We start from the raw sequence: 57671 nt of genomic DNA, 5'->3' as shown, positions 1-57671 counted from the left end.
GGAGGCAGATCCATAGTCGGTGACCATGGTTTTGCACAATAGCGAGAATTTGAGGCAAAAAGAGCTTTAGTGCTGTTTTGCTTCAGGTTAATGCAGCGGTAAAAAAGATGTGTCTAATATGATTTTCCTTAAGTAACTTGAGTATGAAAATGCAAAGATTATTACGGAAAATCTTCATCAAAGGTGTAAGAGAACGTTCGGCATTGAAGGTAGGATTTTCTCAGCACTTTTACAAAATCATCATAATGATTTTGAGTTTGCTCGCGTTTCAGCTTGAAATAATTCCTCAGTTTTCGTTGACCTTGCTCTTACCCATGTGGGCCGACATTTTCTTTTTATTTGGCATCGCAGTGATAGGAATTATCCTGTATATCGACTTTCAGATGATTAAGTCCAGAATGGAAATGCACATGACATTAAGGCAAGTCCTGCGTTATAGAAGAAGATGTGCATCAGTTTAACTGCAATTCGTTTATACACTCATGCGAGGGAACGCAGAATGGATAACCTGAAATAATTCCTAAATACACAACAGCTAAAATCATACTTACCAAACTCCAGATACAAAAAAACGGACCGAAGTCCGTTAGTTTGTTTGGCGGAGGGACAGGGATTCGAACCCTGGGTAGGCTATAAACCCACGCCGGTTTTCAAGACCGGTGCATTCAACCGCTCTGCCATCCCTCCAAGACGCGGCATATTACTAGGAATGACTTGTTCTGACAACAGTGAAAGCAAAATTTATATTGCTATTGCCATTTAGAACTTATCCGGTAGGATGATGTCCATTGGATGAACTACCTAACATCAATACTTTACTGAGTAATGGAGAAATAAACTGATGAACTACGATACACAATCAACAGTTGTACGCTCGCGCGAATCTGCGCTGCAAACCAACAAGTTATTGCGTAATACCTATGTACTACTGGCTATGACGCTGGGCTTCAGTGCGCTGACTGCCGGGGTGTCAATGGTTTTTAACCTGCCGCATCCAGGTATCATCATCACTTTGATCGGTTATTTTGGTCTGTTATTCCTGACAGCGAAATTACGCAACAGTGTTTGGGGTATTGCCTCGGTATTTGCGCTAACCGGTTTTATGGGGCTGACATTAGGTCCTATCGTTAATGCATATTTAGGTTTGCCCAATGGGCCGCAAATTGTAATGCAAGCTTTGGGCGCGACCGGCATTGTCTTTTTGGGTCTGTCTGCTTATGCGATTAAATCTGAAAAAGACTTCAGCTTTATGGGCGGTTTCCTGTTCGTCGGTATCCTGGTCGCTTTCCTCGCGGGTCTGGCAGCATTCTTCTTTAACATGCCTGGATTGTCGTTGGCGGTTTCTGCAATGTTTGTCTTGTTGATGTCTGGTCTGATTTTGTATGAAACCAGCAACATCATTCATGGCGGCGAAACTAACTACATCATGGCAACCGTCACTTTGTACGTCAGTATCTATAACTTGTTTACCAGCTTGCTGCATTTAATTGGTGCCTTCTCTGGCGACGATTAATTTAACAGTCAGCGATATTATTTTCATTCAAGCCCCTGCAAAGGGGCTTGTTTGTATCTGGAGTCAGGTTATGAAAAAGAATCTTGGGCAGACTGACAGAACGTTACGCATCATAATCGGTCTATTTATAATAGTGGTCGCATTGTATTACCAAAGTTGGTGGACGTTGCTGGGACTTGGACTTCTTATCAACGGTTTGAGCGGTCGTTGCGGTGGATATGCTTTATTTGGCTTTTCTACTGCAAAAGATTCCTGTGACATTTCCCATAAAGAGCGAAGCTAGCGCATAATAAACATTATGACGGATAAGCAAACACAATTAATCGATAATTTTGGCCGCCGCGTGTCGTATGTGCGGATATCGATCACGGATCGTTGTGATTTTCGCTGTGTGTACTGCATGGATGAAGAAATGACGTTCATGCCTCGCGAGCGACTGCTGACCTTGGAAGAAATCGCCTTTTTGGTCACGGCTTTTTGTGAGTTGGGCGTGGAAAAAGTCCGGATTACGGGCGGTGAACCCCTTGTGCGTCGCAATGTTGACTGGCTGATGGAGCAAATTGGCGCGTTAAAGCACACCACATCCCTTAAAGAGCTGAACTTAACCACCAATGGCTCCCAGTTACCGAAGTACGCTAAAAAGCTTGCTGCAGCCGGTTTGGATCGTATTAATATCAGTCTGGATTCATTAAAAGCCGATCGCTTTCGTGAATTAACTCGTACTGGTGAATTAACACAGGTATTGAAAGGAATTGAAGCTGCTAAACAGGCAGGCTTTAAACGCATCAAACTTAACGCGGTGATCATGAAAGGCCGCAATGATGATGAAATTGTCGATTTGGCTCAATTTGCGATTGAGAATGATCTGGATATTTCCTATATCGAAGAAATGCCGCTAGGCCATGTTTCACATAGTCGCAGTGAGAGTTTTTGCAGCAGCGATGAAGTGTTGGCGACGTTACAAAAGCACTTTGATTTGCAAAGCAGCATTACCACGACTGGCGGTCCTTCGCGCTATTACAAAGTTGCTGGAACGGATAGCAAAATCGGTTTTATCTCTCCACATAGCCATAATTTCTGTGAAAGCTGTAATCGGGTGCGTGTGACGACAGAAGGGCGCTTATTGCTTTGTCTGGGTCAGGAACATTCAATAGATTTACGCGATATCATTCGCCGCCATCCAGGTGATATCGACCAGCTCAAACAGGCCATTATCAAATCGATGGATATCAAACCGAAAGGCCATGACTTTAATATCAAAGAACAACCGATTATCTTCCGTCATATGAGTGTGACGGGGGGCTGATTATCGTGGCCTAAAAAGACAAAGTTACTGCAGAAAGTGACTAAATCCATGATGTAAATTGGGCTTTGATATTTATATGTCGAATATTCAGGTTACTCAGCATCAATAAAGTCAAATCATCACTTAATTACGTCTGTCGGATAAATTATGGAAATACATACTGCGGTAAGTTCTGATATTCCACAACTATGTATGTTGTTAGATACATTGTTCAGTCAGGAAGCCGAATTTAAACCGGATAGTGAATTACAGGCGCTTGGTTTAGGGGCAATCATAGAGGGCGATGGTATTGGCGATATTCTGATCGCTAAACAATCAGACCAGATTATCGGCATGGTGAATTTGCTCTACACGGTCTCTACGGCATTGGGCAGCAGGGTGGCGATACTGGAAGATATGGTTATTGCTCCACAGCAACGTGGACTGGGTGTTGGCTCTCTATTGCTGAATTACGCAATTGATTTTGCCAAACAAAAAGGCTGTAAACGCATCACATTGCTGACCGATAATGACAACGAAGCAGCACATCGTTTTTATGAACAGCATGGATTTACAGAGTCTTCGATGGTAACTTATCGTTTATTTTTAGACTTTTAAAAGAATCGCTTACAGTATTTACTTAACGCTTTTTCTCATTTAATTTTGCTTCATCCCATAATGCATCCATCTCTTCTAACGATGCAGATTGTAGTGATTTGCCCAGCAAACTAATTTGCGTTTCAATATACTGAAAGCGGCGGAAAAATTTCTCATTGCATTGTTCGAGGGCTTGCTGTGGATCGACAGCTAAGTGTCTGGCAAGATTGGTAATCGCAAACAGCAAATCGCCAATTTCTTCCTGTAATTTTTTTGGATCTGCATCATCAAGTTCTGCAGCAACTTCATCCAGTTCTTCATGAATTTTCGCAATCACACCGTCAATGTGTGGCCAATCAAATCCGACACAGGCAGCGGTTTTTTGCAACTCCACAGCGTAACGTAATGCCGGTAGCTGTTTATCTGCAGTATTGAGCAATTCAGGTTTATCCATTAGTCACCCCGGGTAAATTTAATGATATGCCGACGATCGCGTTTGCTGGGGCGGCCCTTTTGGTCACGGAAACCTAACGGCTCATTTTTGATTTGTTCACGTAACAATTCACGTTTTTCACGGCTTGCCTCCGTTTCTTGATACAGCAGCTGAGCTTCGCTGGCCGGGCGGCGCTGCTTTTGCAGACCTAAAACATCTACAATATATTCGTAAGGTGGTTGTGAAATCGTTAATTGATCGCCGGGCCGGATAGTACGACTGGGTTTTGCCCGTTGACCATTTGCATGCACTTTGCCGCCATTAATGGCTTCAACGGCCAGGCTGCGGGTTTTATAAAACCGCGCAGCCCAGAGCCATTTATCCAGCCGTTGATTTTCCTGACTTTCGATTTCGGCTTTCGCCATTAAGCTTTACCTTGTAATTGCAACAAAATGCTTTCGTTTTCTAAAGTCGAGGTGTCTTGAGTGATTTCTTCACCTTGAGCGATAGTACGCAATAAACGACGCATAATTTTACCGCTACGGGTTTTAGGCAAGTTGTCCGAATAACGGATTTCATCTGGCTTGGCGATGGGTCCGATCTGCTCAGCTACCCAGGCACGTAACTCATTGGTCATATCTTCATCTACGCCACCTTCCGGCCGTTTGCCTTTCAGTACAACATAGGCAAAGACCGATTCTCCTTTGACTTCATGTGGTTTACCAACCACCGCAGCTTCGGCGACAGCTTTATGAGCGACCAGAGCGGATTCAATTTCCATCGTACCCAAACGATGTCCAGAGACATTTAGCACATCGTCAATACGACCCATGATCCAGAAGTAACCTTCATCATCCTGACGAGCACTGTCACCTGCAAGATAATACTTACCATCAAAGTAGGGCCAATAGGTATCTTTATAACGTTTATCATCACCCCAGATCGTTTGAATCATCGACGGCCATGGTTTGCGAATCACCAGAAAACCGCCTTGATTAGGTCCCAGTTCTTCACCTTGTTCATTGACTACCGCGGCGTCTATACCTGGCAGTGCGCGAGTGCAGGAACCTGGCTTGGTCACGGTAACTGCAGGCACCGGTGCAATCATATGTGCGCCGGTTTCGGTTTGCCACCAGGTGTCGACAATCGGGCAGCGTTCCTGACCGATCACCCGGTGATACCACATCCACGCCTCAGGGTTGATTGGTTCGCCAACTGTGCCTAATAGCCGAAGACTCGATAAATCATAGCGTTGAGGAATATCATCACCCGCTTTCATTAATGCACGAATCGCGGTAGGAGCGGTATAGAAGGTGGTGACATGATGACGGGCACAGACATCCCAAAAACGACCTGCATCAGGAACAGTGGGCACACCTTCATAAATAATCATGGTGGCGCCGACCGCCAGAGGGCCATAGGCCACATAGGTATGTCCGGTAATCCAACCCACATCGGCAGTACACCAGAACACGTCTTTATCCTGAATATCAAACACCCAACGCATGGTAGTAATGGCATTGAGTAAATAACCTGCGGACGAATGTTGGATCCCTTTCGGTTTGCCAGTAGAGCCAGAAGTGTAGAGTAAAAACAGTGGATCGCAGGCATTCATAGGTTCTGGTTCGCACTCTGCTGATTGGTCTTGCTCAGCCTCATGCCACCAGATATCGCGGTCATCTTGCATAGGGATATCATTTCCGCAACGTTTGAAAACAATTACTTTTTCAACACTTTCACAACCTTGGCTTAATGCGTGATCAGCGGTGTTTTTCAATGGAACTATCTTGCCACCACGATGCCCGCCATCAGCAGTGATGACCAGCTTGGCTTGCGTATCTTCAACCCGATCTTTCAATGCTCCTGCTGAGAAACCACCAAAAACCACTGAGTGAATGGCACCAATCCTTGCACAGGCCTGCATCGCTACCACTGCTTCGGTGATCATTGGCATATAGATGATGACCCGATCACCTTTTTTAATACCTTGGTTTTTCAAAGCATTGGCAAAGACACAGACTTTTTGATGCAGCATACGATAAGTTATGTGCTGAGTATCGCCTGGCTCGCCTTCAAAGATAATGGCGGTTTTTTCTGCGTTATTCTTTAATTGTCGATCAAGGCAATTATAGGAAACATTCAACTGACCATCTGCAAACCATTTATAAAAAGGCGCATTACTGTCATCCAATATTTTGCTGAATGGGGTGATCCAGTCAAGTTCCTGTCTGGCTAAATCGCCCCAGAAAGCTTCATGATCCTCTGCCGCTTTGGCATAAAGTGCATCAAGTTTTTCAGGGGTCAGTGCAGAGGTTTTGTAAAAATCTTCACAAGGCGGAAAGTGACGATTTTCATGAAGGGTAGATTCAATATTATTCTGAGCCATGATTACCTTACCTTATTATTCTCTCTATTTTGAGTATAGCCCGCTGCTAACGTTAAATGTAGTCAACAGCCAATAAAAAAACTCTCCCGTAAGCCTGGCTTAGGGGAGAGTAGATTTTTTATCTGGAGTATTTTTTAGAAGAAACCGAGCGGGCTGGTGCTGTAGCTAACCAACAGGTTTTTCGTTTGTTGGTAGTGTTCCAGCGCAATTTTGTGAGTTTCGCGTCCAACACCGGATTTCTTGTAACCACCAAACGCTGCATGAGCAGGGTAGCTATGGTAGCAGTTGGTCCATACGCGTCCGGCTTGAGTTGCACGGCCCATACGATAGGCAAGGTTCATATCACGGGTCCATAAACCGGCGCCCAGGCCAAATTCTGAGTCATTGGCAATTTCCAGTGCTTCAGCTTCGTCTTTGAAGGTTGTCACTGAGACAACCGGGCCAAAGATTTCTTCCTGGAAGATACGCATTTTATTGTTGCCTTTCATCAATGTCGGTTCGATATAGAAACCTTTGTTGAATTCATCACCGAGCTGGGCAATACCGCCGCCCATTAATAGTTGAGCGCCTTCCTGTTTACCAATTTCGACATAGCTGAGAATTTTATCGAACTGTTCCTGTGATGCCTGAGCGCCAACCTGGGTATCTGTATCCAGCGGATTACCCCGTTTAATCAGTTTGGCGCGCTCCATAACCACCGCAATGAACTCGTCATAGATGCTTTCCTGAATGACAGCGCGAGAAGGACAGGTACATACTTCACCTTGGTTAAAGAATGCCAACACCATGCCTTCAGCACATTTGTTAATGTAATCCTGTTCTTGTTGCATGATGTCTTCAAAGAAGATATTGGGTGATTTGCCACCTAACTCAACCGTTGAAGGAATAATGTTTTCGGCTGCGTATTTCATAATCAACGAACCAACAGGGGTTGAGCCCGTGAATGCAATTTTGGCGATACGTTTACTGGTGCCAAGTGCCTGGCCAGCTTCACGACCAAAGCCATTAACGATATTTAATGTACCTGCTGGCAGTAAATCGCCAATTAATTCAGCAAGGATCAAGATGGATACTGGTGTTTGTTCTGCAGGTTTCATGACTACGCAGTTACCGGCGGCCAATGCTGGAGCAAGTTTCCATGCCGCCATTAACAGCGGGAAGTTCCACGGAATGATTTGACCGACAACACCGAGTGGCTCATGAAAGTGATAAGCAACTGTGTTTTCGTCAATTTCGCCCATCGTGCCTTCCTGAGCGCGCAGACAACCGGCGAAATAGCGGAAATGGTCGGCGGCTAATGGGATGTCAGCATTCAGTGTTTCCCGGACAGCTTTACCGTTATCCCACGTTTCGGCGACAGCCAGTTTTTCAAGATTAGCTTCAATGCGATCCGCAATTTTCAACAGAATGTTGCTGCGTTCCTGCACCGATGTTTTACCCCAAGCCTCACGTGCTTTGTGTGCTGCATCAAGAGCCAATTCAATATCTGCTTCACCTGAACGCGGAATTTCACAAATAACTTCGCCGGTGACGGGAGTGATGTTATTGAAGTATTCACCTTTGACCGGGGCTACCCATTCGCCACCGATAAAGTTTTCATAACGTGATTTAAATGAGATAACCGACTCGGGGGTACCTGGTTTTGCGTAAATCATAAATCTCTCTCTATATATGTAGTTATGTGTTTAAAAAAATCAGCATAAATCCTAAAGTGGATAACTTACTTGACCAAAAATCCCAAATAGTTGACTGATAGTCCAGAAGTGACAAAAAACTTACCATATGGTTCAAGAGATTTGCCATTTGAATCCATGAAAAATTCATCTTTAATCAGTGGTTTTTTCAGGGTGACGAATTTGATTTGCTTGACTTCACTCTAAGAACAACCACAAAATCAGCTATTGTTCATTTAGGTCATATTATGAGCTTGGATTTACTTCCCACCAGTGAGCGGCGAGAAAGTCGTCAGTTACTGATAGAAAATAAAGTGACGTTTAATGGGCCGGAAACCGAACTGAGCATCTATGATACGTATCGAAGCTCAACTGGTGTGAGGCTTAATGCTGATCATTTACTATATTGCGGAATGGTAAGTGGCCGTAAAGTAATGCATGATCATTACAGCGCTTCAGGTGAGTTATTTGTGCCACATGAATCTTATGTGATGCCACCCGGGGAACATGTTGAAATTGATTTTCCGGATGCCAATGAAGAACAGCCAACCACGTGTTTGACCATTGAAATTTCCAGGGAACGGATCCAAACCATATCAAACCGGATGCAGAGCGTGGTAAAAATGGAGGTACCGGATCACAGCTGGGAATATCAACCGCGCATTATTCATAAACATCACACACGTGACACCCAGTTACTACTGGAAAAAATGGTTGGTTTATATATCCGTAATGACCCGGATAAAGAATTACTAATCGACCTGGGTGTTTCGGAGCTGGTTATCAGATTGCTTCGTGAACAGGGGCGCGAAGTTTTATTGAGCTACTGTCAAAATGCGCCGGATGCCAGTGGCATAACAGCAGTTATTCATTCCCTGAAACAAAATCTCAGCAAACCTTTGGATGTGGAGCAACTTTGCCGTCAGGCCTGTATGAGCCGAAGCCGGCTTTATGTTGAATTTAAAAAACAACTGGGTTGCACACCAGGGGAGTTTCATCAGCAACTTCGACTTAAATCAGCAGCGGATGCCATTAGCAGGGGGTTGAGTATCTCTGAGGCATGTTACAACTTTGGTTTCAACGATTTAAGTCATTTCAGTCGACGATTCAGTCACTTTTTTGGTTGTTCACCAAGTGCTTTTCGTAAAGATACTCTCATCGATCAATCAAACTAATTTATCCCCATCAAGAACACCAGAGAGTCGAAGCTGTCATAATTTGTCTATATGACTGTCAAATATTGATTTGACTGATTCCAGTTAAGCGAAATGTATTGCTGCACTTTTCATAAATCATGATAGAAACTCTATGCCGTTATGCCCCAACTACTGCTGTAGCAGAATCATCCTGGTATTTTTTGTCTGTTTATTTCAATCCTTTATGGTTTGGGCTGATACGGAAAAGAATATTGAGATTGAGCTTGAAGGTATAAACAAAGACTGGAGCGAAACGTTACTCAACGGATTAAGCATTAGTCGGCAAAAAAACAGTCCTCGTTTGAATTCCCGCAGTATAAAGCGCTTGCATGACCAAGCCGTCGATGAGTTGAAACATATGCTCACCGTGTATGGATATTACTCTCCCAAAATTACTGCCGAATTAACCGAACCAGAAGAAAATAACTGGCAAGCGCGATATCTGGTTGAGTTGGGCGAACCTGTGACCATCCAAAATATGGAGATCGCCTTGGAGGGGGAAGCGCTTAACGATCCGGTATTTAGCAAATTGGTTGAGACGATTCCATTAAAATCAGGGGATCGCTTTGAACATCAGCGATATGAAAACGTCAAAAAGTCTTTTTTACGTATTGCCGCTGAACGGGGTTATTTTGATGGTGAATTTACCTGCAGTAAAGTCAGTGTAAACATTGAAAAAAATACAGCTGATATCTGCCTGAAATACGATGCGAAACAGCGTTACCGATTCGGTGATATCAGCTTTCCTGATACCGTCGTGAATAAAGAACTTCTGGATGCCATGTCGCCAATTGAGGCTGGACAACCTTTTAATGCAAACGAACTTCTCACACTAAGAAATACTCTACAAAATAGTGGCTATTTTGCTTCCGTTTCCACTCAGGCAATGACAGCTGCCCGTGACAATGTATCCGTCCCTATTGAAGTCTCTCTGACGGAAAATTTAAAGCATCGTTACAGCGCAGGCATTGGTTATGGCACCGATACCGGTGCCAGAATGAGTTTGGGCTGGCAAAATCGTTATGTTAATGACCGCGGCCACAATTTATCGGTTGATAGCCGATTATCACAGAGTGCCAGTCGTGTCGGCGCCGATTACAAGATGCCTTTCTGGAGTGAGAATATTGATACGGTAGGTTTTAATACCGAGTATAAACAAGAAGATACCGACACTAGTGAAAGCAGTTCAATCGCTGTGGGCAGTTATTATAATCGTATGCGCTGGGGCTGGGAGGAGACCGGTAGTATCAAGTTTTTGAATGAGAGTTTTGATGTCTCCGATGATTCTGCTTCTACCTCTTTATTGATTCCGGGAATTGCCTATGCAAGAACCTGGGCTGATGACACGCTCTATACCCGACATGGAGGGCGAGTAAGTTTGGAGTTAAGTGGGGCCGCTGAAGGGATTCTCTCTGATATCAGTTTTAGTCAGGTAGTGGTCCGTGGTAAATATATTCAAGGTTTTGGTGAGTCCAATCGAATTATTACTCGTGCAGTGGTAGGCGCTACCGAAGTCAGTGATTTTTCAAAATTGCCAAGCTCATTACGCTTTTTTGCCGGTGGTGATAATAGTATTCGAGGGTTCGATTATGAATCTCTGGGTCCCGAAAATGATCTTAATGAGGTGATTGGTGGACGCTATCTGGCGGTTGGCAGCGTCGAATATGAACATATGTTTGTGCAAAACTGGGGAGCAGCGGTGTTTACCGATTTTGGTAATGCATTTAACAGCTGGTCAGATCCAATAGAGTATAGTGTGGGTATTGGTATTCGCTGGCGTTCACCGGTTGGCTTGATTCGAGTAGATGTCGCCAGTGGGATTTCAGATGAAGACAAACCCTTTGGTTTGCATATCGTGATAGGACCTGATTTGTGATAAAGCGCGTATTATGGATAATCGCAATTGTAATGCTGCTGGTGATACCGGCAACATTGTATTGGTTGTTGATGACGAAGTCGGGCTTCAACACTGCACTGAATTTCACTCAAAAAACCCTTCCTGAACTCACCATTAATGATGCAAGTGGTCGACTATATGACGGCATCTATCTGCAGGGCATCGCTTATGAACCTGATGGAGCAGATGCGATATATATAGAGAGCATTGATGCTCGCTGGCAATTATGGTCGTTACTTTCCAGCCGTTTTATTATCAATCAAATCCATATTGATAAACTGCAAATCAGCCAGGTAGAAAAAGTTGAAACGCCGAGGGAGAGCGCCGAATTGGTCATTCCTCAATTTAGTCTGCCGTTAGCGATACACCTGAGATCTCTACGCATCACTCAAGCTGAATTAATTAATAATCAAGGTGTTGTGAACACTTTGTTTGATCGTTTCGATACTTCATTGAGATTGAATTATGATCGCTTAATTGTTTCGTCATTAAGATTAAATCGAGATATATTTGCTTTCACCCTGGTTGGTAATGTGGCGTTAACGGAACCTTATGCTACCAATTTAAATTATGGTGCCAGACTGAATGATCCTGAATGGGGCTTAATTTCTGCTACCGGAACGATCACGGGCGATTTACAACAAATGACTGTACGGCAGCAGTTGGGTGAACCCTTTGCGTCCGAACAAACTCTGATGGTCCGTAATCTTCTCGACGATCTGGATTGGCGTCTGAGTGTGGAAAGCGAAACACTTCCATTAGATCGAATCCTGAAAGTGGATATTGGCGATATTTCAGCCATTAACCTAGATGCCAAAGGCTCTCTTGAAAGCGCTAAAGTTGAATTGGACTTTGAGTTACGGGAGCTGGAAAACGTCAATCCTCCTTTATCTGCCAGCATGAGTCTGAATTCAACTGATTTGACGAACTGGCGTGTCGATTTGATGACGGCTATCAGCCAGAACAGCTTTGCGGAATTGCACGGTAATATCGAAGTACCTGATGATCCTTTAGCAAGTGACTTTTCGATAGAGGCAAGCTGGTCAGAGCTTCAATGGCCATGGCAACCCGATACCGACTTATTGGTGGGTGCAGCTTCTGGTGAACTTTCGCTCAAGGGAAATCTGCAGGATTATCGTTTGATTTTGAGCAGTTCCCTGGAAGCGTTAGAACAAACCTGGACCATTAACAGCTATTTACGGGGGGATTTAAAGCAGGCCAATATTCATTCACTTGAAGTAAATTCTGCATTGGCTGATCTGAATGTAAGTGGTGAGGTGGAGTGGAAACCACAATTGCGTTATCAGATTGATGGTCAATGGAAAAACCTGCAAATTCCAGCTGCGCTGAGTGAGGTGGATATTGAAAGTTACACCGGTGGATTCAACCTTAACGGCGAGAAGGATCTGTTTGATTTAACAGTAGATTCAGATTTTATTATCGACCAGATTCCGCTAATGGTTAATTTGCTGGCGACCAGTCCGGAATCCGGTGTTACTGATATCCGCGCTGATACTAAAATTGCTGATGGTGGCGCTGGATTCAGTGGTCGCATAAATTGGAAAGAGAATCTGCTTGTTGATGGCAAGGTAACATTAAGACAGTTGGACCCCGCAGCCTTTGCTGCGGAATGGCCAGGAAGAGTCAGTGGACAGGCGCAAGTCAAATTTGCGGATAAAGGTGAAGGCGATTTTGAAGCGAGCGTACAGGACTTACATTTAAATGGCTTGTTACGCGAGCGGCACTTTTCTCTGAACAGTAATTTGCAAGCGTTTAATACCGATATAAACATTCAGGATATGCAGCTTCAACTAGGTGACTCGCAATTATCGGTCAAGGGCAGGGTGGAAAAACAACTTGATCTGAGTTGGACATTAGCATCGCCAAATCTGCAGGATTTTCACCCACATTTAGCGGGAAGTCTGGACGGACAGGGCCAGCTTTATGGTGAATTGTCCCGGTTGAAGCTCAATGCAAATCTGGATGGCTCTGCTATTCAATGGGCTGAGGATATCAGTATTGGCGAGGTAAACGTTAATGCACAAGTTGATCTGACAGACAACCAGCAAAGTAAAGTGAATCTGGTATCAACCGAGATCATGGTGGCAGAGCAATCGATTGATTCGGTAGATTTGAGCTTGACAGGTAAGCGAGATCAGCATCAATTGGCATTGGAAATTGCATCTGATGTGGCAAGCTTATCCAGTCTGTTGCAAGGTCGCCTGGATGAACAAAATCAATGGACTGGTCAACTACAGTCCATGACCATTGATAATGATATGGCTGGCCGATGGCAACTCAGCGAAGCTGGCAATATACAGATATCTGCTGATAAACAGATTATGTCACAGCACTGCTGGCAATCTTCGGCGCAGGCACAACTCTGTTTACAAGGCGAAAATGCTCCTCAAGGTGCGCAGGCACATGTTGATATCAACCAGTTGTCTGTAGAAATGTTCAAACCATGGATCGAAGAGTTTGCTCAATTATCCGGTTTTATTTCGGGAAAATTACAGTTAGCTAGTGATACCCAAAATGGCGATATCACGGGTGTGGGTAATTTATCACTCAATGAGGCCGTATTAAAACTTCAGTCTGAAAGTGTAAGCCAGCAGCAACCTATTAAATTTAGTGCAGTAGATTTGCGTTATCAGCTGACCTCAGCAGACAGTATGATGGCGATTACACTGGCACCGGATGTGGATGGTGTGCAGCCAATCGAAGCAAGATTACAAACTGCAGATGTTAAAACGCTGATGCTTGCCCCACAAGATACCCCGCTCAGCATGCAGATGCAGACTTCAGTAAAAGATCTTGCAGCATTAAATCTGGAAACACTCACATTTGACGATCTGGCGGGTCAGTTGGAATTGCATGTGGATATGCAGGGAACGGTCAACAAGCCAGAGTTAACCACTGCCATCAGTTTGCGAGAAGGTCAGATATTTTTAGTGGATATGGGCATAACGTTATCTGCCATAAATGCCGATATTACAGGTGATCCTTTATCCGGTTTGAAGATGCTAGTACAGGCACAATCAGCTGAAGGACAACTGGAAGTCGCCGGTGATTTTACGATGGATGACAAAGACTGGTTACTTGATGCCACGATTAAAGGTAACCAGCTTGAAGTAATGAACCTTCCGGAAGCCTATGTTATTGCTTCCCCAGATTTAAAACTGAGGATATCACCTCAAACAGCCAAACTTACGGGTAACCTGAAAATTCCTAATGCCGAATTGGCACCAATGGATTTCAATACCACTGTGTCACCCAGTCAAGATGTGGTGATAATTGGAAAAGAAACCAATGACGAAACGATGCGACTGGCAACAGATGTGGATATCACTGTTGAATTAGGCGAAACCGTAATGATCCGGGCATTAGGTTTTAGTGGCCGGCTGGGTGGCAATTTACGTATATATGGTGATGCCGGACAGCTTTTATTGGGTGATGGTGAAATCACGGTTCATGATGGCATTTATGCAGCCTATGGTCGCGAATTAAAAATCGATAATGGCAAAGTACGTTTTGCAGGCACCGCCATTGATAATCCTGATTTGGATATTAAAGCGATTCGTAAAGGATCTGACTATCAGGCCGGTATTCACATCACAGGACCGGCCAACAATCCGCAGGCCACACTGTTTTCGGACCCTTCAATGAGTCAGGAGGATGTGCTGTCTTATATTGTTTTGGGAAGACCTTTAGGCCAGGCCAGTGCCACGGATGCTGCCATGCTGGCATCCGCAGCGACAAATCTGGGGATTTCCAATGGAAATGCGGTCAGTGAAAAGATTGCCAGTACTTTTGGTCTGGATTCTGTCGAGTTTACAGGGGAAAGCCCTGATAATGCCGCCGTACAAATTGGCAAATATCTATCACCAAAACTTTATATTGGCTATGGCATTGGAATCTTTGAGCCCGTCAGCACCGTACAGCTGCGTTATACCCTAACCAAGATTTGGACCTTACAAGCGGAATCTGGAACCAATAGTGGTGTCGATCTGTTGTATATTTATGAGAGATAAAAAAAAGCCCTGTGTTTTCACAGGGCTTTCAGGACTACCTTGCATGCAAGTATGAGGTGAGTCGTAGATGAAATCAGGCGCGGTTTTTCTCGCGGATTTCATCCAATGTTTTGCAATCAATACATAGTGTTGCTGTTGGACGAGCTTCCAAGCGGCGAATGCCAATGTCTACGCCACATGATTCGCAGAAACCGTAATCACCTTTGTCCATATCGATCAGTGATTCTTCGATTTTCTTGATGAGTTTACGTTCACGATCACGTGTACGTAATTCCAAAGTAAATTCTTCTTCCTGAGTCGCACGATCATTAGGATCGGGGAAGTTTGCTGCTTCGTCCTGCATATGGTGAACAGTGCGGTCAACTTCTTCCATAAGTTGAGAACGCCACTTTTCGAGAATACCTCGAAAATGTTTTACCATATCTTTGCTCATGTATTCTTCATCACTACCCGGTTGATACGGGGTGAAACTGACATCATCTTGGTTCGGGTCCATATTGGCAAACCTCATACTTTCTAAAAACAAGGGCGCATCTATACCAGAAGCTTCAGGCATGTGCAAAATAATTGAGCTATTTTAACCCATTTTTAAAAATTAAAAGACTAATGAATCAATTAAAAGCCGTTATATTCGACGTGGATGGGACTCTCGCAGCAACCGAACGTGATGGGCACCGTATTGCTTTCAATCGCGCATTCGCTGAGGCGGGTTTGGATTGGCATTGGGATGATCAACTTTATGGCAAATTATTAGCCATAACCGGCGGGCGAGAACGGATCCAGTACTATCTTGAAAACTTTCATTTACAGTGTGGTTTTGCTGGTGATCACAGTGACATGGTTTCCAAGTTACATACAGCTAAAAACCGGCATTACATTGAGATATTAGAGACACAAAGCATACCGCTCCGTCTTGGCGTAAAACGCTTGCTCAGTGAAATCAGGGAGTCAGGCGTCCGCTTGGCTATCGCTACCACTTCCGTGCCAGACAATGTGATGACATTGATTAAAACAACGTTAGGTGAGGCGGCGCTCGACTGGTTTGAATGTATTGCTGCTGGGGATGTTGTGCCCAGCAAAAAACCATCACCGGATATTTATCACTATTGCCTGCAGCAATTACAACTTAACCCATCCCAGTGTCTTGCTGTCGAAGATTCTGCCAATGGTTTATCCGCAGCTTATCGTGCCGGAATAGCGACCTTAGTCACCATCAATGCCTATACTGCTGAAGAAGATTTCGATCAGGCGATATGTGTGGTGGATCATTTAGGTGAACCGGGGATACCCACAAAAGTTCTCGCCGGTTCATCGATCAACAATCATTATATTACGTTGCAATCATTACAGGATTTACATGCCCAAATTAATTGATGTCACCCAGCGCGCTCAGGGTATTAAACCCTTTCAGGTGATGGATATTTTATCTCAGGGTAAGATACTGCAAGCGCAGGGCAGAGACATTATTCATCTGGAAATAGGTGAACCGGATTTCCTGACGCCCCAACCGATTATTGATGCCGCAGTTGCTTCTTTAAATAATGGCGATACCTTTTATACCCCATCATTGGGCCTGATGGCGTTACGAGAAAAAATTGCCGGGTGGTATTACCAGCAATACGGCCTGTCTATCTCACCATGCCGGATTGTTATTACGCCGGGTGCTTCCGGTGCATTACTTCTGGTTATGGGGGCATTGTTAGAAGCGGGTAAACATTTATTGATGACCGATCCGGGCTATCCCTGTAATCGGCATTTTGCCCGGTTTGTTGAAGCCTCGGCTGTTTCTGTTCCAGTGGGGGCTGAAACGGCCTATCAATTGTCTCCTGAGCATATTGAGAAATACTGGAATCAGGACACCCAAATGGCCTTAGTTGCCTCGCCATCTAACCCAACTGGTACCATTATCGATAAAAATGGCTTAAAAGCTCTCTCAGCCGCGATTAAGAGCAAACAAGGAATATTAGTGGTTGATGAGATTTACCATGGATTAAATTACGACGGCATACATTTGCCGACCATCCTCGAAGTAGATGATGATGCCATTGTGATCAACAGCTTTTCCAAATTTTTTGGGATGACAGGTTGGCGGCTTGGCTGGTCAGTGGTTCCTGAAAGTCTTGAACCTGTCATGGATCGTCTGGCGCAAAATTTATTTCTCGCGGCACCGACAACCGCACAATATGCCGCCTTGACGGCATTTGATCGCGACAGCATGGAAATCCTGGAACAGCGCCGCCAAGTGTTTGAACAACGGCGTGACATTTTACTACCGGCCCTGCAATCTATTGGATTCTCAATTCCGGTGAAACCTCAGGGGGCATTTTATTTATATGCTGACTGCAGCAGATTTTTAAATGAACGTATTACTGATGGCTTGGCACTATCACAATATTTGCTCAAAGAAGCAGGCGTTGCTATCACGCCTGGCAATGATTTTGGTGTACATTTAGCCGATCAGCATGTGCGGTTTGCTTACACCACTGATCAGGAACGGCTGCTTCAGGCTGTTGAACGCATTCAGTCAGTACTAAACAAATTTTAGTGTGATAATTAATTCATGAAACCGCAACAAGTCGCTGATAGTTATAATCAAATAGCATCTAAATGGATTGATGAAAGTTTTAATCGTAACAATGGCATTCAACAACATGAAAAGGCAATTGCTTTTGTAGCAAATAAATCCCATGCCCTGGACATTGGCTGTGGTGCCAGTGGTCGCATAATTGAATTATTAATAAACCGTGGTTTTGATGTTGCGGGGTTGGATCTCTCAGAAAAGATGCTCGAGTTTGCCCGTAAACGACATCCAAACATTACCTTTTATCATGCCGATATTTGTCAATGGCAGTTTCCTCAGCAATACGATTTTATTTCAGCCTGGGATAGCATTTGGCATTTGCCACTGAATCAACAAAAAACTGTTTTGACCAAGTTGATTCAGGCTTTAACCCCTGAAGGTGTGCTGATTTTTTCCACTGGTGCTATGGATGAACCTTCGGAAAAAACAGATAATGCAATGGGCCCGCCTATGTATTACAGTGTTTTGGGGATCCCTGAAACATTAAAAGTGATAGATCAGTCAGGCGCAGTATGTCGACATCTTGAATACGATCAATTTCCTCAATTACATCTTTACCTAATAGTGCAAAAGCTCAATAAATTATCGGATTAAATTCAAATACTCAGCCAGCAACCAATGTACTGGCTGAGTTGTAGCAGTGTTTTTTTATCGAAAATGTTTTTCCAGACTTTTTAATTGTTGCAAACAATCCCGCTGATTTAAAAATGCTAATGATTCTGCAGGTTCAAGCCAGGATTCAAGTTGTTGCATACTATTGGCATGTTTTACCTTCCATTCTGCCAGTATCCGTGGAGGATGAAATTCCGGCGGATTGCCTGAGTTATCAGGTAATTGTGCAATATGCCAGTCGCACAGCTCTGGATCACGCAACAAACGAATGAAAGCATGTTGGTAAGGCTGGTGAGTCAGTTGAGAAAGTTGTTGCTCCAATCCTACCAAAATGGGAGCAGGACGCCTTTCCTCTGGGGCCCGAAGCAAACCCAGCCATTTAATCAGTTTGGTGCGCCGGGTACCGCCGCTTAGCCAGGATAAGGGGATCGATAACATTAATCCCCCGGTAATGGGCAATAACCAATAAAACAATTCTTTACTGAGCAGTAATGAAATGGTGGCGAGAATAATACCAAATAAAGTATGCCCAGCATGCGCTCTTGCCACAGCTGCCCAGCTTAAGGCGCCATCATCACGAGATTGAGGCATCCAGCCACTATCTTTACCCCGGAAAATACTCACCACGACGCCAAACTGATGCACCATTAAAATTGGTGCATACAAAGCTGACATGATCATCTCGGTCAGGGTGCTTAATGTTAGTAGTATGGGTCCACCAAATTTCATGCATCTGGGGATATTAATTAACGCGGCAAACCAGCCAAATATTTTCGGTGCAATGACAATGGCCATCGAGACAAAAAACAAGGTCAGCGCACGTTCCGAGTCAAATACCGGCCAGGTCGGAAATAGTGAAGGATTGGCAAAATATTCAGGCCGCACATAGCGAGCTTGAACAGCTATGGCTAAACCGACCACGATTAACGACAGCCAGAAAACGGCGCTCAGATAAGACATTAATCCTGAAAAAATATGCAAGCGGGTAGGCAAAACAAAACCTTGAGCAAACATAAACGGGGTATGTTGCAGATTGCCCTGACACCAGCGCCGATCACGAATCATGACATCAATTAATGATGGAGGCGATTCTTCAAATGTGGCCTGTATGTCGGTATCAAATCTGACGCCCCAACCTGCACGTCGCAGCAATGCCGCTTCAATAAAGTCATGGCTTAATACATGTCCACCAAAAGGTGGTTTACCTGGCAAAATGGGCAGATGCGAGGATTCGGCAAAAGCACGGGTTCGGATAATGGCGTTATGGCCCCAAAAATTCGACGACAAGCCATGCCAGGCAGATAAACCTTCGGCATAAATAGGACCAAAGCAATGATTGGCGAATTGCTGTAATCGACCATACAGCGTATTGGCTCTGACAATGGTTGGTAAGGTCTGAATAAGCCCGACTCCGGGTGAAGCTGCCATTCTACGGGATAACGTCAGCATACAATCAGCACTCATAACGCTGTCGGCATCTAATACAATCATAGCCTCATAGGCTGCGCCCCAACGCTTCACCCAATCACCAATATTACCGGCTTTGCGTTCGTGATTATTTTGTCGTCGGCGATAATAGACCGGACAACCACTAACATCCTTATTCACTAAATCAAAAAATGCTTGCTCTTCAGCAATCCAGGCATCTGCCTTGTTAGTGTCACTGAGAATAAAAAAAGCGTACTTACCGGGAGCCTTCTCCAGCAAATCATCTCGCATTACCTTCAGTGCAGCCCTGATACGATGGGGATCTTCGTTATAGATAGGCAGTAGAATCGCCGTGATGAAGTCGGCTTCTTTTTCAGGCTGTTTAATCAGTCGTGGTTTGAGGTGGAGTAAAAAACCCAACAACGCCTGAGCAAAGGCAAAAGAAACCCATAAAAAGTTGATGCTAAACAGAATCAAAAACAACCATTGCAGGTAGGTAACATTGTTGGTGGTGCTTAATACACCATAGATTTCTGTAATACCGTAGTAGGATAATCCCAGCATCACTGTCAGAACAAACAAGCGGGATATCAACGTTCTTAATATATAAAAAAATGTCCGTTGATTATGCCGCATGGACAAACCCTGCTCATACACGCCATGTCGAGGCATGGAGAGCGGGGCCTCCTCGGGGAGTGCACGTTCGTATGTGACGTTGTTGTCAGTATTATCAACCACTAAATCTAGACTCATAGATAATTATTCCAATCCCTGTTTAGCCATCTGTAAAGCCAGGTGGGTGCTGCGTATTTATTATCTTTATTTAACTGTACGCGTATTTCAGCGACATCGGCATCTTCGGGATCAAAAGTGATAATGACTCTCGCTCCATTGATATAGGGATGCGGTTCGATTCGTCGTTCAATGATTTTTCCTTGGTTGATATGCGCGACTACGTCAATTTGTTCAATATCATTACTATCAATGTTGCTGTAATCAATAATAATTTCTTTATTGCCATCAAATAATTTAAGCCCGCTGGTACTACGCACAATCCGCGGTTTGGATTCACTTGCCGGAACATCGTCCGGTGATGTCAGCTTGTAGGCATATTCAAATGCTTCGCCTTTTTTTAACCCGTCAGCAGGTTTCCAGTAAGCTACGATATTGTCATTTTCTTCTGAATCTGAGGGAATCTCCACCAGCTCAACCTGACCTTTACCCCAATCACCAACCGGTTGTATCCAGGCGGATGGTCGTTGGTGATAGTTGGCCTCAAGATCCTGATAATAGGCAAAGTCACGCTGCCGTTGAATCAAACCAAAGCCTTTTGGATTTTCATCCATAAACGCACTAATCTGTAACGTTTGTGGATTGTTTAATGGACGCCATAAGCGTTCACCTTTGCCGTTACGCATCTGCAGGCCTTCTGAGTCATGTACAGCAGGGCGATAATCAAGCCGATCTGGCCTATCCATACCGCCGTACATAAACATCGATGTCAATGGCGCCAGTCCAACATGTTTAATATCGGTACGAGGAAACAAAACGGCATTTACGTCAATGGTGCTGGGTGAGCCGGGATGAATCCCAAAACGGTATGCACCCGCGACACTTTTACTATCCAGCAAAGCATGTACCACGATAGCATCCTGGCTGGAGGAGGGACGTTCAATCCAGAATCGTTTAAAAACAGGGAATTCTTCGCCTTTGGGTTGTGCAACATCAATTGCTAAGCCCCGAGCAGAAATTCCGTAAAGCTGGCCTTTAGACACCACACGAAAATAACTCGCACCCTGAAAAACAATAAACTCATCCTGATAGTTTTCATTGTTTAATGGATAGTGCAGTCGAAGCCCCGCATATTTACCCACTTCTACTAATTTTTGACCAATGGCCTCATTTGGCACCTTAAACGAAGTTTCAGATAATTCCAGCGGGAATGATTTGCCGCTCTCCACGACATCGATATCAATTAAATCCTTATATAAAAAACCTGGCGCAAATAATTGCACAGAAAATTTTGTCGGCGTGCCACCCCAGATGGCTGCATTTTCCTGAAAGTTGATTTGACGATAGGTGGAATAGTCGAGCTTTTTTAATTCTTCTGGTGCATTGGCAGGTTCTTTGAAAGGCTGCTCTGCAAGCTGTCGAGCTAGTTCAATAACCGTATCCCGAGAAAACTCAGTACCTTCAGAAGGCTTATCCCCATTGGTTTCTGCGAATGTGGTTTGTATAAATAATGTAAAAAAAACAGTGCTTAAAAAAACTAAAAAAGTTTTTAAAGAGATTGATAACTCGATTTTTTGATGTAGAGAATGATTACTCAACATGCGGTTAAATCCTTATTGCGGTATTAAAACAGGATAATATTCGGGAAGGTTCTGTCGAACTGGGCAAGAGATATTATTCACAAAAGTTACAGAATGAAGCTACAACCTCAATAACTTGAGTTAATCCTATCTGACGCTGTTTAATATGCTAAACCAAAGCTGAAATTTCTTCTCAAAATTTATTATCGCCAGGTAAAGATCATGGACAAAAACAATAACATCGACGAAAGAGCCAATGAAGTGATCTGTGATTGCAGTGGTACCACCCGCGGTAAAATCATCAGCCTGGTTGAGCAGGGTATCGTTGATAGCGACACAATTTCTCGTAAAACAGGCGCAATTTCAGGTTGTGGGTCTTGTGATTACCAAATTGAATCTTTGCTTGATGAGATCGTTTTTAAATAATTTCTGCAAGCAGATTCTTCTATAACCCGCATTTTCTGTTAATTTCTCTTCTGCGTTTCTTCTGAATCATTACTTTGATGTGGAAAAATCACAGCCTAGTAATGAAAAGTTCTTGACACCTTAATGAGAACTATTATTATTCGCCTTTACATTTCTTTACAATAGCGACTTTCAGAAGGATAACACCATGGCAACAGGCATTCGCAGAACGCGAAATTTTAAACTCAAACCAATTGTATCTGCGATTACTCTCGCATTCGGCTCCGCTGCCTATGCTGAAGAATCTGTGAATTTGCCCAGAGTTGAAGTTCAAGCTCAAGAAGAAGGTGCTTATAAAATCGACAAATCGGCAAATCGTAAATTTACTGCTGATTTAATCGATATGCCTAAATCGGTTACCGTGATCTCGGAACAAGTTATACAGGACAGTGGTTCACAAACCTTCTCAGAAGCATTGCGTATGACGCCGGGTATTACCTTGGGTGGCGGCGAAGGTGGCATCGCCATTGGTGATCGTCCGTTTATTCGTGGTTTTGATGCCTTTGCCTCTATTTATGTCGATGGGGTTCGTGATATTGGTTCACAAACCCGTGAAATTTTTGCAATTGAGCAAATGGAAATTCTTAAAGGTCCAAGTGGGGCGTTTGATGGTCGTGGTTCTGCCGGCGGCAGTATCAATTTAGTGACTAAACAGGCGAGAGAAGGCGATTTTCTGTCGGGCTCTGTCGGTTTTGGCACAGATAGTTATCGGCGTGCAACCATTGATGGCAATACGATGTTAGGTGATAACGCCGCCTTCCGTATGGTGGGTATGGTGCATGATGCTGATGTTGCCGGTCGTGATGAAGTCGAAGTTAAAAGATGGGGCATGATGCCATCGCTGACATTGGGTTTGAATTCTCCAACCAGTGCAACGGTAAGTTGGTATCACCTGGAAACTGACGACACACCTGATTGGGGTTTGCCATATATCCAGGATGCTGATGGTTTACCGCAAGGTTCACCTGTAGGCAATGAAGACAAGTGGTATGGGGTAAATGGTCGTGATTTTATGGAAACAGAGTCTGATATTGCGACTCTTACCATTAGTCATGACTTCAATGAACGCGTCAGACTGACCAATACCACGCGTTATGGACTCACAACCAATGAATATTTTGTTCAACGGCCTAATGTGAGCAGTGCACAGTTTGCCTCCGGTCTTATTAATAGAGCGAACACACGCGACAGGGGTAACCGGACAGAAACTATTACTAACTTAACCGATCTGTCACTGGCCTTTGATACAGGTTTCATCAAACACACGCTCAATACAGGGTTTGAGATAAGCCGTGAAGAAAACCGTAATCGTGGTTTTAATGGTGGTGGAATAATTGGTGGTAATCTGACTTCCATTGATGACCCAGATAACGATGTTGCATACAACCCTGTTTTACGTGATAACTTTGCTGGAACCGAAGCGGAAACCGTTAACCGTTCTGTATATGTCTTTGACACCATGGAGCTAAGTGAGAAGTGGTTGTTAAATGCGGGTATTCGTTATGATGATTATCAAACGGAATATGATCGCAGTAATTCTACTACTGGCGCACCAATTGAAACTCTGGAAAATGATAAGGATTTCTTCAACTATCAGCTTGGATTAGTATACAAAATCCAGCCTGATTTAAATGTGTATGCTGCTTATGCGACATCTTCATCTCCAGTTGGCCTATCGTTGGGTGATTTTGAGTACGCCGGTGGTCAATTGGTGTCTGAAACAGAAGATTTGGATCCTGAAAGAAGTAAAACTTTTGAAATTGGGACCAAGTGGAATGTAATGGAAAATCTGGAGTTAACGGCTGCAGTATTTCATACACGTAAAACGAATGCGCGGGTAACCACGGGCAATACTATTTCTAATGCCGGTGAGGCCGAAGTAAATGGTTTTGAGTTAAGTTTTGCCGGCCAGATTACTGACCGCTGGAATGTATTTGGTGGCTATACTTATCTGGATGCCAAGCAAACTAAAGAGGGTACTGATCCTGATCTTAATCAGTTTGGGGCTGCCGGAACGGAAGGCAAACAATTACCGGGCGTTGCCAGACAGAGTGCAAGTATCTGGTCAACTTATCGGGTTCTGGATGACCTGACTTTGGGTGGCGGTGCATTCTTTATGGATAAAGTCTATGCAAACCCAGGCAATACCGGCCACATTCCGTCTTATGTGCGTTGGGATGCAATGGCAAAATATGACATTAACCAAAATCTCGACTTACAGCTGAATATACAAAACCTTACTGATGAACGTTATTTCAGTGCGACTTATTTCCGTCACTATGCTGTCATGGCGCCAGGTCGTTCAGCATTTTTGACATTGAACTTTAATTATTAAAAACTTCGATGGCATCTAGCTGCCAGTATAATTTCGTTATAGTCTCTGTGAGTTTCGATTCACAGAGACTATTTCGTTTTAAAGAATAAAAAGGTTATCCAGATGTTATTGAGCATTGCTGATGTATTAACCAAAGCCCAGGTCAAAGAATGTCGAAAACTTCTGGATAAAGCAGAATGGGTAGATGGTAACGTGACCTCTGGCCATCAGTCGGCACTGGCAAAAAATAATATGCAATTACCTGAGGATAGCGCCGTTGCCAGGCAAATCGGTGATTTCATTCAAGATGCATTAGGTGCCAGTTCATTATTCATGTCCGCGGCCTTACCGTTAAAAGTTTTCCCCCCATTATTTAATCACTATGCCGGAGGACAGGAGTTCCAAACGCATGTAGATAACGCTATTCGTGTATTACGGGGTACCAACTTTCGGATACGCAGTGATTTGTCTGCAACTTTATTCTTTTCAGAGCCTGAAGAATACGATGGTGGGGTACTCACGATAGAGGATACATATGGTAACCAACAGGTAAAACTTTCAGCCGGATCAATGGTGTTATATCCTTCGAGCAGTCTGCATCACGTCACACCGGTGACACGAGGCGCACGGATAAGCTCATTTTTTTGGATACAAAGTATGGTACGGGATGATGCACAGCGTGCGTTGCTTTTCCAATTGGACCAGTCTATTCAAACCTTAACCCAGCAATTGGGTGGCAAAGATCCGCAAGTCATCAGTCTCGCCGGGACTTATCACAATTTATTACGCATGTGGGCGGATAGTTAATTGGTAATTGGCGGTACTGTCAGGTTTTGTAAGCGTCCGACATACAGAGCTGTCGCACCAGCTACAGCAACTGGAATAATCAGAAAATTCAAGATGGGAATCATCGTCGCGCCCAGAGTGGTCATGCCAAAGCCTAACGCCAATGGCCGTCTGGTTCTCAGCAGTTCGCGCTGTTGTTTGAATCCCATTAAATGATTTCCCAGCGGATAGTCATGATAGTCCAGCGCCAAAGTCCAACTGGAAAAAAACAGCCAAAGTAGCGGGGCGATGAGGTTCAGGCCCGGGATCCAGGACAGAATAAATAACGGAATCATCCATTTCAGCAAATAAGCCAGTTTGCGTAATTCATTAAAGATCATTCTTGGCGTATCGGCGATCAATTGCCAAAACGTCTGTTCAGGTGGAGCTTGGTTTGAAAGGCGTTTCTCCACGGCTTCAGCCAATAATCCATTGAATGGTGCGGCCACAATGTTGGCAAGAATGGAAAAGGTAAAAAACACAATTAACACAATTAAAATGGCAAACAAAGGCCAGAGGATCCACATCAATGCATTGGATAACCACTCTGGTAACCAGGTAGGGGTTAACTGCACCATCCAATAATCAAATTGACTGATACCAAACCAGATTGCACCAGCAAACAGCAGGGTATTTATTAAAATAGGTATAAAGGCAAACCGACGTACGCCAGGTTGATTGATGAGTTTGAAGCCACTGAGTAAATAACGCGCGCCTTGGATAAAATCACCCATTTTTCAATCCTTTATTGGAATAATGTAAGTCCATCTTTAGCCAGTAATGCACTACCGTAAGCGGCATCGGTATGATTAGTTGCTTCAAAAGGAACCTGCAAAAGAGATTGGCGAATCTGGCTCCATACCGTATTTCGGGAACCGCCACCAACTGTTCGGATAGATTGTAATTTTGTCTTACTTCGTATTTCTAAACAATCGTATCCGGCTTTCTCGATACGCGCGATTCCCATGAGTATGCCATGTAAAAACAACTGATCTTCAGCTGGCCGAGGTGTCAGTCGAGGTGGATGGTTTACATCTGCAATTGGAAAACGCTCACCAGGTTTTAGCAACGGATAAAAATCAGGTGGTACCGCATTTAAATCAATTTTCTGGCTTAATGTGATTAACTGCTCATCAGTAAAAAAATGTCTTAACACTGTGCCACCGGTATTAGACGCTCCACCGCAAAGCCAATGTTTTCCCAGTTTATGGCTGTAAATACCCCTTTGTGCATCATAAACAGGGTGTTGGCATAGCAACTTCAACACCAGGGTCGAGCCCAGAGATGTCACCCCATCACCTATTTTATTTGCACCTGTGGCTATAAATGCTGCAAGACTATCTGTTGTACCGGCTTTGATCTTTGGTGGCGTGTCTTGTGTCAGTCGCAGTTTTTGCATTGCGGTCTTTGAGAGTTTGCCAATAATGGCGCCTGGCGCAACCACTTCGGGCAATACAGCCAATGCTGTTAAACAAGACAGCCAATCCGGCCAGCGATGGTTGATGACATCAAAGCCCGATTTCAAGGCATTGTTGTAATCAGTTACACCGGGTCTGGCGCCTAATTGGATCGCTAACCAATCGGCTTGATGCAATAAATGATATTTGGCCGGTAGTACCCGCGTTGACTGGAAATAGAGCAGTTTTGCCAAACCACTGCTGGCACTCAACGTTGCTGAATCGCTGGGGGCAATGCTGGTGATTGTTTCACTTTCTTGGGTAGCGCGAGCATCGTTATACATCAGCATTTCACTTAACGGCTTTGCTTGTGAATCACACAGCATTACTGAGCCTGAGGTGGCATCAATACAAATAGCGTCAATCAAAAATTCGGGAAGCTGATTTAACAGATCGCTTAACGCATCAAACAGGATTTGAGCCTGTTCTGATGGAGAAGGGTAGGATTGTGAAGAGCGTGGAATAACCTGTTCAGTTTGGGCGATAACATGACCGGAATCATTAATCGCGCAAACCCGGCACCCAGAGGTGCCGAAATCGATGCCAATCCATGCGCTGTTGCGCATAGTTTAAGGAAGATGAACGGGAGTGGGGGCAACCCAACCTTCTTTACGGTATTCAGCCACCACATTTGTGTAAACACCACCTCGAACGTTGAAAATGCCCGTTACGCGCATAAATCGTGGTTCAGTTGCAGCTACCAGATCGGTGAGAATTTGATTGGTCAGTTTTTCATGAAAACCGCCTTCTTCCCGGTAAGACCAGAAATACAGTTTCAGAGATTTCAGTTCTACGCATTTCAAATCCGGTACATAATCAATCTTAATCGTGGCAAAATCCGGCTGACCGGTTTTCGGACACAGGCAAGTAAATTCAGGTGTTTCGATGTGGATGGTATAATCCCGCTCCGGTACTGCGTTATCGAAGGTTTCCAGTTGTTTGCTTGGTAGCGTAGACATAGGTAATCTCTAAGTGTGAACAAAACCGTTATTATCCCTGAGTTGGCAGATTTAATTAAGTGTTTGAAATCATTCTCCTGTCTGTAGTTGTTTTAGTGGCGCTGGTTATCGGTGGCTGGTATACCCATTCGCGGCAGCAACAGCGTGCCCAGGAATTTGAGCGTGAGCTGGATCGGTTTGATGAAACTGATAATAGTGATTTTCATGCGCGATTTGACTCAGTATTTGCGCAAGACACGGTGGATTTATCAGATAATGTGAAAGTTCGTTTAGATTCCGATGAAAAAGTCATTGATGATGATTTTGATGAAATCGAAATTGACGAAGAATTTGATGATGCCGAAGTAGATGAAGCCCCCGATTGGGAAATGGTCGTAGCATTAACCATCATGGCCCCTGAATCACAAATGTTTACCGGTCGTGCTATTAAATCAGCGTTGGATCAGCAGGAAATGCATTTTGGCGATATGCAGATCTATCATCGTTATACGGTGAATAACCGCCGCCAGACACTATTCAGTATTGCCAATATTCTTGATCCAGGTACGTTATTACCGGACCAGCTGATTTCAATGAAAACTCCCGGTCTGCTTATGTTCGCTCGTCTTCCAGGGCCTGTAAATGGCTTAACAGTGTTTGATTCTATGCTTGATACCGCGCAACAACTCACAGCCTATCTGGGGGGCATCCTCTGTGATGAAAAACGTGAACCGATTACTGAGAAACATTTGGAAGCAATTCGCAACCGGATTTTCGAATTAAACTTATCTCTGCAGGCAGGCAATAAAACTGATGACGGTTTCAACTGAAATCATTGATCGAGCAGCGCAGCTTCGGGACTTAATTAACCGTTACAATTTTCTCTACTACAGCGAGGATGATCCGGAAGTTACCGACGCCGAATATGATCGTTTGTTTGCTGAATTAAAACAGTTGGAAACCGATTATCCTGAACTGGTTACGCCGGATTCTCCGACACAACGGGTAGGGTCTGCACCATTAGATAAGTTCAAGCAGATTACGCATGCAATGCCAATGTTATCGCTGGATAATGTGTTTGATGAAGCTGAGTTGATGGCGTTTAATCAGCGGGTTTTGGATCGCCTGAATAGCAATGCTGTGATTACCTATGCTGCCGAACCGAAACTGGATGGTCTGGCCATCAGTATTCGTTATGAAAATGGATTGTTGGTTCAGGCCGCTACCCGTGGTGATGGAGCTGTGGGTGAGGATGTCACTGAAAATGTGCGAACGATTCGAAATATTCCACTGAAACTTCACGGCAACAATATCCCCCAGGTAGTTGAAATCCGTGGTGAAATTTATATGCCAAAAGCGGGTTTCGAAAAGCTGAATCAACAGCGCCTGGCCAACAATGAAAAGTTATTTGTCAATCCACGAAATGCCGCTGCCGGTTCGTTAAGACAGCTGGACTCTTCTGTTACAGCCAGTCGTCCTTTGGCATTATTTTGCTACGGGCTGGGTGAAATTCAGGGCATGGAACGTCCATCCAGTCATACTGAAGCCATGCAAATCATTAGCGAATGGGGTGGTGCTGTCTGTCCCGATACCAAACAACTTCATGGCGTTGATGCCTGTTTGGCTTATTTACATGAGCTTGGTGAACGGCGGGCCAGTCTTTCATATGATATTGATGGGGTGGTATTTAAAGTCGATGACAGTCGTTTGCAGGAACGTTTAGGATTTGTTTCACGAGCACCGCGTTGGGCCATCGCTTATAAGTTTCCCGCGCAGGAAGAAACTACTCAGGTTGTTGATATCGAAATTCAGGTGGGGCGTACCGGAGCATTAACGCCTGTCGCGCGATTGCAACCGGTTTTTGTTGGCGGCGTCACGGTCAGTAATGCCACCTTGCACAATGAAGATGAAATTCGGCGTAAAGATGTTCGGGTGGGTGACACAGTAGTGATTCGCCGTGCTGGGGATGTGATTCCAGAAGTAGTGCAGGTGGTGAAAGAAAAGCGTCCTGCCAATACCGCGGAATTTGTTATGCCAACGCATTGTCCTGTATGCGGAGCAGAAGTTGAGCGTGTTGAGGGCGAAGCCGTTGCCCGTTGCAGTGGCGGTTTATTTTGTGGTGCCCAGCGTAAGGAAGCCATTAAGCATTTTGCTTCTCGCAAAGCGCTGGATATTGATGGGTTAGGCGATAAACTGGTTGAGCAACTGGTTGATGCAGAATTGATTAAAGATCCAGCCGATTTGTTTTATCTGACCAAAGCACAGTTTTCTGGACTGGAGCGGATGGGGGATAAATCAGCTGAAAATCTGGTGAATGCATTAGAACATGCCAAAAATACCCGTTTTGCCCGTTTTTTATATGCATTAGGTATCCGTGAAGTTGGTGAAGCGACGGCTCGTTCACTGGCGCTGCATTTTGTTGAACTGGATAAATTAATCCACGCCAAAGAAGATGAGTTGATCGAAATTGAGGATGTGGGACCGGTCGTTGCCCATCATATTTATACGTTTTTTCAGCAAACGCATAATCTGGATGTGATTCAGCGGTTATTGGAGGCAGGGGTTAACTGGCCGGAAGAAAAACCGGTTTATGCTGACTCGGAATTGGCTGGTAAAACTATTGTTCTGACAGGCACGCTAGAAAATCTTTCTCGTAGTGAAGCTAAAGAAAAATTATTGGCGTTGGGTGCCAAAGTGGCTGGTAGCGTTTCCGCTAAAACGGATTTCGTTGTGGCTGGTAGAGATGCCGGTTCCAAGCTGAATAAAGCCCAATCGCTTGGCATTGATGTGGTCGATGAAGCGACCCTAATACAGTGGATTAATTAAATGAGTGCAGTTGCTGATGCCATCAAAAAAGTCGCCACCGGCCCTCATCTGAGTAAAGATCTCAGTTTGGAGGAAAGTCGGGAAGCGATGCGGGAGATCCTGTCTGGTCAGGTTGATCCGGTACGTATGGCCGTTTTGCTGATTGCATTACGAATGAAACGTGAGACGGACGAGGAAAACCTTGGATTGCTGTTAGCTATTCAGGAAGTGACGGGCCAACAAGAACTTGCAGTTGATAATGTCATGCTGTTGTCGGATCCGTTTAACGGATTCAGTCGTCATTGTCCAATTGCAGCATTTTTACCAGCTGTCATGGCAGCCTGTGGATTGCCAGCGTTATCGCAAGGTGTATATGAAATGGCACCGAAATTTGGTGTCACCCATGCACAGGTTCTCGAAGCGGCAGGAGTGAATATTCGGTTGGATGTTGCTGAGGCCGTTACACAATTAAATAATCATGATATTGGTTGGGCTTATTTGGATCAGGCTATTGCCACACCCAGTTTGTTTGCCTTACAGGATTTACGTCGGTTGATGATTAAACGGCCAAGTCTGGCAACACTGGAAAAAATGGTTATGCCGGTTAAAGCTAAAAATACCCATCTGCAAATCGGCTTTGTCCATAAAGCCTATCCTGCTGTACTTGCTTATCTTGCAAGGCAAAGTGGATTTGATAGTGCGCTGATTATACGAGGTCTGGAAGGTGGGATTGTGCCAACCTTACGAGAAATATCAGATAACTTTTTATTGATCGATGGCGCTTTAAAACCTTGCTCTCTGGATCCGAAAGCATTCGGTATTGATCAGCAGACTCGTGGTGTGCTGCCTGATGCGGAGCAGTTGACTGCCGCCGAATCGGCTCAACGTGGCCTGGCCGCCATGCAAGGTGAAAAAGGTGTGGCTTATGATTTATTGGTCTATGGCGCAGCAATGGCTTTATGGCATTGTGGTCTGCTACAGGATCAAATGGCCGCCGGTGATAAGGTAAGAGAAGCTTTAGATTCAGGTAAAGTCTTTGCTGCTTTTGAAAAAGGTAAAACACAATGATATTGCAACAGCAATTACAATTTGAAATGAAAGGCCGTAGCACCGTTAATATCTGTGATGAAGTAGCAAAAATTGTCAGTGCTTCCGGTATCACCACCGGTACCTGTCATGTTTTTGTTCAACATACCAGCGCGTCATTGATGATTTGCGAAAATGCCGATCCTGATGTCAGGCGGGATCTCGAAACTTATATGCAGCATATCGTCCCGGATGGAGATGCCATGTTTTTGCATCAGGATGAAGGTCCGGATGATATGAGCGCGCATATCCGCACGGTTCTGACGAATCCTGATTTGGTTGTCCCCGTAAGCAATGGCAAATGTGCCCTGGGTATCTGGCAGGGGATCTATTTATGGGAGCATCGCACTCATCGCCAGCAGCGTCGTGTGATCGTGACAGTACAAGGTGAATAATAATGAATGATGAGTATGAACAAGAACACCTTGATGAGGAGTTTGACTGGTCGACGATTCCCAAGAGCAAATCGCGTATTAAACGTGAACTCGATGCACTGAAGAAATTAGGTCAGGACTTAATAGAACTCTCGAGAAAAGATTTGTTAAAGCTTGAGTTAGATGAAGAGCTTACAGAAGCGGTTTTAAAAGCCCAAACGATGAGCAAGGGTGCTTTGAAGCGGCAAACCGGTTATATCGGTGGGATGATTGCACGTTTGGATCATGAAGAGATTCAGCAGAAACTCGATCAGCTTAAGCAACCCCGCCAGGTTCAAACCGAGCAATTTCATCAATTGGAAAGCTGGCGTGATCGTTTAGTGGGTGAAGACGATAGTGTTATGGCCGAGTTGCGTAACGAGTTTGAAGATTTTGATACCCAGCATGTGAGACAGTTAGTTCGCAACGCCAAACAGGAAGCAGCCAAACAACAGCCTCCTAAATCAGCACGTTTGTTGTTTAAATATCTGCAACAGCTGCAACAAAATTAATGATCAATCAATTCGATCAGGAAGCAGGCACCACCAAGATAGCTTTGCTGTACACTGATTTTGCCTTGATATGCTTCAACGATGTCACTGGCGATCGCCAGCCCTAATCCCTGGCCTTCAATCTGTGTGTCCATGCGTTTGCCGCGCTTGATAATATCAGCACTGGCATGCGCCGGAACGCCTGGGCCATCATCTTCAATACGCACGAGAATCCGGCGATTTTGCTGCCGTAATACGATATTCACCCGTTTATCACAGTATTTGAAGGCATTTTCCAACAGGTTGCCAAGCAATTCATACATATCACCTTCATCGGCATGCAGCATGGCATCGCGTTCTATTTCACACTGGGTATGGATGTTTTTACTTTGGTAAACCTTCTTTAATGAATTCATCAGTTTATTAATTATTTCGCCAATTGAGACAGGCGCGAGCAGGTTACTTTTTCCTTCTGTGGCTGCGCGTTGTAACTGATAATCGACTAGCGCATTAATACGATCCAGCTGCTCCTCTCCAGTCAATTTACAGGCCACTACATCATCACAGCCTTCCAGCTCAGAGCGAAGCAAGGCTAACGGTGTTTTCAGACTATGAGCCAAATCAGCCAAAGAATTTTTATAGCGTTGTCTGCGAGATTGTTCGTGATCTAACAAGTTATTGATATTGCGGGTAAGTTGTTGCAGCTCACTTGGATAATCATCACCCAGACGCTGTTGCTTGCCTGCTTCGATAGCGTGTAAATCAGCCGCAGCTTTATGTAGCGGCTGCAAGCTCCAACGCAGGATTAACCATTGCGCGATAAGCAACATCAATCCGGTACCCCCCAGCCAATACCAGAGATTTAACTGAAATTCATCAATTTGTGCTTCCAGCATATGCTGGTCCTCAGACACATTGATGGTGTAATCAAAATGCTCACCATCATCATTCTCCCAAACGATGCCAAAGGCCAGGTTCTGTAATTTCATGCCGTTATCAAGATTGATTTGACTGTATAACTGTTCTGACGGGCCAGGATGATAAGGAAGAGCCAGGAACAATCCAATCGCAGATGGAGATTGCCAGACAATGTTATTACCACTGGTGATTTGTGCATATAAACCGGAATTAGGGATGGCAAACTTGGGCTCAGCAAGATTATCCTGCATATGTAATTTGCCATCATGACTGATTTCAGCTGCAGTGAGGAGGGTATAAACATAGTTCAGTAAACGTTGTTTTTGCGCTGTTTCGGCACTGCCGGCAAAAGCATTAAATAAACTGAATGCAGATATGCCCAAAAAGGCAGTTAAAACTAACGTGACAGCAATCAGCTGTCGATTGGTCAATGACAAATTGAGTTTATTCACGAGGTAAAGTCAGTCGATAACCGCGACCACGTAAGGTTTCAATTGGCGTGAGCGTTTTATCTGGATCCAGTTTATTACGCAATCTTTTGACAAATACTTCAATGACATTGCTGTCACGATCCTGGTCCTGTTCATAAATATGATCAGTCAGCTCAGTTTTAGAGATAACTTCTCCGGCATGCAGCATCAGATAATGCAATATACGGTATTCAAATGCCGTTAATTCGACGGTGACGCCATCAACAGCGACTTGTTGCGACGAGGGATTTAAATCAATCGGACCACAACGCATTGTGGCGTGTGACCATCCCGCCGCACGACGGGAAAGTGCATTTAAACGTGCCAACAACTCTTCAAAATGAAACGGTTTGACCAGATAATCATCTGCTCCAGCCTCTAAACCTTCTACTTTATCCTGCCAGCGACCTCGTGCAGTTAGTATGAGGATAGGGAAAGTGATATTTTTTTCGCGTAACTGTTTGATAACCTCAATGCCGGAGAGTTTGGGCAGGCCCAAATCAATTACCGCAACATCATATGGATATTCTGAACCCAGAAATAAACCTTCCTCACCATCGCCACTCATGTCTACGGTCAGTTGTTGGTTACGGAGATGCTGTCCGATTTGTTCACGCAGATGAGGTTCATCTTCAATTAATAGAACACGCATAGTTATTGCATTTGATATCCGGTTTCCCGATCCAGTCGGTAAGTTTTTACCTTACCATCAAGATGCAACACTTTGACACGGAAAATTGTATGGTTTTGATATTGTTCCTGATCTACTGATAAAACACGACCTCCGGTTTCAACTTGCGCTAATTCAGCAGCTGTTTTTTTCGTCAGCGGTAAGTCGATATCGTTAATACTGGTTCCCGCTTCCGCTTCGGGCGGTAAGTGATCGGTATAACCAGTTAAAGGTAAAGTCAGCATCACAAGGAGCAGATACCAGGAAAATTTCATGTAATAACCTTAGTTTTAGTGTGCTTGTTACAGATGAATAATAGCAAACTGATTGCAGAGCGTGAATGCATTATTTTGGTCCCTGTTGTGGCATAACCGGCCCAATTGCATTGTCAGCTCGAGCACGTAAATAGTTATATAGTTGTTCTCGTGCATTCATTACTTTTGGATTATCCTGAAAGCCTGGCATCACACCATTCCGTCCAGTTTTGCCTTTTATCAGCACTTTCATAAATTCGTTTTTGGACGTCTCGGTTAGACTTTTAGCTAAGTTTGGCCCTGCCAGACCTTGCGCGAAAATGCCATGACAACGAGCACACCAATTTCGGTAGGTTAAATAGCCACGGTAAGTTTGGGCGTCCAGTTTATTGCCTTCAGTTACGCTGTATGACGCCTGGGCCTGAACGGGACCGAGCCACATAGTGATGCAACAAAATAACAAACATGCTGCTAAACGAGAGTACATAGCAATCAGGTAACCAATTTATGAGTGAAAAAGTGTGAGCTTAGCATGGCGCTGTTTTAAACCTCGTCAGATTTAACAATAATCACTCGGGCAGTTGTATAAAACATCAGTACTCAAAGCATTATGGTGTGGTATTCAGACTGCGCGTTTAGGTCAGCCTTGCGTTTACCGATGACTTACACCAGACACTGAAGTTTAAAGTGAGAGTAACAATGCTTAACTGAACTGTGACTGAATGAGCATATAATTTGCAGCGAAATTATTAACATTCAGCCCATTGCTTATCGAGCCGTTTGGCGGATATGGGGTAACTGGTGCCAATTTCCTGAGCAAACACCGAGATACGAAACTCTTCAATCATCCAGCGATATTGTTGCATCGCTTCATTATCTGCGCGGTTAATGTGGTTCAGATAACGTTGCCAGTGGGGTTGAACTTCCATTTGACGTTGACGATCTTTATTTGGATCTGTTTTGAGTTTGTCCAGACGGGCGCCGATGGCACGAAAATAAGCTGGCAAACGTTGTAAGGCTTCATCCGGTGTGTGATGAATAAATCCTTGATATAACAAATAGGCAAGCTGCTCACGGATATCTTTCACAGCATGCATGGCCGCTAACGGAATATTTCCAGACAGTCGCTTGGCAATTGCATGGTATTCACTCAAGGGCTCGGCGATAAGTCTGGCGAGTTGGTTGGCAATATTGATTAACTCACCACTGCGGTGTTGTAATCGTTGCTCGAATTGCTGTTTGTCTCTTGGCCAGCTTTGGTCTTTCAAAAAACATCGATCAAATGCAACCGCTATCAAATCCTGCTTAAGTTGCTCACACGGCGTGATTGGCCGGCTGGTTTTTTCTTCAAAAGGCGCAGCTGGCACATTAGCGTAATGCAGACACATTTTCTGAATATCAGGCAGGTTTTTCTGTAGATATTTAACTTTATCTTTTTCAGCCAGCATAAACAGTCTTCTCAATCCAGAAGCAGAGAAGGTTTTTGCCTGCTGCAAAGTGTCCATCAAGGTCAGATCGACATGATCATGGCGATCGACCAAAGCAGGGTAGGCGGTCATTTCAAGACCATTTTGCTGCATGACAATTTGCTCAGGAAATGTATTAAAATCCCAGCCGGTTAATCCGGTTTTTTCATAGTCTGAATCCGGTAGTTGACGGAAACTGGCAGCCGCTTCTTGAGACCAATCTTGTTTGAGCTGGTTTAAATCACGGCTTTCAGCCAGCAGGTCTCCCTGTTCATCGACCAGTTTAAAATTCATGCGCAAATACAGCGGCAGATCTTCCAGTCGCCAGTCCTGTGGTTTAATTTCCACGCCCGTCATTTTGCGTAATTGTTCACTTAACGCCGGCAATAAGGCCCCTTCATAGGGTGTTAGTGCTTTTAGACAGCGATCCGCATAATCCGGAACGGGGATGAAATGCCGACGTAAAGATTTAGGCAGGCTTTTCAGAAGAAAAATCACTTTGTCGCGCAACAGGCCCGGCACTAACCACTCGTACCGTTCGGGATCACTCTGGTTCAACAGGGAGAGAGGAATCGTCTGGGTAATACCATCGTGCTGTTTACCTGGCTCAAAATGATATTCCAGAGGCAATGGCACACGATTCACCAGCAACTGATCAGGATAACTATCCACCGTCACCTGATCAGCGCTATGTTGCATCAAGCTTTCACGACTTAAATACAGACACTGCGGATCAGTTCTTTCTGCCTGTTTGCGCCACTTCTCGAAACCGTGTCCATTAATAATTTCGTTGGGGACGCGCTGCTGGTAAAAAGCAAATAAGGTATCCTCATCGACCAATACATCTCGACGACGTGATTTTTGTTCCAACAGTTCTATCTCATCAATCAGTTGACGATTGTGTTGGAAAAATTTGGCCTGACAATTAAAGTCCCCATTGACCAAGGCTTCCCGAATAAAAATTTCGTTGGCAGTCGGACGATCCAATGGTCCATAGTGGATTTTGCGACGGTTCACAATCGGCAAGCCGTAAAGACTGACGCTTTCAAAGGCAACAACCTGAGCCGGCTTTTTCTCCCAATGCGGATCACTGTATTGACGTTTTACCAGTTCACCAGCAATAGGTTCGATCCATTCAGGTTCAATTTTGGCGACAATCCGTGCATAGAGTTGACCTGTTTCCACTAACTCTGCCGCCATGATCCATTTCGGACCTTTTTTATGCAAAGCCGAACCCGGGAAAATTTTCAGTTTCAGATTTCGGGTTCCGGCATAACTATGCTGGTCGGCTTTCATGGCCACATTGCTTAACAAGCCGCTGAGCAAGGCTTGATGAATGGATTGATAATCAGCCGGTTGCTGATTAGGTTTGAAGCCCATCTGCGTGGTTTGCACGTGCAGTTGTTGGTAAATATCATGCCATTCCCGCAGACGCAGAAAAGACAGAAAGTTTTCTTTGCAGTATTTGCGAAATTTATTCTGGCTCAGATGTTTCTGGCGATCGTGATACAAATCCCACAATTTAAGAAATGCCAGAAAATCAGAGCGTTCATCTTTGTATTTACTGTGTGCCTCATCCGCTGCCTGCTGTTTATCCATCGGCCGTTCACGAGGGTCTTGAATACTGAGGGCACTGGCGATAACCAGAACTTCATTCAAGCTGTTTTGATCATTGGCTGCCAAAATCATTCTGGCAATACGTGGATCAATAGGCAATTTGGCTAACTGTCTACCGATTTCAGTGATTTGCCGCTTGCTATTAACGGCATTCAGTTCTTCCAGTAGGCGATAACCATCATTGATCATCTTTGGGGGCGGGGGATTGATAAATGGAAATTTAGCCGGATCACCCAGTTTTAACGCTGTCATCTGTAAGATGACGGAAGCCAGATTGGTGCGTAAAATCTCAGGATCAGTAAATGCTGGTCTGGCGGCAAAATCTTCTTCATCGTAAAGTCGGATACAGACACCAGCAGCGACCCGTCCACAGCGGCCGGAACGCTGATTTGCACTGGATTGTGATATTTTCTCGATCGGTAATCGTTGTACTTTGTTGCGTACACTGTAACGGCTGATGCGAGCCAGCCCAGGGTCAACAACATAACGAATACCTGGCACAGTCAACGAAGTTTCTGCAACATTGGTCGCGAGAATAATACGTCGTGGCCCACCAGTTTTAAATACCCGGTTTTGCTCACTGGCTGATTGCCGGGCAAATAAGGGCAGGATTTCGGTATTCGGTGGATGATGTTTACGTAACGCTTCAGATACATCACGAATATCACGCTCTCCCGAGAGAAATATCAGCACATCACCAGGACCTACACGACATAGCTCATCGACGGCATGGACAATACCGTCAACAAAATCCAGATCTTCACTGTCATCGTCGCGACTTAATAAAGGACGATAGCGAATTTCAACAGGATAGGTTCGTCCACTGACTTCGATGACTGGCGCATTGTCAAAGTGCTCGGAAAAACGTTTTGTATCGATAGTTGCTGAGGTAATGATCAATTTCAGATCAGGACGTTTTGGCAGCAGTTGTTTTAAATAACCCAACAGAAAATCAATATTCAGACTTCGTTCATGAGCTTCGTCAATAATCAGTGTGTCATATTGATTTAAATACGGATCATTTTGTGTTTCAGCCAGCAAAATACCGTCTGTCATCAGTTTGATATAACTTTTATCCGCTTTTACCTGATCATGAAAGCGGACTTTATACCCCACGGCTTCGCCGATTTGTGATTTCAGCTCTTCGGCAATACGTGTGGCAACTGTTCTGGCTGCAATACGTCGCGGTTGGGTATGGCCAATCAGGCCACCGATGCCTCTGCCCAGATCCAGACAGATTTGTGGCAGCTGTGTGGTTTTACCTGAACCCGTTTCACCACAAAGAATAATAACTTGATGTTGTAGAATCGCTTTAGCGATATCATCCCGTCGTTCAATAACCGGAAGATCAGCATCAAGAGAGGGTTTGGGGAGATTATCTAATCGAAACTGGAATCGCTCATGGGAACGTTCGATTTGCTGTTGCAGATTCAGCCATTCTTTTTCATTGGCGGATTTATTCTGCAGTTGCAATAATCGCCGGCGCAGTTTGTGCTGGTCGGCGATCATTGTATTTTTTATTTGAGATTCAAGTTGTTGCTTTGGGTTGTTCACTGATTTTCAATTTACTCGTACACTTTACAATAGCCTTTATGGCCGGTTTATCATCAAAGCAGACTACTTGATAGACCTTAAAGACTCCATGAAAGCGATAGAGTATATTTGAAATCGTTCTTACTGATCTCATCCTCTGTTTCGGTATCGTATTCATTTGTCATACCGACTTTCAACGACACGCCAGCCTGATCGTCCAAATCAAGAATCCAATCAAAAGATGTTACATTCCGATAAGCATCAAATGAATCAAAACTTGGATAGAAAGTATTGGCTAAGGCAACACGTTGCGCGTCATTGATGCGCCAGCGTGTTTCAAGACCTAACAAGCCTTCAGGAGTGAATTCCTGGCGTTCACCACCAAAAGTTTTATTAAAACCGACACCCGAACGACCTACAAATAACCATTCTTCAGTATTGGCAAATTCATAACCAAAACCGCCATTGGCATTGATACGATAGTCATAATCCTTAAATCGATCGAGTTCAAAACGACCTCCTGCAAAACGAAACCAGGGCGTCGCTGGTTGTAACCAGTCACGGTTAATTGAAGTGAAAAAGCTGTTATCAGAGGTTTCTTCTTCAGACTTGGCATAATAATAAGCGGTTCTGCTATTAATACGGGTTTCTTCAGTTGCCAAATCGGCATTGAAGGCGAGATTAACCTGGCTGTTTACAGATTTTCCGCGACTGCCTGCCAACCCCAAATCAAAACGTCTTTCCCAATCGGTTAACCAGCCGGTTCCAAATAAACCATCATCCCGCGGTTCGGCCACGGCCACTTCTGCTGGTTCTACACTTGGTTCTGAGGCAGGTTGTTCTTCTGATGGTGTTTGTTGAGCTAATGCCTCGTAATCTGTTTTTATCTCAGAAACAGTATTGGTGTTAAGCGTCATTTCACCAAGTAACTGATGTTTAATGGTAAGGGTTTCTTGATCACGCTGTAATAAGTCACCTTGCAGGCGATCACCATTGGTAAGAATCAAGGTGACAGGAGCGGCGTGGGATATTACAGGAAAAAATAAACAGAGATAGACAATTTTTTTCAACAACAAAATAGGTTCCTAGGGCTGGATTTGACAGCCATATACTAGCGATTACTAAGTTGATTGTCAGTGCTAATTTACCGGGAATTTTTCTTTAAATGTCGGGAAGTATCAACCGGTTCTAGCAACCATCGTTATTAACAGAGCCATCTGGCATGGTGGTATTACAGAATTTAATACCTCTATCGTGCACACCTTTCATTGATGCGCCGGTCAAATCAGCTCCTGACATATCGGAAAAGATTAAATGCGCGCCATCCAGATTGGCATTTTTCAGGTTGGCATCCATTAATTGTGTGTAGTCCATTAATGAATTACTTAGATCGGCGCCTTCTAGCTGTGCACCTTGCATGCGGGAATGGGTAAACCAGGCGCCTTTCACATTTGCATTGGTCAGAATAATTCCTTGAAGGTTGGCTTCACTCATATCTGCTCCTTCGAGGTTATGATTTTCAAGTGGGGCTTCACTCAAATTGCAATGATGACATTGATTTTGTTCCAGCAGTCTTTTCAGATATACCTTGTCGTACGCAAGGGCCACTGAACTAAATAAACTCAGGACTGTGATAATCACCATTGATTTCATTTTGCTTCCCTCAATTTCATTAATATTGCGTTAGTCTGTCCAGCGATTTTCGAAAAAATGTTCGGTTAAAGGACGGCGAGACCTTGCTTTTAGTTCCCTTTCTATCATTTCATCACTCAACGAATCAAGCGGTGCAGGGTACCCAACCGCAATAACTGACCAGAGATTGACCTTGGCTGGAATCGACAACACTTCTCGTAACTTATCGGTATCAAAGCCACCCATTTGATGAGACATCAACCCCAGGGCAGTGGCTTGTAAACACAAATTAAGACTAGCAGCTCCGGTGTCATATCCACTCCAGCGATTTTCATTGCCATTATGGGTAAAAAGGGGCATGGAGGCCGTGATAATCAGTAATGGCGCATTTATTGCCCAAGACTGATTGCCTGGCGAGAGACATTGCAGCGTTTTATGCCAGGTTGCTTCATCTTTAAATCTGTTGCAAAGAATATAACGCCATGGTGCTTCGCCATAACAGGAGGGCGCCCATAATGCTGCCTCACAAAGTGCAGTAATCACCTCGTCACTAATCGCCTGCGAGGCATCATAGGCTTTACCACTCCAGCGCTCAGCAATAATGCTGGAGAGTTTTTGTTCAGTTTCAGCTGGTTTTTGAATCACAGTGAATCCTGGTATTTGATGGATAATTAACGCGGCAGTTGAATCGCTGGTTTTTCTGCTGGACGATAAAAAGCACCAATATGACCAATTATCATGACTAAATCCGCGCCGGTTTTTTCCGCAATATCATCCAGCATTTGTTTGCGATCGGCTCTTTCCTGACCGCTGACACGAACTTTAATCAGTTCGTGATAAGCCAATGCATTTTCGATTTCAGCCAGAACAGCTTCAGTAAGACCCGCATTCCCAATCATTACCACGGGTTTTAGGGGATGAGCCAATCCTTTCAGATATCGGCGTTGTTTATCATTGACTGCCATGAGTAGGGCTACCTGTATTAAAATGTCGTGATTATATCAGGATAGTTTCATGACTAAACATAAGTTCACCGTCACGGCAGCTCGTGGCATGTTGCCGTTGCTCGAAACCGAACTCAGGCAAATCGGTATCAAACAATACAAAACAGAGGCGGGTAGCATTCGCTTCACCGGCAGTCTTAAAGACGCCTATCAAGTGTGTTTATGGTCTCGCGTCGCCGTTAGAGTGCTGATGCCTATTTCCCATTTCACTGCCGAAACTACGGATCAACTCTATGACGGCATTAAAGCAATAGCCTGGGAAGAACATATTGATGCTGAGGACACGACATTGGCGATCGATTTCAATAGTTTTCGATCCAAAATTCATCATACCCAATTTGGTGCGCAGAAAGTAAAAGATGCCATCGTAGATCGCTTACGCGATCTCTTTGGAACAAGGCCATCCGTGGATTTGCATCAGCCGGATCTACGCGTCAATGTGTATCTTAAACATAATCAAGCAATTGTCAGCCTTGATTTATCGGGCGAAAGTTTACATAAACGTGGCTATCGAGTTAGCCAGACTAATGCTCCCATAAAAGAACATCTGGCTGCCGCCATATTACTTTCAGCAGAATGGCCAAAACTGGCACGTGAGGGCTGGGCTTTGCTGGACCCCATGTGTGGCAGCGGCACATTCCTGATTGAAGCGGCGCTGATGGCTGCAGATATTGCCCCGGGGTTGCAACGAGATTACTTTGGTTTTCTTTACTGGAAACAGCATGATAAAGCTGCCTGGCAGCAATTAAAGGCTGATGCTGAAAGAAGACGTCTAAGCGGACTGGCACGCTTGCCGATGATTATGGGAGGAGATCAGGATAAATCTGCTGTCACAGCAGCACAGATGAATATTGAAGCGGCAGGACTCAGTGATCGTATTCAGGTGATTCATCGTGATTTACAGAACTGGGGAACAGTCGCTCAAACGTTGCCCGAAGTGGGATTGTTAGTATCCAATCCCCCGTACGGCCAGCGTATTGGAGATGCCGATTCATTGCATAATGTTTACGAAGCTCTTGGTGATTTGGTGAATCACCATTTACCTGCATGGCGCACCACGATTATCACTGACAATGCTCAGCTGGGTAAATTGACCGGCCTGACTATGTTCGATAGCAAACCTTTTGATAATGGCCCAATCCCTTGTGAAGTTCTGTCATATCGTGCGCCCAAACCGCTGCGTCGTGATGCTAAACCGGTTCAGCAGGAAATGTCCGCTTCACCTTCTCCCTGGGATAAAACAGCAAAAGTTAAACCTGTAGAGAGTTCAACTGATGTGCCATACGTCTCACCACAAGCCGAAATGTTCGCCAATCGGTTGAAAAAGAATGTACGTCATTTAGCGAAGTGGGCGCGTAAAAATCATTTGGATTGTTACCGGGTGTATGATGCTGATCTACCGGATTACGCGGTAGCGATTGATATTTATGGTGACTACGTGCATGTGCAGGAATACGCACCACCAGCCGATATTGACCCATTAAAAGCCAGCGAACGGCTAGACGAAGTCATGCAAATTATTCCGGCAATACTCGGCGTAAGCCAGGATAAAGTCGCATTGAAACTAAGGCAGAAACAACGTGGTTCGAATCAATATGAATCACAGGCCGCTTTACGTCAGCGGTTTGAGGTTCGTGAAAATGATCTGCGGTTTTGGATTAATCTGACCGATTATCTGGATACCGGCTTATTTCTGGATCATCGAATCACTCGCCAGATGCTGGCAGAAAACAGCAGAGGTAAAGCTTTTCTGAATCTATTTGCCTACACCGGCAGTGCCTCGGTATATGCAGCAGCAGGTGGGGCCCGATCAACAACCACTGTGGATATGTCCAACACCTATCTCGGCTGGGCCAAAGACAACATGCAACTGAACAATTTTGTAGGAGAACAACATCAATTCATCCGCGCCGATGTATTGGCATGGTTAAATGAACCTGCAACTCAGGAATTACGTTTCGATTTGATATTTATCGATCCGCCGACTTTTTCCAATTCCAACAAAATGGATGGGGTATTTGATATTCAGCGCGATTATAGTGATATGTTACGCAAGGTAGCTACAATGCTTAATCCAGACGGGGAAATTTTCTTTTCCACCAACCGACGTGATTTCAAACTCGATCCGAATTCATTGAAAGAGCTTGCTATAAAAGATATCAGTAAAGCGACATTACCCGTTGATTTTGAACGTAATCCTAAAATACATTACTGCTGGCGTATGCAAAAATCAGCTTGATTTATGCTGTGTGAGTTTAATTTCTTCCCATAATGACTGGTAAGCTTTATTGACGATTGAATTTTCTGCAAAAGCAGCCAAAGGGGCTCTGAACTCACCCATTTTTTCGACGACAGCGGCATAAGGAATGGCAGTCTGTAATCCATGCTTTAACATTTTCGGCGGGTGAGCCAGCATCACACGATGCAGGCTGCGACGACGATCTGCCATGGTGAAAAAAGCATGTAGTCGTTTTGGTTTGAGATTGTTTTCTTTAAAAAAATCACGTGTTTGCTCGAAGGTTCGCATCGACAAGTGACTGGGAATAATCGGCACATATATCGCATCAGCAGCAGCAAACATTTGTTCCGTTAATTCAGAAAAACTGGGCGGACAATCCAACACAATTAACGAATAACGCTCGCCAAACGGGGCTAGGAGTTTCGCTAGTTGCTGTTTGTTATCACCAGCCTTGGCCAGATCCAAATCCATCTGCCGAAATGAAAAATCAGCAGGAATAATATCCAACGATGGGTAGTCAGTGCTTTTGACCAGTTCACCAATCGGCGTTTTTCCCGATAATAATTTTCTGGCTTCCGCCTTGGGTTTACTTTTCCGCTGCAATAACCAGCTGGCAGCACCTTGCGGATCCAAATCCCATAACAGGGTAGGGATACCCTGATTGGCAGCCTGCCAGGCAATATTCACGGCAGAGGTGGTTTTACCTACGCCACCTTTGAGGTTAAAAAAGGCGATGATTTGCATAACTAACTGGTTTTCGCTAATTGTTCCAAAAGGGTATTCTGGGCACTGATCATTTCATCACCTTCGTTGCGTGCTGCACGTTGATAGCGCCCATCAGCCGACAAAATCCATGCCTGAGTATTATCAGCCAGATACAAATTCAGATCTTCGATAATACGTTTTTGCAATCGTTTGGATTCAATAGGAAAACAGGTTTCAACGCGGCGTAACAAGTTACGTTTCATCAGATCGGCACTACCTGCCCAGACTTCAATTTCGCCGCCATTTTCAAAATAAAATACCCGGGTATGTTCCAGAAAACGACCAATGATGCCACGTACCTGAATGTTTTCTGAGACGCCGGCAACGCCCGGTTTTAAGGTACAAATACCCCGTACGATTAAATCGACTTTAACGCCGGCGATAGAAGCACGATAAAAGGCATGAATCATTTCCGGTTCGACAACAGCATTAACCTTAATAATGATATGTGCTTTTTTACCCGCTTCAGCATGCGCAATTTCGCGATCAATCTTATCAAGTAACCCCTGATGCAAATTGAATGGAGCATGCATTAATTTATGCATTTTGGGGATTTTGCCAAGGCTGGTTAACTGAATAAACAGATTATTTACATCTTCACCAATCTGTTTATCCGAGGTCAGCAGGCCATAGTCGGTATAAATACGCGAAGTGTTTCGATGATAGTTACCGGTTCCAAGGTGAACATAACGGCGTAATTTATTGTTTTCGCGACGTAAAATCAGCAACATCTTGGCATGGGTTTTATAGCCCACAATCCCATATACAACATGGGCTCCTGCCTGTTGCAGTTTGGATGCCAACGCGACGTTGGCTTCTTCGTCAAAACGTGCCCGCAGTTCAATCACCACCGTAACTTCTTTACCGGCGTGTGCCGCAGCAACCAGCGCATCAACGATCGGTGAAATAGCTCCAGTTCGATACAAGGTTTGTTTAATAGCCAATACACTTGAATCTGCAGCCGCTTGTTTGATCAGATCGATAACCGGAGTGAACGACTGATAAGGATGATGCAGCAATACATCTTTTTGCTTTAACAGGCCAAAGATATCTGCATCTGAGGTTAAGCCATTGGGCCGTCCCTGAGTAAACGGTTTAAATTTCAGATCAGATCGTTCCACCATCGAATGCAAGGTTTGCAAACGACTCAAGTTCACTGGCCCATTTACCAGATAAACATTTTCCTGTTGCATTGCACATTGATCACGCAAGAAATTAACCATTTCTTCGGGGCAGTTATGGGCAATTTCCAAGCGAACTTCATCGCCATAGTTTCGGTGCGTTAATTCATCAGCAATAGTCGCCAGCAAGTCACTGGTCTCTTCGGTATCAATGGCAAGATCGCTGTTCCGGGTTACCCGGAATTGATAACAGCCTTTAATTTTCATGCCGAAAAACAAATCATCAGCAAACGCATGGATAATCGATGATAAAAATACAAAGTGATATTGCCCCGGTTCACATAATTCCGCAGGTAACTGGATAACCCGTGGTAACGCTCGCGGTGCCTGCAATATTGCAAAACCAATATTGCGGCCAAAAGCATCTTTACCATCCATTGATACAATGAAATTTAAACTCTTGTTCAATAATCTTGGGAAAGGATGAGATGAGTCCAGACCTATCGGACTGAGGATAGGCTGAATTTCATCACGAAAATATTGCTCCAACCAGCTACTGTGTTCAGCGGTCCACATCGGTCTGGGTAAGACCTTGATACCTTCCTGTTCCAGTAAGGGCAAGAGTTCGTTATTGAGCACGCTGTATTGCTCATCAACCAATTCGTGAGCACGAATACTGATTAACCTTAATGCTTCCTGAGCACTGATTTGGTCAGCTTCCAGATAAGGATCACCAATTTCGATTTGCTGGATAAGGCCAGCCACTCGAACTTCAAAAAATTCATCCAGATTGGTACTGGAAATACATAGATAATTTAATCTTTCAAGTAACGGTACGCTGGGATCCAGAGCCTGTTGTAACACCCGCCAATTGAACTCCAGCAAACTCAGCTCACGATTCAGGTAAAGCTCGGAGCTATTCAGATCAATTTGTGTTTCCATGTTTTCCATTATGAAGGCTTAAATTTAAGGTTAATGAACATTAAGCTTGTGCGTAGTAGTGGACGATGTATGCGTGTTATCTGGATAAAAGCATAATTCTCTCAGCAAACTAAAGCGCTTTGATGACAATCTGATGACAGCTTACCAGCGATATTTGCCATAATTTTCAGGGTTTGCCCAAAAGCGACTATTGAGCCAGTCACGTTTAGGCTGATAATTTTCAATAGCATAGCTGAACACCTGCAATCCATCACTAGTCCCCGCGATATGGTGTAATCCCATAGCTAAATAATCGCGAAATTGCCAACCTTGTTGCTGTGCTTGCGCAGGATTTGTGATCAGAATGATATGTGGCGCATGAAGATTACGTAAATAGCCCAGCCATTGTTGTCCGGCTTGCAGCGGTAAAGTCTCTGTCAAATCACTGATAACAGCCAGATCCACGCTCTGAATTTGCTGTAATTGTGATTGTTCAAATGGTGTCGTCAGGGCCTGGGATCTGGTATCTTGGCAATCTTCCAGGCACAGCTTGGCTGACTCTCCCGCAACCAATACTGATTGCGGTTTAAATTGCTGTATCAGGGTGCTGAGCAGCGAAGACAATAAGACTGATTTATTCATGACTGACCAGCATAAAACATCTACCGAGTTCTGGAAACATAAACGACTGGGACAGATGACACATACCGAATGGGAAAGCCTTTGTGACGGCTGTGGGCGGTGTTGCCTGCACAAACTCGAAGACGATGCCGACGGACGGATGTATTACACCCGTGTGGCTTGCGAGTTACTGGATATTTCAACTTGTCGCTGTAAGGATTATGCTAATCGCCAGAAGACCGTGCCAGACTGTATTCAGCTCAGCGTCGAGCAGGCACATTTCTTTGACTGGCTGCCTGACACCTGCGCCTATCGATTATTGGCGGAAGGTGAGCCTTTACCCGAATGGCACCCATTGATTACCGGCGATCCTCAGAGTGTGATTGATGCAGGTATCTCCGTTCGTGATGTCGCGGTGACTGAATCAGATGATATCGATTTAACTGAAGAGGTTATTGCATTACAGCCACCTGTTTACCCGCATGACACCTGAAGAAAGTCGCGAATTCACTGCCCGTTTGGAACAAGCTGCATTGACGCTGCTTGAAATGGAAATTTACCGCAAGCCTGATGATTTGGCGCGCCGTTTCGGCTTGCCTTTGCCGGTCGTACGTTACTGGTGGCGCCATACTGATGAGAAAACGCGACCTGTTGATCAAAACAGTTTGTCGCCACGTGAAGTTAAAGTCATCCGAAAAGCGACTCAAACGCTGGAAGGGTGGGAAAAGATTAAACGCTATCGCCCCCCTTGTGGCGCAAGATTACCCGGCGGAAAAAAATGCAAACGTTCAGTCGCCATACGCCAACCGGAAGCATGGTCGCTAGGTGCGTTGGCAGATCGTTGCAGACTCCATGGTGGCAATGCACGTCGCATTATTCGTTCGAAAACCGAGGACGAGACAGAATGAGGGACTTATGCTTGAGACAACGGAAATTCTAAAGCTGCTTCTGACATTATGTAACGAACAAAAAAGTGGTACTTTGTTTTTAACCACCAAAGACAATAAAGCCTGCCATATCATTTTTGAACAGGGACAAATTGCTGCGATGGCTTTTGGTTCTATCAAGGGTATTGCTGTCGCAAAAATACTTCCAAGATTGTTTATTGAAAGAACCAGCTTTAACAGCACACTGAGAATGCCATTGAATCAACGCGCCAGTATCGAGGAACAGGCGGATGTATTCGCCGCTTTGGGCTTGCGACGTCAATCAGAAAATAAAGCAGTAGTAGCGAACACCCCCGCTAAAACTCGGCGAATGTATCGCGGTCATTTAATGATAGATGATGAGCATGTCAGTGCTGATTTGAACTCGACCCACAACAGCTTGCAATCAGTTGATAAGCCGCCAGCTGCTAAGTCTAAAAGTAAACGAATTTATCGTGGCCAAGTAATTGAAGATTGAAACAATCCTGTGAATTTGTCACATTGTCGCGACAAAATCGTTAACATATCGTCCAGTTTCAAACTCCGGAATTCATCATGAGCAGCTTGTCCCCCCAAAACCTCAATCAGGGTTTACTTGATTTTATTGATGCCTCACCCACACCGTTTCATGCCGTAGCGAATATAAAAGCATCTCTGGATGCTGCGGGATATCAATCGCTTGATGAAAAGCATAGCTGGGGCACATTAGCCGCCGGTGGATATTATGTGACCCGTAATGATTCTTCTATCATTGCATTTAACTTACCCGACACCAATTTGGCAGAAAGCGGTTTTTGCATGGTGGGAGCGCATACCGATAGTCCCTGTCTGAAAGTGAAACCACAACCTGGTACCGTCAAGCATTCCTTTTGGCAGTTGGGAGTCGAGGTATATGGCGGCGCTTTATTGAATCCCTGGTTTGATCGTGATTTGTCTATGGCCGGACGAGTCAGCTTTGTCGATGCAAAAGGGCAATTAAGCCATGCTTTGGTGAATTTTAAAAAGCCCGTGGCAACCATCCCCAGCTTAGCCATTCATCTGGATCGCGAGGTGAATCAAAACCGCAGTATCAATCCGCAGTTGCATTTACCACCGATAGTTTTACAGACGGAAGAGGGGGATAAACCCGATTTACGGGCTTTGCTGGAACAGCAGTTACGATCTGAACCGGGCGAGTTGGCCGTAGGTAAAGTACTGGATTATGAAATTTGCTTTTATGATACACAGCCATCTGCCCTGGTGGGTCTCAATGAAGATTTTATCAGTGCTGCACGTTTAGATAATTTATTGAGCTGTTATATCAGTTTACAAGCCTTGTTGGCCGGTACAAAGGATAAAGCGAACCTAGTGGTTTTTACCGATCATGAGGAAGTGGGCAGTGTGTCGACCAGTGGCGCGCAGGGCACTTTTTTGCCTTCAGTGTTACAACGTCTGGCTCCCGATAATGAAAGTTTTCAACGAATGATTCAGCAATCATTACTTATTTCTGCTGATAATGCGCACGGTATTCACCCTAATTATGCAGACCGCCATGATGCGCAACATGGTCCGATTTTAAACAAAGGGCCAGTGATAAAAACCAATGCTAATCAGCGTTATGCCACCAACAGCGAAACCAGTGCTCGATTCCGGCAACTTTGTGAGTTGGCTGATGTGCCAGTTCAGGATTTTGTAGTGAGAACCGATATGGCGTGCGGCAGTACTATTGGGCCGCTTACGGCGAGTCTCATTGGTGTTCAGACGTTGGATATCGGTGTGCCTACTTTTGCCATGCATTCAATTAGGGAACTGGCGGGTAGTCAGGACACTGTACATTTATATAATGCTCTTAAACAATTTTTCAATTAAAACAAAGGAATAAATACACTATGTCAGAAACAGTTGATGAGTTAACGGTGACCTATCAAGAAGGCGATGTCACCACAGTGAAAGAACTGGACAAAGTTGTCCTGACAAAAGGCGCATGGGCCACGGTGATGTTTCGCTATCAGGATCTGGATCGTAAAACAGGTGAATTTGGCCCGGATAAATATACGATTCGTCGTTATCAAAAACGCAATGGCGAGTATGGTCAACGTTCAAAATTTAATATCTCCAGCCGCGATCAGGCACAACAAATCATTGAAGCATTAACCCGCTGGACTAACGATTAAATAGAACCTGCTACCATGAATAAAAGTTTACTGACGAATCTCTGCGCCGCTGCTGTGGTTGGCGCAGGTTTATTGCTGGAATCACCCTGGCGTGAACCGGTTTTAGCGACAGGAATGTTTGCACTTGCCGGTGGGATAACCAACTGGCTGGCCATTCATATGTTGTTTGAAAAGGTGCCGGGATTGTATGGCTCAGGCGTGATTACCGCCCGATTTGATGAGTTTCGAACGGCTATTGAAAAACTGGTGATGGAACAGTTTTTCAATCAGCAGAGCCTGGATCGGTTTGTTCATGAAATGCTTGACGATAAAGGTGAAAATCAACTCGATTTTTCGGAAATCATTGATCAAACCGATCTTAATCCAGTGTTCGATAATCTGGTCGCGACCATTATGGAATCTTCTTTTGGCAGCATGCTATCAATGGTCGGTGGGGCCAAAGCGTTAAAACCATTAAAAGACCCTTTTATTCGCAAAATGCAGCAATCTTTGAATGACATCGCGCATAGCGAACATTTTCAGCAACATCTGCGTGAAAAAATCAGTAGCGGTCCGGTGAGTGATGATTTATATCGGCAGATTTATACTATCGTTCACAGCCGATTGGATGAGCTGACCCCGCAAATGGTCAAACAAATGATTCAGGATCTGATCCGCCAGCATTTAGGCTGGCTGGTCGTTTGGGGTGGCGTTTTTGGTGGTTTAATAGGGTTGCTCACTAGCTTTTTACCACTGTGAACCTCTGGAGTGAGAATAATTGCCGGTTATGCGCCGCGCCAGTCACGTTTTATCAACACTGGCGTGGTCGTGATTACTGGCATTGCAATGAATGCCATGCACTGCAAATGGATAAGTTACATTTGCCAGATCGTGAAAGTGAGACAGCGCTTTATTTTACACATGAAAATGATGTGAATGATCCACGCTATCAGCAGTTTGTTTCTCCGGTTACCCAGGCTATTTTGAATCATATGCCTGCAGACAGTCTGGGGCTGGATTTCGGCGCCGGACCGGGGCCCGTAATCAGTAAAATGATTGGTGAAAAAGGCTATCAAACAACGCTCTATGATCCGGTTTTTCATCCGGATAACAGCGTGTTATCACAGCAATATGACTACATCATCTGTAATGAGGTAATGGAGCATTTTCACCGGCCGGCAGTCGAATTCGCTCGGCTTAAATCATTATTGAAAGCTGATGGAAAACTGTTTTGTATGACACAACTGTTTGATGCAAAAATTGATTTTGCCAAATGGCATTACAAAAACGACATCACCCATGTGTTTTTCTATCATCTTGATAGTCTTGATTTTATTAAACAGCAGTTTGGGTTTCGTACGGTAGAAGTCGAGGACCGATTGATCATTTTCTCTGCTTAACTGAATTGTTCTTTTATGCTGCCGCTATGTTCTGCCGGTAATTCAATAATGACTGTTACCGTGTCAGTGAACTGCTGATCAATAATACGGCCGTGTAATTGTTTAAGCTGATATTCCAACATCTGTAACTGGCTGTAATCAATCTGTAGTTTAAATTGCGCCATTTCCACCCAGGGAAGTTTTTCTGCGGCATCAATTGCCAGTTTTGCCGCGTTACCGTAAGCACGTGTCAGACCGCCAGTGCCTAATTTAATACCACCAAAATAACGAATCACAGCGACCACACTATTAATCAAATCTCCGCCTTGTAATGGCGCGAGAATTGGTCGTCCAGCGGTACCGGAAGGTTCGCCCGCATCAAAAAACCGTTCAGTGATAAAGCCTTCCGGTGCACGGATCCGCCAGGCAAAGGCCAGATGATTAGCTGAGGGATGTTGGCCAGCCAATTGCCGCAGTTGTTTTAATGCTGACTGCTCACTGTCACAAGGCATGGCAACGCCAATAAACCGTGATTTTTTAATTTCATATTCACTGGTAGACGGGCGACTAACGATAAAAAACTGGCTGGACATCTTTTTTACTATAGGAAAATACAGCCTGACAATTTACCATATCGCCATATTTTGCTCGCCTGTCTGGTAGGGCAATGTCTATATTCATCGTCATCAATCAATCGGGTAACACAGTTTGTCAGAATTAAGTTTTGCAGTTGGCCAACGTTGGGTCAGCAACAGCGAGGCCGAATTAGGTCTGGGTATCATCACAGAAGTCACAGGTAGACGAATTGAAATTGCTTTTCCGGCCGCTGATGAGCAGCGCAGTTATGCGGCGAATAATGCGCCGTTGAGTCGCGTAGATTATCCGCTTGGCGAACAGATAAAGACCCGTCAGGGCCAGCTTTTTACCATCAGTGAAAAACATCCTTTGAATGGTTGTGTGATTTATCAGGGTGAAACAGCTGAAGGTGAAGCGATCAGTATTCATGAAATGGATCTGGACAGTTTTGTCCAATTCAGTCAGGCCACTGATCGATTATTTGCTGGTCAAATAGATAAAAACCGTCAGTTTCAATTACGCTTGAGAACACATCAGTATTTTCATCGTTTACATCAATCACCGGTGTTTGGTCTTTTGGGGGCCCGGGTGCAATGTTTACCGCACCAGTTTTACATTGCCTCGCAGATGGCAAATCGTATTTCAACCCGCGTATTGCTGGCCGATGAAGTCGGGCTGGGGAAAACCATCGAAGCCGGTTTAATCATGCATCAGCAAATTATGCAGGGAAGAGCCAGCCGGGTATTGGTGATAGTGCCTTCTGCTTTGGTACATCAATGGTTAGTGGAAATGCTGCGTCGTTTTAATCTGGCCTTTACCGTGATTGATGCCGAGCGTTATGAGGCATTGGTTGAGCTGGATGAAGGCAACGCGTTTGAGAGTGCCCAGTTGGTTTTGACCGATTTACAGACATTGGAATCACATCCTGAAATGCAACAAGATCTGTTACAAGCAAGCTGGGATATGCTGGTAGTGGATGAAGCTCATCACTTGCAGTGGCATGCTGAGCAGAGTAGCGATGGCTATCAACTGGTCGAAAAGCTGGCTGCGCAGATAGCCTCGGTCTTGTTGTTGACGGCTACACCTGAGCAGTTGGGCATGGAAAGTCATTTTGCCCGTCTTCGTTTGCTGGATCCTGACAGGTATTATGATTTGGCGGAGTTTCGTGAGGAGCAGCAACATTATCAGCACATCAGTCAATTGCTGGATCAACTGATGGCACTTGAATCCGCCAGTGAGTTTGCCAAGCACAAACCTTTGCAAGCAGAATTACAAACCTACCTGGATGAGGCATTGTTGGCCGCTTTGGCTGATGATGAAGCGTTTGAAACAGCTTGTGAACAAGCGAAACAGCAGTTTCTGGATCAATTTGGTACAGGGCGAATTCTATTTCGTAATACTCGCGATACAGTAAAAGGTTTTCCTGAACGCCAGTTAACCACTTATCCTTTAGAGGCTACTAAGCATTATCTTTTTCAAACCGGCAACAATTTAACCGAGCTGTTACAGCCTGAGATTCTATTAGGCGAAAACTGGCTGGATTTAGATCCCAGGGTCGACTGGTTAGTGAACTGGCTTAAAGAGCATCGTGGTGAAAAAACGTTATTAATTACCGCCAATGCCGAAACTGCTCAGCAACTAGAATTGCATTTGCGACTTCAACACGGTGTTCGTAGCAGTGTTTTCCATGAACACATGACCCTGATTAACCGTGATCGCGCGGCAGCGTTTTTTGCTGATGACGAAGAAGGAGCTCAAATACTGATATGCTCGGAAATTGGCAGTGAAGGCCGTAACTTCCAGTTCTGTTCGTATCTGGTGTTATTTGATTTGCCGCTCAACCCGGATTTACTGGAACAGCGCATTGGCCGGCTGGATCGTATTGGTCAACGTAACACAGTGAATATCGTACTGCCGTTTTATCAGAATACTGCACAGCATCTTTTACTTGATTGGTATCACCTGGGATTGAATGCGTTTGAGTCAGTTTGCAAAACCGGCTCAGCTTTACGCGAACAGTTTGCTGAGCAATTGGAACAATGCCTTCGTGATCCGGCTGACAGAAATGCCTTTGCCGAACTGCTTAAACAAACCCAGCAGGCAGAACAGCAATTACGTCAAGAACTATCCAAGGGCAGAGACCGCCTGCTGACCCTGAATTCCTATAATGAAATCGCTGCAAAAGACATTCTGATGCAAGTTGACGAGGCCAGTAGTCCATTGGAACTGGCTGCCTTTATGGATGATTTCTTCGATGCCTACGGAGTGGAGCAACAGGCCCACAGTGCGGATAGTATTATCTTGCACCGCGGAGATGAACTGCGCAGTGATGAGATTGATTTGCCTGAAGATGGCCTAACCGCAACATACCAGCGTACCAGAGCACTATCACGTGAAGATATGGCATTTCTGAGTTGGGAACATCCATTAGTCATGTCAGCGATGGATGCGGTTATCAGTTCGGATCTGGGGAATACAGCATTTTGTCAGTTAAAAAGTAATCTGGTCCCCGCCGGTAGTCTGTTGTTGGAAGTGGCATTTGTAATGCATTGCCCGGCACCCAAACAACTGAATATTAATCGTTTTATCCCCGAATCCTATATGCGAATCGTTCTGGATGAGAAAGGAAGACAGTTGCAAGAACAATTGACCGAGCAAGAGATGAATCAACTGGCTGGGCGAATTCCAAAACATACTGCGCAACAGATGGTTCAGGTAGCCAGAGAGCGGATCGATAATTTAATTGAACGTAGTAAACAATTAGCGGGTAAACAGCAAAAACAATTTATCGAGCAGGCTCTCCACAAAATGTCCGAATTAACCGATCATGAGTTGCTGCGTTTGCAACAGCTTGCTGAGAAAAATACCCATATAAAACCTGCAGAAATTGAAGCATTACGTTCTCAGCAGCAACAGCTGAAACAATACTTACAAAATGCCGAATTGAAATTGGATGCATTACGCTTAATCATCGTGACAGAAGCGAGTTGATCTGCCAAAGTCAGCAATGAAAATTTAATGGAGTAGGGTTTTGATTAAACGTTTGTTACCACCTTTGCTGGTAGTGGCATTGGCCATAGGAATATTCATTGCGTTGATCATTAGCCGACCTCAAGCGCCGGTACAGGAACGGCCAGCTCAGGGTGTATTAGTCGATGTTCAGCAAATTGATTTTGCTGAATTATCCCCCGTTTTAACCTTATATGGTCGGCTGGAAGCTCCACAAAAGGCTAATTTGCGTGCTGCCGTTACGGCAGATGTGGCTGAGGTCTATGTTTTTGATGGGGATAATGTCGAGCAAGGGGATGTGCTGATTGAACTTGATCCCCGCGAAGCACTATTAGCGGTACGACAGGCTGAAGCTGAGCTGGCAATGATTGATGCGCAGATTGAGGCGGAAAAGTCACAACTCAAACGCAATGAAGCCCTGTTAGGCACGCAACAGCAATTGGTTGACCTGGCAAAGGCTGCGGTGAATCGTGCAGAAAAATTGCAGCAAAGTCAGTTGACCTCTCAAGCCTTGCTGGATGAATCGATCTCTTTGCAGGCACAGCAAAGTCTGGAGCTTAAACAACGCCAGTTTGATATTCAGGATCACCCCATTCTTATTGCTCAGCTCCAGGCAAACCGACAGCAGGCTCAAGCTCAACTGGATAGGGCAGAACTGGATCTTGACCGTACCGTGATCAAAGCACCATTTTCTGGTCGTATCAGCAGTCGCCAAATTGCCAAGGGCGATCGGGTGCAACCCGGTGATGCTTTAATGACACTTTATGATGTTCAGCTGCTGGAGTTTCGTGCTTCGATTCCGCAGCGCTATCTGGCAGATATTTATTCTGTGCTTGAAACAACGTCTTTGTCTGCCACCGCCAATATTTTCGGCCAGCAGTATGAATTTGAATTGCAACGCCTCAGTGGCGAAGTAAACGCCAATGTCGCAGGGAGAGATGGTTTATTTCGTCTGAAAGGCGCTCCAGGCTCACTGGCTGCCGGTCAGTTTGTCAGCGCTCAATTGACCTTGCCGCCTCATCAAAATACGGTGGCTATTCCTTATAGTGCCTTATATGGTCTGGATCGGGTTTATCGGGTCAAGGATAATCAGCTGGAAGCTGTGCAAGTCAGCAAGATTGGGGATTATTCCGATCAGGATGGTAAAAGCCGTCTGCTGATTCAAAGTGATGCTTTGCAACAGGGCGATCACATAATCACCACTCAATTACCGAATGCGATCAACGGCTTAGCCGTTACCATCAAAGATGAATAATACGGTGAAACGTGATTTTATTGGCATCTTTGCTCAACATCGGGTTGCTGCCAATCTGTTGATGATGGTGATGATTCTGGCCGGTGTCCTCTCGTTAAACCGTATCAACACGCAGTTCTTTCCTACCTTTGCGCTGGATATTATCACTGTCAGCATTGAGTGGCGTGGTGCCAGTGCAGAGGATGTTGCCGAATCGATCACGCGACAAGTGGAACAAGAACTTCGCAGTGTGGATTATGTGAAAAAGATGACCTCCACTTCATCTTATGGAATGTCGCTGGTCACACTTGAATTCATTGAAAAAAGCGATATGGGTCAAGCCCTGGATCAGGTGAAAGATCGTATCGCGCAGATCCGCAATTTACCAACCGACAGTGAAGAGCCTGAAGTCACATTGGTGACAAATTATGAGAGTGTTGCGCGCA

52 protein-coding genes and 1 tRNA gene are annotated in these 57671 nt (G+C 44.6%); 29 read left to right on the top strand and 24 right to left on the bottom strand.

Annotated elements, in window-relative coordinates; genetic code table 11:
- Positions 1 to 596: 596 nt before the first annotated feature.
- A tRNA-Ser gene (locus tag LGT40_RS13230) sits at positions 597 to 687 on the bottom strand.
- Between the two features lie 154 nt (positions 688 to 841).
- Here LGT40_RS13230 and LGT40_RS13225 point away from each other — a divergent pair.
- The 4 genes from LGT40_RS13225 (at position 842) to LGT40_RS13210 (ending at position 3416) form a co-directional block, all read left to right on the top strand.
- The gene (locus LGT40_RS13225) at positions 842 to 1513 is read left to right on the top strand and encodes a Bax inhibitor-1/YccA family protein (protein ID WP_226074193.1); all 672 of its coding nucleotides are present in this window, start codon (positions 842 to 844) and stop codon (positions 1511 to 1513) included.
- Between the two features lie 70 nt (positions 1514 to 1583).
- Positions 1584 to 1796 carry a YgaP family membrane protein gene (locus LGT40_RS13220; RefSeq protein ID WP_226074195.1) on the top strand — a complete coding sequence of 71 codons (213 nt, stop codon included), beginning with the start codon at positions 1584 to 1586 and terminating at the stop codon, positions 1794 to 1796.
- Between the two features lie 15 nt (positions 1797 to 1811).
- Positions 1812 to 2819 carry a GTP 3',8-cyclase MoaA gene (gene moaA / locus LGT40_RS13215; RefSeq protein ID WP_226074203.1) on the top strand — a complete coding sequence of 336 codons (1008 nt, stop codon included), beginning with the start codon at positions 1812 to 1814 and terminating at the stop codon, positions 2817 to 2819.
- Positions 2820 to 2966: 147 nt separating this feature from the next.
- On the top strand, positions 2967 to 3416 hold the full coding sequence (locus tag LGT40_RS13210; RefSeq protein WP_226074205.1) for a GNAT family N-acetyltransferase: 450 nt from the start codon (positions 2967 to 2969) through the stop codon (positions 3414 to 3416).
- Positions 3417 to 3438: 22 nt separating this feature from the next.
- Here the strand turns inward: LGT40_RS13210 and LGT40_RS13205 are convergent, their stop codons facing one another.
- The 4 genes from LGT40_RS13205 to exaC form a co-directional block, all read right to left on the bottom strand.
- On the bottom strand, positions 3439 to 3849 hold the full coding sequence (locus LGT40_RS13205) for a MazG nucleotide pyrophosphohydrolase domain-containing protein (RefSeq protein ID WP_226074207.1): 411 nt from the start codon (positions 3847 to 3849) through the stop codon (positions 3439 to 3441).
- Positions 3849 to 4253, bottom strand: a complete 405-nt coding sequence (locus tag LGT40_RS13200) for an RNA-binding S4 domain-containing protein (protein WP_226074209.1) — start codon at positions 4251 to 4253, stop codon at positions 3849 to 3851. The genes LGT40_RS13205 and LGT40_RS13200 overlap by 1 nt, the downstream gene beginning before the upstream one ends.
- On the bottom strand, positions 4253 to 6214 hold the full coding sequence (gene acs / locus LGT40_RS13195; RefSeq protein WP_226074211.1) for an acetate--CoA ligase: 1962 nt from the start codon (positions 6212 to 6214) through the stop codon (positions 4253 to 4255). The genes LGT40_RS13200 and acs overlap by 1 nt, the downstream gene beginning before the upstream one ends.
- 134 nt (positions 6215 to 6348) lie before the next feature.
- Positions 6349 to 7869, bottom strand: coding sequence for an acetaldehyde dehydrogenase ExaC (gene exaC, locus LGT40_RS13190; protein ID WP_226074213.1), 1521 nt, complete (start codon positions 7867 to 7869; stop codon positions 6349 to 6351).
- Between the two features lie 266 nt (positions 7870 to 8135).
- Here exaC and LGT40_RS13185 point away from each other — a divergent pair, with 266 nt between their 5' ends.
- From LGT40_RS13185 to LGT40_RS16390, 3 genes are all read left to right on the top strand, one after another.
- Entirely contained in the window at positions 8136 to 9062 is a 927-nt protein-coding gene (locus LGT40_RS13185) for a helix-turn-helix domain-containing protein (RefSeq protein ID WP_226074214.1), read from the top strand.
- Between the two features lie 205 nt (positions 9063 to 9267).
- The gene (locus tag LGT40_RS13180; RefSeq protein ID WP_226074216.1) at positions 9268 to 10959 is read left to right on the top strand and encodes an autotransporter assembly complex protein TamA; all 1692 of its coding nucleotides are present in this window, start codon (positions 9268 to 9270) and stop codon (positions 10957 to 10959) included.
- Entirely contained in the window at positions 10956 to 15011 is a 4056-nt protein-coding gene (locus LGT40_RS16390) for a translocation/assembly module TamB domain-containing protein (RefSeq protein ID WP_226074218.1), read from the top strand. The genes LGT40_RS13180 and LGT40_RS16390 overlap by 4 nt, the downstream gene beginning before the upstream one ends.
- A 73-nt stretch (positions 15012 to 15084) precedes the next feature.
- Here LGT40_RS16390 and dksA read toward each other — a convergent pair whose 3' ends face one another.
- A complete protein-coding gene (gene dksA / locus LGT40_RS13170; RefSeq protein ID WP_226074220.1) occupies positions 15085 to 15507 on the bottom strand; it encodes an RNA polymerase-binding protein DksA in 423 nt (140 codons plus the stop codon).
- Between the two features lie 110 nt (positions 15508 to 15617).
- Here dksA and LGT40_RS13165 point away from each other — a divergent pair, with 110 nt between their 5' ends.
- The 3 genes from LGT40_RS13165 to LGT40_RS13155 are packed head-to-tail and all read left to right on the top strand — an operon-like array spanning position 15618 to position 18186.
- On the top strand, positions 15618 to 16385 hold the full coding sequence (locus LGT40_RS13165) for an HAD family hydrolase (RefSeq protein WP_226074222.1): 768 nt from the start codon (positions 15618 to 15620) through the stop codon (positions 16383 to 16385).
- Positions 16369 to 17556 (top strand): pyridoxal phosphate-dependent aminotransferase, encoded by a 1188-nt coding sequence (locus LGT40_RS13160; RefSeq protein WP_226074224.1) that lies wholly within the window; start codon positions 16369 to 16371, stop codon positions 17554 to 17556. The genes LGT40_RS13165 and LGT40_RS13160 overlap by 17 nt, the downstream gene beginning before the upstream one ends.
- A gap of 15 nt (positions 17557 to 17571) precedes the next feature.
- Positions 17572 to 18186 (top strand): class I SAM-dependent methyltransferase, encoded by a 615-nt coding sequence (locus tag LGT40_RS13155; RefSeq protein WP_226074226.1) that lies wholly within the window; start codon positions 17572 to 17574, stop codon positions 18184 to 18186.
- A 54-nt stretch (positions 18187 to 18240) separates the two neighbouring features.
- On the opposite strand, the gene mdoH is transcribed toward LGT40_RS13155, so the two are convergent.
- Together mdoH and LGT40_RS13145 are read right to left on the bottom strand one after the other, a co-directional pair.
- Positions 18241 to 20385 (bottom strand): glucans biosynthesis glucosyltransferase MdoH, encoded by a 2145-nt coding sequence (mdoH, locus tag LGT40_RS13150; RefSeq protein ID WP_226074227.1) that lies wholly within the window; start codon positions 20383 to 20385, stop codon positions 18241 to 18243.
- Entirely contained in the window at positions 20382 to 21965 is a 1584-nt protein-coding gene (locus tag LGT40_RS13145; RefSeq protein WP_226074230.1) for a glucan biosynthesis protein G, read from the bottom strand. Before LGT40_RS13145 ends, mdoH begins: the two co-directional genes overlap by 4 nt.
- 201 nt (positions 21966 to 22166) lie before the next feature.
- On the opposite strand from LGT40_RS13145, the gene LGT40_RS13140 reads away from it, so the two are divergent.
- The 3 genes from LGT40_RS13140 (at position 22167) to LGT40_RS13130 (ending at position 25530) form a co-directional block, all read left to right on the top strand.
- The gene (locus LGT40_RS13140) at positions 22167 to 22370 is read left to right on the top strand and encodes a (2Fe-2S)-binding protein (protein ID WP_226074232.1); all 204 of its coding nucleotides are present in this window, start codon (positions 22167 to 22169) and stop codon (positions 22368 to 22370) included.
- Positions 22371 to 22557: 187 nt separating this feature from the next.
- On the top strand, positions 22558 to 24744 hold the full coding sequence (locus LGT40_RS13135; RefSeq protein ID WP_226074241.1) for a TonB-dependent receptor: 2187 nt from the start codon (positions 22558 to 22560) through the stop codon (positions 24742 to 24744).
- Between the two features lie 102 nt (positions 24745 to 24846).
- Complete coding sequence (locus LGT40_RS13130) at positions 24847 to 25530, top strand: Fe2+-dependent dioxygenase (RefSeq protein WP_226074250.1); 684 nt, start codon at positions 24847 to 24849, stop codon at positions 25528 to 25530.
- Here the strand turns inward: LGT40_RS13130 and cysZ are convergent.
- From cysZ to queF, 3 genes are read right to left on the bottom strand one after another with little or no spacing between them, the layout of a single operon-like run.
- A complete protein-coding gene (cysZ, locus tag LGT40_RS13125; RefSeq protein WP_226074252.1) occupies positions 25527 to 26282 on the bottom strand; it encodes a sulfate transporter CysZ in 756 nt (251 codons plus the stop codon). The genes LGT40_RS13130 and cysZ overlap by 4 nt on opposite strands.
- Before the next feature lie 11 nt (positions 26283 to 26293).
- Positions 26294 to 27571, bottom strand: coding sequence for an FGGY-family carbohydrate kinase (locus LGT40_RS13120; RefSeq protein WP_226074254.1), 1278 nt, complete (start codon positions 27569 to 27571; stop codon positions 26294 to 26296).
- A gap of 3 nt (positions 27572 to 27574) precedes the next feature.
- Positions 27575 to 27964: a preQ(1) synthase gene (gene queF / locus LGT40_RS13115; RefSeq protein ID WP_014707089.1), complete on the bottom strand. Its 390-nt coding sequence runs from the start codon at positions 27962 to 27964 to the stop codon at positions 27575 to 27577.
- 59 nt (positions 27965 to 28023) lie between these two features.
- On the opposite strand from queF, the gene LGT40_RS13110 reads away from it, so the two are divergent.
- The 5 genes from LGT40_RS13110 to yjgA are packed head-to-tail and all read left to right on the top strand — an operon-like array spanning position 28024 to position 32759.
- Positions 28024 to 28773 carry a cell division protein ZipA gene (locus LGT40_RS13110; RefSeq protein WP_226074256.1) on the top strand — a complete coding sequence of 250 codons (750 nt, stop codon included), beginning with the start codon at positions 28024 to 28026 and terminating at the stop codon, positions 28771 to 28773.
- Positions 28757 to 30769 (top strand): NAD-dependent DNA ligase LigA, encoded by a 2013-nt coding sequence (ligA, locus tag LGT40_RS13105; protein WP_226074258.1) that lies wholly within the window; start codon positions 28757 to 28759, stop codon positions 30767 to 30769. Before LGT40_RS13110 ends, ligA begins: the two co-directional genes overlap by 17 nt.
- Complete coding sequence (locus LGT40_RS13100; protein ID WP_226074259.1) at positions 30770 to 31816, top strand: anthranilate phosphoribosyltransferase; 1047 nt, start codon at positions 30770 to 30772, stop codon at positions 31814 to 31816. It abuts the gene before it with no gap.
- A complete protein-coding gene (locus tag LGT40_RS13095) occupies positions 31813 to 32229 on the top strand; it encodes a secondary thiamine-phosphate synthase enzyme YjbQ (RefSeq protein ID WP_226074263.1) in 417 nt (138 codons plus the stop codon). Before LGT40_RS13100 ends, LGT40_RS13095 begins: the two co-directional genes overlap by 4 nt.
- Before the next feature lie 2 nt (positions 32230 to 32231).
- A complete protein-coding gene (gene yjgA, locus LGT40_RS13090; RefSeq protein WP_226074270.1) occupies positions 32232 to 32759 on the top strand; it encodes a ribosome biogenesis factor YjgA in 528 nt (175 codons plus the stop codon).
- Here the strand turns inward: yjgA and LGT40_RS13085 are convergent.
- The 9 genes from LGT40_RS13085 to yhbY all read right to left on the bottom strand — a co-directional run bounded on the left by LGT40_RS13085 (position 32756) and on the right by yhbY (position 42263).
- The gene (locus tag LGT40_RS13085) at positions 32756 to 34108 is read right to left on the bottom strand and encodes an ATP-binding protein (protein ID WP_226074272.1); all 1353 of its coding nucleotides are present in this window, start codon (positions 34106 to 34108) and stop codon (positions 32756 to 32758) included. The two genes, yjgA and LGT40_RS13085, sit on opposite strands and share 4 nt — an antisense overlap.
- Positions 34101 to 34778: a response regulator transcription factor gene (locus LGT40_RS13080; protein ID WP_226074273.1), complete on the bottom strand. Its 678-nt coding sequence runs from the start codon at positions 34776 to 34778 to the stop codon at positions 34101 to 34103. The genes LGT40_RS13085 and LGT40_RS13080 overlap by 8 nt, the downstream gene beginning before the upstream one ends.
- Before the next feature lie 2 nt (positions 34779 to 34780).
- On the bottom strand, positions 34781 to 35071 hold the full coding sequence (locus LGT40_RS13075) for a PepSY domain-containing protein (protein WP_226074275.1): 291 nt from the start codon (positions 35069 to 35071) through the stop codon (positions 34781 to 34783).
- A gap of 70 nt (positions 35072 to 35141) precedes the next feature.
- Positions 35142 to 35492, bottom strand: coding sequence for a c-type cytochrome (locus LGT40_RS13070; RefSeq protein WP_226074277.1), 351 nt, complete (start codon positions 35490 to 35492; stop codon positions 35142 to 35144).
- A 307-nt stretch (positions 35493 to 35799) separates the two neighbouring features.
- On the bottom strand, positions 35800 to 39687 hold the full coding sequence (gene hrpA, locus LGT40_RS13065) for an ATP-dependent RNA helicase HrpA (RefSeq protein ID WP_226074279.1): 3888 nt from the start codon (positions 39685 to 39687) through the stop codon (positions 35800 to 35802).
- 77 nt (positions 39688 to 39764) lie between these two features.
- Positions 39765 to 40742 carry a DUF481 domain-containing protein gene (locus LGT40_RS13060; RefSeq protein WP_226074281.1) on the bottom strand — a complete coding sequence of 326 codons (978 nt, stop codon included), beginning with the start codon at positions 40740 to 40742 and terminating at the stop codon, positions 39765 to 39767.
- A 112-nt stretch (positions 40743 to 40854) separates the two neighbouring features.
- Entirely contained in the window at positions 40855 to 41310 is a 456-nt protein-coding gene (locus tag LGT40_RS13055; RefSeq protein WP_226343215.1) for a pentapeptide repeat-containing protein, read from the bottom strand.
- Positions 41311 to 41349: 39 nt separating this feature from the next.
- Entirely contained in the window at positions 41350 to 41943 is a 594-nt protein-coding gene (locus tag LGT40_RS13050) for a nitroreductase family protein (protein ID WP_226074284.1), read from the bottom strand.
- 26 nt (positions 41944 to 41969) lie between these two features.
- Complete coding sequence (yhbY, locus tag LGT40_RS13045; RefSeq protein WP_226074292.1) at positions 41970 to 42263, bottom strand: ribosome assembly RNA-binding protein YhbY; 294 nt, start codon at positions 42261 to 42263, stop codon at positions 41970 to 41972.
- A 49-nt stretch (positions 42264 to 42312) separates the two neighbouring features.
- Between yhbY and rlmKL the strand changes: the two genes are divergently transcribed.
- A complete protein-coding gene (rlmKL, locus tag LGT40_RS13040; RefSeq protein ID WP_226074294.1) occupies positions 42313 to 44541 on the top strand; it encodes a bifunctional 23S rRNA (guanine(2069)-N(7))-methyltransferase RlmK/23S rRNA (guanine(2445)-N(2))-methyltransferase RlmL in 2229 nt (742 codons plus the stop codon).
- Here the strand turns inward: rlmKL and LGT40_RS13035 are convergent.
- From LGT40_RS13035 to LGT40_RS13025, 3 genes are all read right to left on the bottom strand, one after another.
- Complete coding sequence (locus tag LGT40_RS13035; protein WP_285229306.1) at positions 44533 to 45285, bottom strand: ParA family protein; 753 nt, start codon at positions 45283 to 45285, stop codon at positions 44533 to 44535. The genes rlmKL and LGT40_RS13035 overlap by 9 nt on opposite strands.
- A 2-nt stretch (positions 45286 to 45287) precedes the next feature.
- Positions 45288 to 47369, bottom strand: coding sequence for a polyphosphate kinase 1 (ppk1, locus tag LGT40_RS13030; protein ID WP_226074296.1), 2082 nt, complete (start codon positions 47367 to 47369; stop codon positions 45288 to 45290).
- A gap of 141 nt (positions 47370 to 47510) precedes the next feature.
- Positions 47511 to 47990, bottom strand: coding sequence for a DUF6231 family protein (locus tag LGT40_RS13025; protein WP_226074298.1), 480 nt, complete (start codon positions 47988 to 47990; stop codon positions 47511 to 47513).
- Between LGT40_RS13025 and LGT40_RS13020 the strand changes: the two genes are divergently transcribed.
- The 7 genes from LGT40_RS13020 (at position 47989) to LGT40_RS12990 (ending at position 52427) form a co-directional block, all read left to right on the top strand.
- Positions 47989 to 48462, top strand: coding sequence for a YcgN family cysteine cluster protein (locus LGT40_RS13020; protein ID WP_226074301.1), 474 nt, complete (start codon positions 47989 to 47991; stop codon positions 48460 to 48462). The two genes, LGT40_RS13025 and LGT40_RS13020, sit on opposite strands and share 2 nt — an antisense overlap.
- Complete coding sequence (locus tag LGT40_RS13015) at positions 48452 to 48877, top strand: hypothetical protein (RefSeq protein WP_226074302.1); 426 nt, start codon at positions 48452 to 48454, stop codon at positions 48875 to 48877. Before LGT40_RS13020 ends, LGT40_RS13015 begins: the two co-directional genes overlap by 11 nt.
- 7 nt (positions 48878 to 48884) lie before the next feature.
- Positions 48885 to 49373 carry a DUF4388 domain-containing protein gene (locus LGT40_RS13010; RefSeq protein ID WP_226074304.1) on the top strand — a complete coding sequence of 163 codons (489 nt, stop codon included), beginning with the start codon at positions 48885 to 48887 and terminating at the stop codon, positions 49371 to 49373.
- A 77-nt stretch (positions 49374 to 49450) separates the two neighbouring features.
- The gene (locus LGT40_RS13005) at positions 49451 to 50743 is read left to right on the top strand and encodes a M18 family aminopeptidase (protein WP_226074306.1); all 1293 of its coding nucleotides are present in this window, start codon (positions 49451 to 49453) and stop codon (positions 50741 to 50743) included.
- Positions 50744 to 50763: 20 nt separating this feature from the next.
- Complete coding sequence (locus tag LGT40_RS13000; RefSeq protein WP_226074308.1) at positions 50764 to 51048, top strand: hypothetical protein; 285 nt, start codon at positions 50764 to 50766, stop codon at positions 51046 to 51048.
- A gap of 15 nt (positions 51049 to 51063) precedes the next feature.
- Positions 51064 to 51786, top strand: a complete 723-nt coding sequence (locus tag LGT40_RS12995) for a DUF445 domain-containing protein (RefSeq protein WP_226074310.1) — start codon at positions 51064 to 51066, stop codon at positions 51784 to 51786.
- Positions 51783 to 52427, top strand: a complete 645-nt coding sequence (locus LGT40_RS12990; protein WP_226074312.1) for a class I SAM-dependent methyltransferase — start codon at positions 51783 to 51785, stop codon at positions 52425 to 52427. The genes LGT40_RS12995 and LGT40_RS12990 overlap by 4 nt, the downstream gene beginning before the upstream one ends.
- Here the strand turns inward: LGT40_RS12990 and LGT40_RS12985 are convergent.
- The gene (locus LGT40_RS12985) at positions 52424 to 52999 is read right to left on the bottom strand and encodes a YigZ family protein (protein ID WP_226074320.1); all 576 of its coding nucleotides are present in this window, start codon (positions 52997 to 52999) and stop codon (positions 52424 to 52426) included. The two genes, LGT40_RS12990 and LGT40_RS12985, sit on opposite strands and share 4 nt — an antisense overlap.
- Before the next feature lie 115 nt (positions 53000 to 53114).
- On the opposite strand from LGT40_RS12985, the gene rapA reads away from it, so the two are divergent.
- From rapA to LGT40_RS12970, 3 genes are all read left to right on the top strand, one after another.
- Positions 53115 to 55973 (top strand): RNA polymerase-associated protein RapA, encoded by a 2859-nt coding sequence (rapA, locus tag LGT40_RS12980; protein ID WP_226074334.1) that lies wholly within the window; start codon positions 53115 to 53117, stop codon positions 55971 to 55973.
- Between the two features lie 40 nt (positions 55974 to 56013).
- Positions 56014 to 57246, top strand: a complete 1233-nt coding sequence (locus LGT40_RS12975) for an efflux RND transporter periplasmic adaptor subunit (RefSeq protein ID WP_226074341.1) — start codon at positions 56014 to 56016, stop codon at positions 57244 to 57246.
- Positions 57247 to 57250: 4 nt separating this feature from the next.
- The coding region (locus LGT40_RS12970; protein ID WP_226343213.1) for an efflux RND transporter permease subunit at positions 57251 to 57671 on the top strand (421 nt) is incomplete at its 3' end.

The organism is Methylophaga pinxianii (genome assembly GCF_020447225.1).
Lineage (GTDB): Bacteria > Pseudomonadota > Gammaproteobacteria > Nitrosococcales > Methylophagaceae > Methylophaga > Methylophaga pinxianii.
The sequence above is the reverse complement of the archived record's forward strand: the minus strand, read 5'-3'. Positions and strand labels throughout refer to the sequence as shown.

What these genes read in the sequence shown, in the direction of transcription:
- LGT40_RS13225 (WP_226074193.1), top strand. Translation starts at nt 842, where the DNA reads ATGAACTACGATACACAATCAACAGTTGTACGCTCGCGCGAATCTGCG.
- LGT40_RS13220 (WP_226074195.1), top strand. Translation starts at nt 1,584, where the DNA reads ATGAAAAAGAATCTTGGGCAGACTGACAGAACGTTACGCATCATAATC.
- moaA (WP_226074203.1), top strand. Translation starts at nt 1,812, where the DNA reads ATGACGGATAAGCAAACACAATTAATCGATAATTTTGGCCGCCGCGTG.
- LGT40_RS13210 (WP_226074205.1), top strand. Translation starts at nt 2,967, where the DNA reads ATGGAAATACATACTGCGGTAAGTTCTGATATTCCACAACTATGTATG.
- LGT40_RS13205 (WP_226074207.1), bottom strand. Translation starts at nt 3,849, where the DNA reads ATGGATAAACCTGAATTGCTCAATACTGCAGATAAACAGCTACCGGCA.
- LGT40_RS13200 (WP_226074209.1), bottom strand. Translation starts at nt 4,253, where the DNA reads ATGGCGAAAGCCGAAATCGAAAGTCAGGAAAATCAACGGCTGGATAAA.
- acs (WP_226074211.1), bottom strand. Translation starts at nt 6,214, where the DNA reads ATGGCTCAGAATAATATTGAATCTACCCTTCATGAAAATCGTCACTTT.
- exaC (WP_226074213.1), bottom strand. Translation starts at nt 7,869, where the DNA reads ATGATTTACGCAAAACCAGGTACCCCCGAGTCGGTTATCTCATTTAAA.
- LGT40_RS13185 (WP_226074214.1), top strand. Translation starts at nt 8,136, where the DNA reads ATGAGCTTGGATTTACTTCCCACCAGTGAGCGGCGAGAAAGTCGTCAG.
- LGT40_RS13180 (WP_226074216.1), top strand. Translation starts at nt 9,268, where the DNA reads ATGGTTTGGGCTGATACGGAAAAGAATATTGAGATTGAGCTTGAAGGT.
- dksA (WP_226074220.1), bottom strand. Translation starts at nt 15,507, where the DNA reads ATGGACCCGAACCAAGATGATGTCAGTTTCACCCCGTATCAACCGGGT.
- LGT40_RS13165 (WP_226074222.1), top strand. Translation starts at nt 15,618, where the DNA reads ATGAATCAATTAAAAGCCGTTATATTCGACGTGGATGGGACTCTCGCA.
- LGT40_RS13160 (WP_226074224.1), top strand. Translation starts at nt 16,369, where the DNA reads ATGCCCAAATTAATTGATGTCACCCAGCGCGCTCAGGGTATTAAACCC.
- LGT40_RS13155 (WP_226074226.1), top strand. Translation starts at nt 17,572, where the DNA reads ATGAAACCGCAACAAGTCGCTGATAGTTATAATCAAATAGCATCTAAA.
- mdoH (WP_226074227.1), bottom strand. Translation starts at nt 20,385, where the DNA reads ATGAGTCTAGATTTAGTGGTTGATAATACTGACAACAACGTCACATAC.
- LGT40_RS13145 (WP_226074230.1), bottom strand. Translation starts at nt 21,965, where the DNA reads ATGTTGAGTAATCATTCTCTACATCAAAAAATCGAGTTATCAATCTCT.
- LGT40_RS13140 (WP_226074232.1), top strand. Translation starts at nt 22,167, where the DNA reads ATGGACAAAAACAATAACATCGACGAAAGAGCCAATGAAGTGATCTGT.
- LGT40_RS13135 (WP_226074241.1), top strand. Translation starts at nt 22,558, where the DNA reads ATGGCAACAGGCATTCGCAGAACGCGAAATTTTAAACTCAAACCAATT.
- LGT40_RS13130 (WP_226074250.1), top strand. Translation starts at nt 24,847, where the DNA reads ATGTTATTGAGCATTGCTGATGTATTAACCAAAGCCCAGGTCAAAGAA.
- cysZ (WP_226074252.1), bottom strand. Translation starts at nt 26,282, where the DNA reads ATGGGTGATTTTATCCAAGGCGCGCGTTATTTACTCAGTGGCTTCAAA.
- LGT40_RS13120 (WP_226074254.1), bottom strand. Translation starts at nt 27,571, where the DNA reads ATGCGCAACAGCGCATGGATTGGCATCGATTTCGGCACCTCTGGGTGC.
- queF (WP_014707089.1), bottom strand. Translation starts at nt 27,964, where the DNA reads ATGTCTACGCTACCAAGCAAACAACTGGAAACCTTCGATAACGCAGTA.
- ligA (WP_226074258.1), top strand. Translation starts at nt 28,757, where the DNA reads ATGACGGTTTCAACTGAAATCATTGATCGAGCAGCGCAGCTTCGGGAC.
- LGT40_RS13100 (WP_226074259.1), top strand. Translation starts at nt 30,770, where the DNA reads ATGAGTGCAGTTGCTGATGCCATCAAAAAAGTCGCCACCGGCCCTCAT.
- LGT40_RS13095 (WP_226074263.1), top strand. Translation starts at nt 31,813, where the DNA reads ATGATATTGCAACAGCAATTACAATTTGAAATGAAAGGCCGTAGCACC.
- yjgA (WP_226074270.1), top strand. Translation starts at nt 32,232, where the DNA reads ATGAATGATGAGTATGAACAAGAACACCTTGATGAGGAGTTTGACTGG.
- LGT40_RS13080 (WP_226074273.1), bottom strand. Translation starts at nt 34,778, where the DNA reads ATGCGTGTTCTATTAATTGAAGATGAACCTCATCTGCGTGAACAAATC.
- LGT40_RS13075 (WP_226074275.1), bottom strand. Translation starts at nt 35,071, where the DNA reads ATGAAATTTTCCTGGTATCTGCTCCTTGTGATGCTGACTTTACCTTTA.
- LGT40_RS13070 (WP_226074277.1), bottom strand. Translation starts at nt 35,492, where the DNA reads ATGTGGCTCGGTCCCGTTCAGGCCCAGGCGTCATACAGCGTAACTGAA.
- LGT40_RS13055 (WP_226343215.1), bottom strand. Translation starts at nt 41,310, where the DNA reads ATGGTGATTATCACAGTCCTGAGTTTATTTAGTTCAGTGGCCCTTGCG.
- yhbY (WP_226074292.1), bottom strand. Translation starts at nt 42,263, where the DNA reads ATGGCAGTCAATGATAAACAACGCCGATATCTGAAAGGATTGGCTCAT.
- rlmKL (WP_226074294.1), top strand. Translation starts at nt 42,313, where the DNA reads ATGACTAAACATAAGTTCACCGTCACGGCAGCTCGTGGCATGTTGCCG.
- LGT40_RS13035 (WP_285229306.1), bottom strand. Translation starts at nt 45,285, where the DNA reads ATGCAAATCATCGCCTTTTTTAACCTCAAAGGTGGCGTAGGTAAAACC.
- ppk1 (WP_226074296.1), bottom strand. Translation starts at nt 47,369, where the DNA reads ATGGAAACACAAATTGATCTGAATAGCTCCGAGCTTTACCTGAATCGT.
- LGT40_RS13020 (WP_226074301.1), top strand. Translation starts at nt 47,989, where the DNA reads ATGACTGACCAGCATAAAACATCTACCGAGTTCTGGAAACATAAACGA.
- LGT40_RS13025 (WP_226074298.1), bottom strand. Translation starts at nt 47,990, where the DNA reads ATGAATAAATCAGTCTTATTGTCTTCGCTGCTCAGCACCCTGATACAG.
- LGT40_RS13015 (WP_226074302.1), top strand. Translation starts at nt 48,452, where the DNA reads ATGACACCTGAAGAAAGTCGCGAATTCACTGCCCGTTTGGAACAAGCT.
- LGT40_RS13010 (WP_226074304.1), top strand. Translation starts at nt 48,885, where the DNA reads ATGCTTGAGACAACGGAAATTCTAAAGCTGCTTCTGACATTATGTAAC.
- LGT40_RS13005 (WP_226074306.1), top strand. Translation starts at nt 49,451, where the DNA reads ATGAGCAGCTTGTCCCCCCAAAACCTCAATCAGGGTTTACTTGATTTT.
- LGT40_RS13000 (WP_226074308.1), top strand. Translation starts at nt 50,764, where the DNA reads ATGTCAGAAACAGTTGATGAGTTAACGGTGACCTATCAAGAAGGCGAT.
- LGT40_RS12995 (WP_226074310.1), top strand. Translation starts at nt 51,064, where the DNA reads ATGAATAAAAGTTTACTGACGAATCTCTGCGCCGCTGCTGTGGTTGGC.
- LGT40_RS12985 (WP_226074320.1), bottom strand. Translation starts at nt 52,999, where the DNA reads ATGTCCAGCCAGTTTTTTATCGTTAGTCGCCCGTCTACCAGTGAATAT.